This is a genomic window from Syntrophorhabdaceae bacterium (genome assembly GCA_035541755.1).
In the GTDB taxonomy this organism is placed as follows: Bacteria; Desulfobacterota; Syntrophorhabdia; order Syntrophorhabdales; family Syntrophorhabdaceae; genus PNOF01.
Genome location: DATKMQ010000141.1, coordinates 1 through 42,530, shown reverse-complemented (window position 1 = coordinate 42,530; position 42,530 = coordinate 1). Strand labels below are relative to the sequence as shown.

The window sequence follows — 42,530 nt, the reverse complement described above, 5'->3', positions numbered from 1 at the left end:
TGCGGCGCTGAAGAGACCCTGTATTCTGCCATGAACCTGTGTAGCTTGCCCTCGTGGAAATGCCATATGACTGCGGGCTTAAACTCAAGAAGGCCTGGTTGAATTGTGAAGCTGGGAGATTCTGCATCTGAGCGAGGACCCCTAATAGATCGCTGGAATTCGTATGCTGAATCCTGTTGAGATAGTCCGCTATTGCCTGCCCGGTTGGGTCGCCAGCAAAGAGCGTAAAGCTCCTGGCTAGTGCCTCGACCTGTAAGGCGCTGGGAGTCTTAACCATGGTAAAGCTAAGCATCGGGGTGGCCTGAGGAAGCGTAACACCGGAAAAAGCCCCGGTAACGGAGGTCCCTGTAACAATATTGTAGAGGGAGCCGTTGTAAAAATACCCCGGTCCTTTGACTACGGTCAACGCACCCGCAAGCGACGCCGTGCCCTTCACCGACAAAAGGCCAGCGCCGCCGTTGTTACCGTACAGGTACGTGCTGAAGCTGCTGTTGTTGGCCATGGCATAACTGTTGTTCACCTGCAGGGTCCCTTGTTTGATTGTAAGGCTATTCATTGTAGGCAGGCTTGCCAGGGTGAAGGTGCCGGCGCCCTGCTTGATCGTATTTTCAAATCCTGAAAAGTCGTAGCCGAGCGTTCCTGTTCCATCAAAAACCAGCGTATTGTTTCCAGGTCCGGGCAGGATATCGCCGTTGACTGTGGCCGTTCCTAAGAACTCCAGGGTATTGTCTCCGGAACCCAGGTCTATCGCGCCCGTAGTTACGGAGCCCGCGCCGAGCACAACCGTATCGTTCCCCGCTCCGGTTGAGATGGCAATACCCGGCGAGGATATGTCAAAAAACCAGGTCTTCTGAGTTTGTTTGGTCTCGATCGTTCCGTAGTTTGTCACGAGGTCATTGCCGCTTCCTGTCTCAATGCCGACGGCGCTGCGCCTTTCGGTGGCGGTTGCATCCGAGCCCACACTCACAGCAGCCATCGAGCTCGTGACCCCGGTTACCGTAATCGTGCCGTAATTGGTCACTGTGTTGTTTCCGTTTCCGGTGATGATGCCCCGGGCGTGTGCTTGAGAACTTGCCTGCGCTGTGGCATAATCCTCCCCATCCCCATACGCAAACACGCTGGCTGAGGCCGTCACTGTCATGTTCCCGTAATTGCTGATTGTGTTTTGACCGTCTCCTGCGGAAATGCCGGTGGCGGTAGCAATTCCTCCGGCGTATGCATCACCACGGTTATCGGCAAAATCGGTGTTGGAGTGGCCGTGCGCATTGGAGGTAAGGGTGGACGTCACGGTAATATCACCTCTGCTTGCAATTGTATTAAATCCGTTGCCAACCGAAATGCCCGTGGCCGTTGAAGTAAGCGAAACATCACCGGCCCCGGCGTAGGCGATCGCGTGGTCAAGATGGGTAGAGGTATAATCTGCGAGCGCTGTTCCCGTATTAGTAGCGGTTACGGTCAGGGGTCCATTGTTCGCTATGGTATTGTTTCCGTTCCCTGCCCTGATGCCCATGGCATCTGCGTGACCCCCCGCTATAGCAGTGGCGGTAGCCGTATATTCCATGGAGGAGGCCAGTGCATGCGAATCCGGGGTAGTCTCGGCTGTAACCGTGAGAGTTCCGAGATTGGTGATCGTATTGTTTCCATCTCCGGCGTGCATGCCCGTGGCGCTCGATGCGAAGATTGCGCTCGCGTTGGCAACCTCATCCGAAACAGCGGTCGTCCGCTCTACCGGTGCGCCTTCTCCGTCCACAGCAAACGATAGGCTCCGGGCGATGGAATGAACGATTATGGTGCCGCCCTGTCCGTTCGTAATAGTGCTGTCGCCGTTACCGTTATGGATGCCAAAAGCGGACACGTCGGAAGACGATTGCGCATTGGAATTTGTCCTGTCGAGGTCCGTGTCGGCCTTTGAGTAACACGACACCTCAGTGGTCGCGTCCACGGAAATACTTTTATTATTTGTCACCGTGTTCTGCCCTTCGCCCGCATCTATTCCAACGGCGAGTGCCGTCATGGCGGTCGTTGAATATGCGGTCGCACGTCCCGCGAATAGCGCCGCGTTTGTGATGGCCTTCGCATTGGCGTATGCATCTATATCCAGATTTCCATCATTGGTAATAACATCCCTTGCTGCGCCACCTATGATCCCTTTTGCCGTGGCTGTGGCCGTGGAATTCGCGTCCGCTTCCGCCGTACCCCCGAACGTCTCTGAACCATTGTCCGCCGATGGACTGGCCGTGGCGCTGACCGTTAAATGGGCGCCACTACCGTTCAAAATCGTGTTGATGCCATCGCCGCCATCCATGCCCACGGCAAGAGAAGAAGCGGTGTCATTTGAGCTCGTGGTCCCCGTCCCGAATAACGTGTAAGATGAACTTGAATCGGTGAGCGTGGAGGCGGCAGTAACGCCGATTGTCCCATAATTGTACAGATAATCCGCGCCCCCTCCTGCTCGCATGCCGTAAGCTGAGGCAGTGGCGCTGGTTCCGGCCGTTGCGTCTGCGTCTCCGCCAAGCATAAGGGTGTAGCCGCCGGCCTGTCCCGTGGCCGTTGCGGTAAGTGTCATGACGCCCGTTGAAAAATTCGTCACGGTGTTATCGCCGTCTGACGCGTCCATTCCCACGACCGTGGTATTGGAACTGCCACTCGTGTTGGACACGCCTTTCCCGAAGAGTGAGGCCGAGGTGGCAGACGCATAAATGGCTGAGCTTATATTCACCGTAATCGCGCCGGCGTTTTGGATGATATCATTTCCAGCCCCGCCGGCCATGCCGTATGCGATAGCCGTGGCAACCGCTCCGCCATCCGCCCTTTGATCGCCTGCAAGCTCAATAGTGGTCGACGACATGTGAACACTCGCCGTCGGGTCGAGAGTGGTTTCGTTATCCACTATCTTTATGGTACCATTGGCGTAGTTGGTCATCGTATCATCGCCTGCGCCTCCGTCCATACCGATAAGCGTTGCCGTGGCCGTGTTCGCTCCGTTGGAGCTGGCATAACCGGCAAGGGTGACAGAGACACCTGTGTCGTCCACGTCCGAGGTTGCCGTCAAATGGATTAGCCCGTGGTTCTCGAGCGTATCGTTTCCGGCCCCACCAGCCATTCCCGTGCTAGTGGTATTGGCCGTGGTAGAAGCATTGGCATACCCGGCGCCACCGAGCATTTCGACGGTCACAGACAAACCATTGGCTGTTGCTGTGCTCGTGGCGTTGATTGCGTTCCAGTTGTATATCTTGTCGTCGCCTGCGCCGCCGTCCATACCCACGGTGATCGCCGTGGCTGTGATTCCTACGTCGGCTTCTCCATAACCGGCGAGGGTACCACTTCCGGACTGGCCGGTAGGTGTGGAGTTGGCAGTGATCGTGATGGTCCCGTAGTTGTGCATGGTGTCGTTTCCGGATCCGCCCGCCATGCCGTAGGCGGTGGCTATTGCCCTGGTCGTGCCGTCCGCATTGGCATCACCCAGGAGCGCCACAGGGACGGAGATCATTTCGGCTTGGGCGGTGGCTGTGCCGGTGATGGTTGCACCCGTGTAGTTCGTCATGGTGTCATCGCCCGCTCCGCCGTCCATGCCGGTGATCGTTGCCTGAGAGGTGTTGCTTCCATCAGAGTCGGAGTATCCTCCGAGCACCACGGCGACACCTGTCTGGTCCACATCGGAGGTGGCGGTGAGGGTGATAGAGCCATGGTTCTCGAGCGTATCGTTTCCTGCGCCGCCGGCAAGTCCCGTGGCAGTGGTATTGGCCGTGGTAGAAGCATTCGCAAAGCCTGCGCCAAGCAGATCTACTGTCACGGGGACCCCCTTGGATGTTGCTGTGCTCGTCAGGTTAATTGAGCCCCAGTTGTATATCTTGTCGTCGCCCTCGCCGCCGTCCATGCCCACGGTTGTGGACGCGCCCGTGACACTCGCATCTGCTTCCCCGTAGCCGCCAATGGTACCACCGCCCGATTTTCCGGTAGGTGTGGAGTTGGCAGTGATGATGATCGTTCCGTAATTGTACATGGTGTCGTTCCCTGCTCCGCCTGTCATGCCGTACGCAGCGGCTCTTGCAGTCGTCGTGCCGTCTGCATTGGAGTCACCAAGAAGGGCTACAGGGACGTTGACCACCTCACCTTTTGCGGTTGCCGTACCGGTGATGGTGGCACCCGTGTAGTTCGTCATGGTGTCATCGCCCGCTCCGCCGTCCATGCCGGTGATCGTTGCCTGAGAGGTGTTGCTTCCATCAGAGTCGGAGTATCCCCCGAGCACCACGGCGACACCTGTCTGGTCCACATCGGAGGTGGCGGTGAGGGTGATTAAGCCATGGTTCTCCAGGGTATCCGTTCCTGCGCCGCCGGCAAGTCCCGTGGCAGTGGTATTGGCCGTGGTAGAAGCATTCGCAAAGCCTGCGCCAAGTAGATCGACGGTCACAGACAAACCCTTGGCTGTTGCTGTGCTCGTGGCGTTGATTGCGTTCCAGTTATATATCTTGTCGTCGCCCTCGCCGCCGTCCATACCCACGGTGATCGCCGTGGCTGTGATTCCTACGTCGGCTTCTCCATAACCGCCAACTGTGCCGCCCCCGGATTTCCCTGTCGGCGTGGAGTTGGCAGTGATCGTGATGGTCCCGTAGTTGTGCATGGTGTCATTTCCGGATCCGCCCGCCATACCGTAGGCGGTGGCTACTGCCTGGGTGGTACCGTCCGCGTTGGAGGCGCCAAGAAGGGCTATGGGAACCGAGACCGCTTCGGCTTTGGCGGTGGCCGTACCGGTGATGGTTGCACCCGTGTAGTTCGTCATGGTGTCATCGCCTGCGCCGCCATCCATGCCGGTGATCGTTGCCTGAGAGGTGTTGCTACCATCTGAGTCGGAGTATCCCCCGAGCCGCACAGAGACGCCGGTCTGGTTCACATCGGAGGTGGCGGTGAGGGTGATTAAGCCATGGTTCTCCAGGGTATCCGTTCCTGCGCCGCCCGCAAGCCCGGTTGCGTAAGCGTTCGCCGTGGTAGAAGCATTGGCAAAGCCTGCACCAAGCAGATTGACCGCCACCGACACGCCATCGGATGTTGCCGTGCTCGCGGCGTTGATCGCGTTCCAATTGTATATTTTGTCATCACCGTCACCGCCGTCCATACCGGTGGAGATGGATGTGCCTGTGACACTCACGTCGGCCGAACCGTAGCCCGTAATGCTGCCCGTTCCAGAGTTCCCGGTGGCTGTGGAAACAGAATTCACGTTGATGCTCCCCAGGTTACTCATCGTGTCGTTCCCTGCGCCGCCGTCCATGCCCGTATAGCGGGCCTCAACTGTGGTCGTTACATCGGCTTTTGAGAAACTGACATCGGATATGTCGACGGAAACACTCGTTACCTTTGCCGTAGCATGAGCGGTGCCGGAGATTACACCGGAACTCTGGTTCTCGATAGTGTCATCGCCCGCTCCGCCGGCAAGTCCGGTTGCGTAAGCGGTGCTACTTGACGACGCCTTGGCCACAGATGCCCCCGCGCTCACGCCCTCGGCAGAAATATTGACGTCGATGGAAACGCTGTTGGTTGTTGCCGTGGTCGTAGCATCCGTCTTGAGGATCCCATTGTTGATAATGGTATCATCGCCATCACCTCCATCTATGCCTGTGCCTGTGGCTGTTGCCGTGTTCGAGGCGTTGGCGAAGGCCGCTCCGGCCGACATGCCCTCCAGAGAGAAAGTACCTGTGACGGAAAAATTGGTGCGTGTGCTGTCAGTGGTTGCGCTTACGGTAGTCTGGTTGTAGTTATAGATCTTGTCGTTGCCCGCGCCGCCGGCCAGTCCCGTGGCTCGTGAATCAACCGTGTTGTTTCCGTCCACCACGGATGCCCCCGCCGCCAGTCCTGCCGAGGTCCCTTCGAGGTTCACGCCCACACTGGCCGCTGTCACGGTGGATGTGGCGGTAACGGTGTTATTACCCCAATTCGTCAGCGTATCATCACCTGTCCCTCCATCGATCCCGGTGGCAAGGGCTTCTGCCACGGATTTGCCTTTTACCAACGCCCCGCCCGCGGCAACGCCGTTCACGGCATAGCCGGCCTGCACCGAAACCCCGGCCGCAGAGATAGTTGATGAAGCTGTAGTCGTCATGGTCCCCGAGTTGGTAACGGTGTCGTCTCCTGCGCCGCCCGCAAGCCCCACGGCTGTCGAAGTAGCCGTTACCCCGACGTCGGCGGCAGCAACGCCCGCTACGACTCCCGTTTTAGAAAAACCAAGTCCCACAGAAACACCGGCGCTGTCGACATCAGCAGATGAGGAAACCGCCATGGTGGCCGTGTTGGTAATCGTATCATTACCAACGCCGCCGTCAATGCCCGTGGCGCTGGAGGTGGCTGTAAGGGCTGCCTTGGTCAGGGCGCCATCCAGGGAAACACCGGTCTCTGTGCCTGCAGCCGATATACTCACAGCTGCGCTCGTGGCTTCGGCCGTGGCTGAAACGGTCAGGCCCGCGCTGTTTGTTATGGTGTCTCGGCCGAGTCCTCCGTCGATTCCGACGGCGCTCGCCTGAGCTGTGGTCGAATCCTCAAGATACGTTATACCTCCGGCCACGCCTTGATTCGCCCACATCACGGTGGCGCTCACGGACGTCGAATCGGCGTCGGCCCCGGACACGACTGTGATTCCGTGGGCCCCGGAATTCGTAATGGTATCGTCACCGTCTCCACCTGCGATTCCTGTGGACTGGGAGGTGGCCGTGGTCGAGCTATCGCTTATGGTTCCTCCCCAGGCAAACCCCGGCCCCCAGGACCCCTTAAAATCAATACCGATGCTTGCGCTCGTCGCATATGCGTTGCTTGTTACGTTCATCGTGTTATTCTGATAGATGTGATCATCCCCCGTACCGCCATCAATACCTGTGGCTGCCGCATCCGCAGTGGTTGCCGTATTGATGAGTGCCACGCTCGGAAGAATGCTCATCACGCCGCCTTTGCCGAAGCCTAAACTCAACGTGACGCCGACTGAATACGCATCTGCCGTCGCACCTGACGTGATGGAGCCATTGTTCGTAATGGTATCGGCGCCGTCACCGCCCGTAATCCCCGCCGTCACGGCATAAGCACCGGTGCCGGCCTTGATCAGAGAATCTGTGCCGGAAGAGGTGCTCTGTGAGCCTCCCCCCTCTGCCGCGAGCACCCCTGCCGACGTGGCGATAGAGGATGAGGCTGCGATTCCCGACACCGCACCGAGAGGTGGTGTTATTGTGACCGACCAGGTCTCGGAATCCGTATCAGCGGATGCGCCGACAAGCACCGTCCCGTTATTGGTGATAGTGTCATTGCCGGCCCCGCCGTCAATGCCTGTGGCCGCGGCCTGCGTCACCGTCCGGGCGCTTTCCAGGTCCTTTTGGGCAAAGAACTCGTATGCCACAGTCGGGACTCCGATCATTCTTACGTCAACACCGGTCGCAGTGGCGGTCGGGTTTGCATTGACCGTGATCAGACCGCCGGATTCGTTGGTGATATGATCGTCTCCTGCGCCGTCTGCGATCCCGACAGCGGTAGCGGTTGCCCTGGTGTCGGCATCAAGACGCGAAGAACCGACGGCCTCCACGCCGACCCGTGTTGTCGAAGCGGTTGGGCTTGCCGTAACCGTGACCGACCCCGCATTGGAAATTGTGTCATCTCCGGCGCCTCCCGAAATCCCGGTCGCAGTGGCGGTAGCACTGATGCTTGAGTTGCCGTCGGAGAGCACGTCATATTGGAGGCCCGACACGGACACGCCCGTTGTGGAGGCAGTCGCCGTGGAAGTCGCTGACAGCGTGCCGGCGTTTGTGATGGTATCGGATCCTGCGCCACCTTCAATCCCTGTAGACTCGGCGGTTGCTGTGGTCGGAATGGAGAACATACCGAGGCCAAAATACGTGAGCAACACACCGGCTGAAGAGGTGGTTGCCGTGGCGGAGGCGTTGATGGTGCCATTGTTGGTGATGGTGTCTGTACCGCCGCGTCCATCTATTCCAAAAACAGTTGCAGAAGAGGATGCGCCACCGTTCGCCTGAGTTGCCACCGCCTTCTCAATTCCGTAGGATGTGAGAACGTTAGATACCTCTGTGGTTGCCAGCGCTGAAGCCGTGATTGTCCCATTGTTCGTAATGGTATCCGTGCCGTCACCACCCGCGATGCCCGTGGTTAGAGCCGTTGAGCTCGTTGAGGCGTTGGTCATGCCTGGCGCCCAATAACTCGAACCGCTGCTGTCGTTTGTGACACTGGCCGTTGCGTTTACGGTCAGCGTGGAGGAGTTGGTGATCGAATCATTTCCTCCGTTACCGTCTATGCCTTTGGCGGTGGCGCCGGCATGAATGGAGGCATCGATAGCCACGTTTGTTGCACTGCCCTCAAGATCGAGGCTTCCCTCGGCTGTGGCTGTTGCAGCGACCGTAATCTTGCCTTCCGAGTTAATGGTGTCGCTACTTGCGCTTCCGGCTATGCCCGTCGCACTGGCGTCAGCCCCCGTAGAAGCATCCGCAATTGCCGAACCCGAAATGGTGGCCTGAACTGCTCCCGTGTTGGCCCCCGATGTGGCGGTCACGTTGAGCGTCCCTAAATTACTCACTGATCCCGCGCCGCGCATACCCGTGGATTCAGATTCCGCCCTCACGCTGACATACGCGCGGGCATGATCGCCTACGCTTATGCCTATAACAGGAGCAGTGCTGTTTGAAGTAGCGGATGTCGTGACACTGCCTGCCACGGCGTTTGTAATCTGGTTCTGGCCCATGCCCCCGTCAATGCCTGTGGCCGTCGCATCCGAATAGGTTGAGTTGTAAGAGGAGGTGGCGGCAGAGAGCGTCAGAGATATGTTGGGAGATGTGGCAGAGGATGTAGCAGTGGAAGCAATCCCGGAAACATTGGAAATCGTATCTGCATTATCTCCCGTTTTCACGGCCGTGGCGGTTGCCGTTGCTTGGGAAGCCGATATTCCCGAAGGTTGAGCTGTCGCGCCGGCCGTTGCCGTTACTTCGCCTGCATTCGTGACCGTATTTTCGCCATCCCCCGCGTCAATGGTCGTGGCGCCGGCTGCTGCCGTTGTCACAACGGTTTGTTGAACTGTCTCAGAGACGGTCGCGCCCGGTTGAACAGTAATCGTGTCGGCAGCATCGCCCGTACGGACTCCGTTTACGTCTGTGCCGCTGCAGATGATGGCTCCGGTTGCATCCTCTATGCAGGCCGCCTGGATTTGAGCGGCAAAAATTGAGCAAAGAAAGCACGCGGTGAACACGCTCAGAAATACGCATCTGCCTACCATAGAAAAGTGCTGTTTCAATCTTTTATTAGGCCTCATGGCACCCTCTCAACATGGTCATTTCATTTAGAAACCTGGCGATTCCCCGATTTTGCGCATCATTGCATTCTACAAGACAGGTAATGCTGTCGAGGTCCGGTACTGAATGTCAGTAACATCTGTGGTTGTTCTGCCCATAATTATCGTCGGCTCTTCTGTCACCGTACCCGTCTTAAACAGTCTGTTCTTTTGCGGATCGCAGTCAGCCAGACGATTACACACCCGGCTTTGTCGGCCAAAAGCGGTCTAACCCTATCGACAGGGGATGGGTGGATCGTTTCGAGCCTATCCATCCCGATGATTCCCCGAACTATTTCTCCGTTTGTGTTTCTCTGAAAATCCTGAAACCTGATATCGCGTTCTGTCAACCTGTTCTGTATGAAGCGCGAGTTGAAAAGAGTTGCCGTTCAGGTTTCTCTCGAAAGATTCCGCCGGTCCTTCGATACCTGCGCACGGAACTTATCATTACGTTATACACGTGCAATCAACTGAATTTTATTGGCGAATATGCGTTTTGTCAACAAGAAACTGTGATATTTATCACCTCAATCCCGAACCCCCAATGGTTCTCAAATATGAGCCGCTGTACTTCAATATAATTGTCAGTTATCGTTTGTAACACACTTACCTATATAGGGATCCGAGATGATCATTCTCTCAGACAGGCCCCATCTATTTTTCTGGCCAAAGAAAGACGAGCGCCGATTTGGTCCTTTTTTGCCAATGATTGTCGACATCAGATACTCTAAAGGCGTTGCGTCAACGCCACCGCCGTGCTCACGAAAAACATGGATACTTGGACAACGAAAAATGATAGAGTGAAATATCCCCGTTGAGGAGGTGAGACCCCCCATGAAGAAGCGACGTCTACTCATTCCTGGCTTCGTAGTGATGATTCTTATGTGGGCCTTGTCGCCGGCCCTTTCAGCGCCCTTGTCTCTTGATGAAAATATCAAGGCAATCGTTGCCGCCCGGGCGAACCTTCAAGAAGGGTTTGATTTCGTTGTGACAGGGGACAACCGGGATGGGAGAGAGGTGTACAATCGGATCCTCAATCGGGTGAGAAATCTGCATCCGCTCTTTATTCTTCACACCGGAGACCTGGTAGCAACAGGACGGCCAGTTGAATATGAAGAGTATGCACAGCAAATCGCCTCGTGCGATGTCCCCATCGTTTACGTCCCTGGAAATCACGATGTTCGCTCAGGCGCGAATGCGTATCGGAAATACGTGGGGGAGCCCAACTGGTACTTTGATCTCAACGGCATCCGTATTATCGGCCTTGATAACGCAACGGGGGTGTTCAGCGCAGATACCGTGGCATTCGCGCGGAAAACGCTTACCAGTGAAAAAATATGCGTTGTTGCCTTCCACATGCCCCCGCCCGTGCGACGGTGGTCAGTGCACGCCATGGTGGGCGACCGGAATAAGGCGCACTGGGGCGAGGTAATGGACCTCATCAAGGGCGCCAAGGCTCCTGTCGTCTTTCTCGGGCACATCCATCTCTTTGATGAAATGGATATTGACGGCACCGCATACATCATTAGCGGCGGGGGAGGGGCGCCACTCTACGGTCAATATCACTTTGGTAAGCCCGAATACGGTTTTGTCGTGGTCCGGGTAAGGCCAGGAGGAATTACCCATGAGTGGATTCCCCTCAATTGATCCCAACCCTGCGGTTTTGAGACCTGAAAATACCAGCCTTGAGGCTGAACTTGATGATAGGAGAACCGAGGACTACAGTCTGACCGGGACAGGCGATCTTCTCGCATTCCTCGATCCTCCTTGTACCGTCTATGCCCCTTTGCCGCTCGACCAGGCGGCCTGAGCAGCCAGGCGCTTTTGCAGGAAAATGATCAACAGCGCAACGATCAGACCAACCACAGCGTTCGTACTGCAGATACGGGTGACGCTCCATCCTACGGTTATGAGGTAGCCGCCTATGACGTTCGCGAGCACGCTGCCAATTCTTGCCAGGGCATATGCCCAGCTCACCGCCGTACCTCTCATATATGGAGGATAGGACACGGTGACGAGTGCCAAAAGGCCTGAAAATGCGCCAGCCACGAAGAGTCCGCACAGGATCGAAGTGGCGGTAACTGTGGCGAATGAGCTACGAGAGAAGATTCCGAATATCACGAGACTGAAAAACGAGCAAACGAAGAGCACTTCGAGCAAGCGAAATGGGTTGCTTTTGTCCATCATACGGCCGATGATGAAGGTAGCAACCACGGATCCAAAATTAAAGCACGCAAAGGCTATACTGTACTGTACGACCGACGCGCCGCTTTTATGCAGTAGCGAAGGAGCCCACGCAACCACGAGGGATAGAATATAGAGGGATCCCAGCAGGATAAGCCAGAAAAGTATGGTGACCGATGCACGTCCCTCCATGAAGAGATGTTTGATGGGTACGCCCGGAAGCTTCTTCTCGGAGGGCAGGAAGTGATACTCTTTATCCGCGGCGATTGCCGGCGCCACTTTCGCAAAGGTTTTACGGATGCGTTCGTCATTGGTGCCCTTTATGGCGAGGAATTCGAGCGATTCAGGGAGAAATACCATTGCCATCACAGCGACGACCACGGGTACGGCGCCCCCGAAAATAAAAAGCGACTGCCACCCGTAATGAGGAATACAATAGGCGGCCACGAGCCCGCCCAGGGTGCCCCCGACAGGCATACCCGCGTACATGGCGGCCACGAAGGTCTTCCGCAAACGGGTTGGCGCGTATTCAGAGCCGAAGGCCAACGCGGTGGGGATGGCCCCGCCTGCGCCGAGGCCCGTAAAGAAGCGCAGCACTGCCAGCTGTCCCACATTCGTGATGAACGCTGTGAGCAGGGTAGCTGCGCCGAAAACAAGTGCGCTCGCTATGAGCATCCATTTGCGGCCGATACGGTCGGCCGGCATACCGAAGACCAGGGCGCCGAGTAGCGGCCCGAAGATGACTAAGCCCATGGCAAGACCAAAGGCCTGCATAGTGATATGGAGAAACTCGACGATCTTGGGTGTAGCCACTCCGATCATTATCAAATCAAAGCCATCCAGGGTCGTCACCAGGAAACAGAGAAAACAGACCCAAATCTGGTATGAAGATGTCTTCGAAATCGAGTCAAAAACCTTGCCTACCGCTATTTCTTTACTCGCCATGGTCAGTCCTCCCGGAAATTGGATTTACCATACTATATCGGGGCATAACGCCCTGTTAGTCACCCCGTTGAGTAAGCGTCCTTAACCTTAAGAAGGTCCTCAGTGTGTTGCAGTCGAAACCTTTCCCTGTCTCGGAAAAGCAGGCGCCTCGTATACCGTTATATCTCCAACTTTCCCTCGTTTGTACTTACCCGGATAAGCATCGGGCAGCGGTACGTTTTGGGCGATGAGCCGCTTCTTAAGCGACGCAAAGTTAACGTGTCTCACGCTCACCCCCTGAGTCAGGGAAACGGCGGCGGCGGTCCCTGCGGCCTCACCGATGGCCACACAATGCGGGATAAGGTTGAAAAAGTTATTTGCCTCCTGATCGGATGAAAAGGCACGACAGGCCACGAGCATGTTCTCCACACCGCGCGGCAGTATCGCCCGATAGGGGATATATGTGAGCGGGTGGTTGAGCGAGGCGTCGCCTCTGTCAAGGTCGGGGAATATGGCGATCGTGTCTTCGAAGGGCTCGTTCGACTGAAGGTCCTTTGACGTTACCACGTAGTCTCCGTGGACCCTTCTCGCGCCTCTTGTGCCGAGCTGAGGGCATGAGAGCACGATGAAGCTGTCCTCGAAACCGGGCACACGCTTCTTCAAGAAATCGTGGGTGAGCAGCATCTTCTCCCGTCCCAAAAACTCCACTCTTGTCAATTCTTCCACGTCTATCTGGCTCGACGTGGCGTATCGCGGGTGGATCCAGACGATGCGCTCCTGATGTTTCAGGTTACTCCTCATGAAACTCCGGTGGCCGCCCTTTTCCGTCAGGTCAGCCATGAGTGCACCCCATCTGTCAGCGTGCGCTTTACGGAAATCGTCTACCTTCATGAGGTTGACGTTGTCGATCCAGTAGCAGAGCGAGAGATTGGCGATACGGATCGAAGGGTCGATATCCGTGTCAAAACCCGCCCCTGTGAACGGGAGAAGATCGCCATCACCCGTGGAATCGATCACGACCTTTGCCATAATGGCCTGGCGGCCCGATTTGCTCTCGAAGACGACCCCCACAGTCTTATTACCCTCCATGACGGGCATGGTGCCCCACGAATGGAGATACGTTTTGACGCCGGCCTCCTTGACCATATCGTTCAGCACGCACTTGGAAATCTCGGCGTCAATGAGGGACGCGTAGACTATGTGGCCTTCCCGTACGGTGAAGAAAGACCGTTCATTCCAGTACGACGTCAATCTCTGATCCGTAGCGCCCCAGATTTCGGCCGGCGGATGGGTTTCGGCTTCTCTCGCCGTCAGGCGTTCTATCCACTCCTGGTTTATACCTCCGATCTGCATAGTGCCGCCAAAATCGGACAGACAGGGGATGATCGTAACCAGGCCGCCCGTGCCCATGCCACCCAGGTGGCCGTATCGTTCCACAAGAACCGTATCTGCCCCGTTCCTTGCAGCGGAGACGGCCGCTCCGATACCGCCTGGGCCGCCGCCCACAACCACCACGTCGCACTCACGGACCACGTTTATCGTCTTGTTGGGTTCCGGGATAGTCTTCATCACCTTCGCCATTTCAAGCCTCCTTTGATTTTTTCCTTTTTCTGACGCTTAGACTCATTCGGTTCAACCTGTCCTTACGTAAGTCACAGGCCCACGGTATCGGTCAACTGTGACAGATTTTCTGCTTTATCGAGGCTGAAGATGCGGTCGATAGCCTGATCGATGCGATTCGGTGTAAGAAGTCTTGAGGCGTTACGCCTGAATTTCTCCATCAGCGCTTCATCGGTAGCCCTGAACTCGGTGAAGTTCGTGCCTCTTGCGTAGAGCGTCTCTCCCACATAGGTCTTCCCCAGAGCCTTTACTTCCACTCGGGCCGGCCAGGCCTTGGGGTCTTTCTTCTTTTTTTCAATGATTTGAGGGTCAACATGCATGGTAACCTTCTTCATGAAGGCGCGTATCCTGGGGTCATTGATGGTTTCATGCTCCTGCCACTTTGCGCCTTCCCGTATCCTGTGGGCCGCCACGGCTAAGACGAAAGGCAGACTGAACTGAACGTCCACCTGGGTCTCAACGTCGTAGGGAACCGGACTGGCGACAAAGGGGATCGAGTAGGAATCGACGCTGTCGATGTCGTCCGGCTGCAGCCGGTTCTTCTCGATAATGCTGATGAAAGCGTCCAACTGGGCGTGAAAAAACGTGCAGCACGGGTAAGGCTTGAAGGACTTCTCCATAAAACGCCACTTCTTTCCGAGCTCATCCATGATCATCTCCGGCTCCCATCGCTCGGCGCCATAGAATCTCCAGAATCCGCGGTCGCCGTCGAAGACCCTCGGGTTAGCCGTGTAGCCTTCCCAGGCAAAATGAGCCGCTGTGACCGCTCCGTTGCAGATCCAACCTATAGGTACATACTTGATCATGGATTTTGGCACCGCTTCCTCCCAGTTTCTGCACACGGGCAGCGGACAAAGGTAGGCAGAAATGCCGAGTGCCTGGGCCATACGCTCTGTCTCGAGGCCAAGTATCTTGGCTGCCCCTGCCGTAGCCCCTACTATGCACTCGTTCGCGTTTCCAAAAACCTCCGGGTTCTTCGCTTCTTCCATCAACTTCTTGGTCATGACGCTCAAAGCCAGGGTAAACCGCCTGCAGACTTCCTGGGCGAGCGTGGTCGCCAGAATTAGATCCTTTCCGGAGGCCCCTGTGCTTTCCGCCACGGCGAGTGCCGGAGGTATCGCAAAAGGTTGCACATGGGGGATATCGTCGTAGTCCAGGGCATTGATCAATTCACCGTTCGCCATCGCGGCGTTGCTTGACGACACGCGGTCACCCACGCCCAGTATCACCGATTCAGGCCGACCCCCGGCCCGTCTCGCCACCGACACGGCTATCTTCCCCTTATCGGTGGCAATACCCGCAATCGCAGAGCCTACGGAGTCCAAAAGACTTCGCTTGGTCTCATGAACAACTTCGGCCGGAAGGTCTTCGTACTGAGTCTCGACCAGGAAGGTCACCAGGTCCTCACTGATATCTCTCACGTCCATCCTCCTTATTTTGCTTCCCCCGCAAGGACGCCGGGGCGGTGCCGTAAGACCTCAGCGCGTCACGGCACGAGTAGTTCCGTAAACTCACCCATATCTTTCGCGTTCTCGATACTCAACGCCAAATCGATGATCTTGTCTGCCCTGGCCTTGGAAAACCTGCCGAAGGCCGTGAACTGGTCCATGAATTTCGCCACAAGAAACTCCCTCGTCGGATAGGCGTGCATGGACTCGTCGGCATTCCTGGTGCTTTCATACACAGAGCCGCTATTCATGGTTACTCTGACTCGCATGCCTTTAATGAGGGGCGTACCATCCTCAGACCCGTATACGCCCATGGTCGATTTGCCGATAAGTGTGGTGAGCCCCGTATCGGACCTGATCGCCTCGGTCTGCACATGCTCCACTTTAACGGAACCGTGATAGAGTGCACAACAGGCCAGGAACTGATAGCAAAACAGGGCGTTCAACTGGGTGGGGCTGCTAAATGGCTGGGAGTAGTAGTTAAAGGCTGAATTCTCGGAGCGCAGCACTTCAACAGATTTGATATCTTCGGGCTTTACTTTATCGCCCATCTGCTTGCGCACCTCCAACGCCGCAAGGCCCACGGGGGTGTTGGGGATGCCCCCGGGAAACTGCTTGAAGCTCTCTTCCATGAAATAATTCTTTCCCAGGTCTTTCACTGCATAGTCATAGAGCGGCGGGAGCTCTCCGCCCGTCCTCTTTACCACGAGGCCCCAGTGGCCGAAAAAGGCGTCCGTGAGCCCTGTCCAGCCTCCTTTTGCAAGTTCGCAAGCCATTATGGCGCATCTGGCGCTCTCCCCGTTGTGATACTTGAATTCCTGCGAATAGTCGAAATAGGAGTTGGCAGGATCGGTGGCGTTGGTGGCCGCGTAGGAAAGAGCAGCCCTGGTTTCGGCGGCATCAAGTCCGTAGTATCGGGAGGCGAGTGCGGTGGCGCCTGTGGAAACAAGTTCCATGTCCGCGGGCCAGCGCACGGGGAACGTATAGAGAATGCGGGCAGTCAAATCCTCGGCCACTATGTTGTTTGTTATGAACGACTTACCGTCCGTCCTGTGCATATCGGCGAGCGTCAAACCCAGCGGAATGAGGGTTTCACCCAGATGGGAGGGCGTCCGTTCTCCATGCACGTGGAAGTACATGTTGCCGAAGTCATTCGACCGGGCCGTCACGCAATTGAGAATGACGGCGTTATTTACGGGAGCGCGAAAATCGTGACAGAAAACGGGCGCCTCCGGCAACCCGCCCCATCGCCTGAACAGATTCACTAAAACCTCATTGTCCTTTACAATGGCGCCGCCGAAGATACATCCGGTAGTGTCGAGAAGACGGTCTTTGAAACACTTGATATTCCATTCACTGAGGTCGTCAAACGTGGTCTCTACAACGTTCCTGCACAGAGCCTCTGTGGCTTTCGGCGGATTAAGTCGTCCTATCTCACGATCCGGCATGGCCTTACAACCTCCTTCGTGCGATATTTATGTTCAGGTCAAAGCCTCCCTTTTGTCGGCCCTCTTCGTGTCTTCCCGATCAAGAGGGTTTCTTTAGCCTCCGAGTAGCCGTGTTTAAGAGTCGCGCCCCGCGACGTTGTCTTGCCGAAGGGTAGTTATTCTCCACTATGGCTTCGTGTTCGGCCATGGTTCGTAACACCAGAGAAAGATCCTTACTCTTTAACGCCTCATACAGCTCCTTATGGAGGATAAGGTGGCTCTTGAGACGCCTGTGGGAAATGGTTTGCTCATTGATAACGAAACGGGTTGCACCCATGATAGCCTGGACAATGACTTCGAAAAACGGGTTCTTCGTTGCCTTAGCGATGACGAAATGAAAGCGCCTGAACGTCAATACAAGCGCCTCGAAGTCGAAAGGCGGCCTTCCCTCGGGCTTACGGCTCAGTATCTTTTCGGATTCCTCGACGCTCTCCTTGAGCGTGCGCATCTCTTCTTCGTTGATCCTTTCAACCGCCGCCTGGATGATGAGCCTGTCTATGCCGGCTCGCGCCTCCCTTAAGTTCTCTATGGTAAGGTTGCCCCGCTGCACCAGGTCGGATATCGATTCGATGACAACTGAGCTGTCCGCCTCTTTTACGAAGGCCCCGCCGTCGCTTCCGTGTCTCACGTAAATCAAGCCGGATTGCTCGAGCATTCGGAAAGCCTCCCGTACCGCCATTCTGCTTGACTTAAACTGCGCAGCGAGCTCCCTTTCAGGGGGCAGCTTGTCCCCTGGCTGGAATTGCTTCGAGTAGATGAGTTGCTTGATCTGATCTGCGATCTGATCGAAGGCCCTTTTGGATGGAAGTGGTTTGAAAAGACCTCTATCGACTGTCATGATGACTCTCCTTGCGCGTATGCGGTTAACATCACGTACGTTGGTCGATCTGCTCGTACGATCTGCCGTCTTTGGTCTGACCACAGACCAATTATACGATACATCTGCCGTTTACCCTTGTCAAGGAAAAATGAGCGTCCTCTTCCGCTCGTGCGTCCCGCCTTGATTCGGCGCTATTCTCCTGTCAACAATCTGATATCGGGGGTAACAGAGATGCCTGTCGGATTATATGGCTCATTCTTTTCAGGCAGAAGATAGTTGACCGTAACGCCCTGCCCCAGTCAAAATGACGCGGCAAGGTTTACGTCAGGCAACAGTGTGGTCGGGAAACACCAAACACCTGCGCGCACTTAAGGGCTCTCCCGTTCGGGAACGAATGGAGAACTTAATCTTCATGGACCGTCAGGGCGATTGGGAAGCATTACGAATAGGGGGCATCATGCGGGCATTGCCAGCCACGTGAGGCTCTTCTCGACGATGCGAGTGAAGATTTCTTCTTCCGTTTGGTTAAGCGCCTTCGGAACATGAAAGGAGTGGTCCCCTCCTTCGATAACAAAAAGCTCTGAGGGGCCGTCACTCGTTGTAAGACCTCCTTGAGTCCTGCCATGTCGCACAGAGGGTCCCGCGTTCCCGCAAAGAAGAGCATGGGAATTTTGATACGGTCGAGATCAGCCGCTCTCACTTTTTCTCTCTCGCCTGCCGGGTGCAGGGGATACCCGAGAAAGATCAGACGATGAACGGGAAGGAGCCCATCGGCCACCATCAAAGCCGCTATCCTCCCTCCCATGGATTTCCCCGCTGCAACCCAGACATCGACCTTTGCTTCCAATCTTCCTTTGGCGTACGAGAGTGCTTCAGCCCATGTTTTAGCCAGGGTTTGCCCGTTGTCCGGGGCCCTCCTTCCGTCCTCTTTGTAGAGAAAGTTAAACCTCAATACCGGATAACCCGCTCGCGCCAGGCCATCCGCAAAAAAAGCGACGAGGGGCGTGTTCATGTCGTTGCCGGCCCCATGGGCGATGACGACCCCCATGCGTCTGTCTATTTTTGCGGGCAATGAGATTATCCCTGACGTGCGGTCTTTGTCGCCAATCGGGATCGAGACTCGGTCTTCCTCGTATTTCAATCGATACGTCCTTTTCTGAGCTTTCGACTCTCTGCTCACCAAGGATATAAGGCTTCGGTTAGGATGAGGTGCTACTTTTTAGCTTCATCCGTCACCTTGAGCGTCCTCAAGACATTCTCGAAGGTAGGGGCATCCATATCGAAATAGTGTCTTGCAGGCGCGCTATAGCGAACGATCAGAAGCCAATCATCCTTTAACCGTCCGCACAGCACGGCCTTCATCCTGAGTCCCGAAATATTCCGGAACGTGTAAACCATTCTGAATCCTGAAACACCGCTTATGGTCACCGGGACATTCTCTTCGGTCTTTACGTCGCTTAGCGACGACGCCGAAATCGTGTCGTCGAGGACTATTTCCGCCACTTCCTGGGGCAGCATGTCCTTTCGGAGAATCTTCTTGGTATTCTTCAGCGGATTTTGCTTGATGTCGAACCTGCGTATATATATGGATTGGAGCGGAAATCCGTCCCTGGTGGCTAAAAGATAATCGTTCTGACTCGACCTCATCCAGTTCTCGGGCATCTCCACGGTAAAACCCTGACTCTGATTTGTATAGACCTTCTCGGTCTTTATCCAGGGCCTCTGGGGGGCGCAACTCGTAAGGCAAACAAGGGCTGCTAGTAAGACAAGCTTTTTCATATTCTCCCCGCTATTCGAGTCCTTTCAGGTATTCTTCGATATAGGCCCGGTCTTTGGTATCAGGCGAACGCGCGAGGTACTCGCCAAAATACCGCCGCGCGTTTTCGTTTTCTTTAAGCTTGAGGCTCATGAGCCCCAGGGCCTTGTAGGGGTCGCCATAGGATTCATCGAGGAAAATGGCCTTCGTATAGTTCTCCCTGGCCGCCTCCTGATCTCCCTTGTCCCCGCGCTGCCGGAAAATCTCACCAAGAAGGTAGTAGGCCTTCGGGTCGCCATCCTTCGTGCCCCGATACCGTTCCGCCATGGTTTTGGCTGTATTGAACCTGCCCGCCTTGAGTTCAAGCCAGGCGCTATCGAAGACAATGTCGCTCAAGGCCTCTGCGAAACCCTCCCGATTGGTAGATCCGCCCTTGTTTCCCGCCGATTTCATGAAGACCTCGCAGTTTCCCTTGCGTTCTTGCAGCCGCGGATGACTCCCGAAAAAGAAGGGCTCCTTCACGTTCTCCTCTTTGGCCTCGGCCTCCAGTAAACTGAAAAAGGCAATAGACTCCGCCGGGTCATATCCCGCCTTGACAACCATGGGGAGCCCCTCCATGTCCGCCTCCGTTTCGAGCGCCCTGGAATAGCCTGTCACAGCCGCCATGGTTCCCACTGCACCGAAGATACCCGCGCCCACCCATGCTCCGACAACCGTGATTGAAGCCAAAAATGATGTTTTGCTCTTCGTGTTCCGGTATTCCTTGATCGTGTGATGGTTGATAGCGTGTATTGCCTCGTGGGCAAGCACGACTGCGAGCTGCGCCTCGTTTTCCATCAATGCGAGCATGCATGAATTGATATAGATGGTGCCGTCGGGAAAGGTGAAGGCGTTTATGGCACGATTTTTCAGCACGACGACCTTCGGCTTCATGCCCGGCACACCGCCTTCGGGCAGAAGCTTTGTCAAAACGTTATTGAGATAGGCGGTCAGGTTTTCGTCCTCATAGACAAGACCGCTACGCGCGATCTTTCTCTGCTCCTCTTGAGCCTGAGACCAGAGCATTTTTTCGTCCTGGTCCAGTGCGACAGCCGGCGGCGTGGGCAAGGATATCCCGGCGGAGAAGCCCACAATGATCGCCGATACAAGGGCAATTACTACTCTATTCTTCATTTCTTCGGGACCGGGAATTCTTTGAATAGCCCGCCAACGAGCCTAAAGACATCATCGGGCTCCCTGAGATCGTAGGCCTTGCCGGGATTCGCGCTGAACCAGAGTATCGAGCCGGAACCGTCCACGAGCGCCGCGTCGGCCCATGTCATGCCTGACCGAGGGTGCACGCCGGTGAAAGCGCCCACGACCATAAGCGTCTTTCTACCTCCGGTCGAGACTTCGTCGCCAGCCGTCACGAGAATCAGGCCATCTACATTGAGCCGGGCAAGGAGCCCTTCGATGGGACCAAGAGAGTAATCGAAATGGTCCAGTTTTTCAGGGAAAAAATCCCAGTTCAAGGCGGAACCGTAGGTATGCGTCAGGATTGCACTCCTTACAGCCTTGTATAGCACTTGAACGTCATCCATCTCTTCGGAGGGATTCTCTCCGTCAAGCACTTTCGCTTCTATGAGCCTGTCTTTGAGCTCGGTCTGAAGAGAGGTGGAGAAATTGTGTCTCGCCGATCCGGTCCAATCTTCCTTGAGTTCATGCATGCCTCCGGCCGTCAGTTCATAGACCTTCATATCAATGAAGAGAATGCCCAGGGTTTTGGTCGCCTTCACACGTTCTGCCGCCTGGGGAGATGTCCTAAAGTACCCTGGATCGCAAAAGGCTACCAGGGGATATGACACCAAAGAGATCAGAATAAGGCATAAAAGATATCTGTTTTTGTTCATCCTGTCCCCCACCGGTCTTATCCGCCGTATCGCCGTGACAAAGATTTTCATCTCTTTGAGCGACTAATATGGCGGAGTCCAAAGTACTGCACGTGGCCGATACGTATGCATAATTAATAGCATCGACCATGAACTAAGGCAAGAAAAAACCTTGGCCTATGTTTGAGTCACCTGACATATGATCTAAAGGCGATTGAAAAAATATCCTGAGAATACCTGTACCCCTTTTCTTTGATCTCAAAGGTTTTGTCAAAAATCTCAACTTCCTGTTCGTTTACATTAAACGCGTTGCTGTATCTGAATTTCCATCTATCACCTCCAAATGCCCCCTCTTCCAATTCGAGGGCGAGCATTCCATGAGGATACTCCCCATTCATATCGCTGATATTGAGATCCTTGGCGCTTTTGAAGCCATGTTTGCAGTAATTGTGCGGGTCCCCATATATCACGATGCCTTTTGTGCCCTTTTTAAGAGCGATCTCTTTTGTATGATTGACCAATGCGGTACCGATGCCCCTGCGTTGATATTTCGGCAGCACGCTCAGCGGCCCAAAACTTATAATCTCTTCTTCCTTCCCATTCTCGTTAATCAACCATGCTTTTGTATACATGATATTTCCCACTATCTTACCTCTGTACTCTGCAACAAAATCCATCTCTCTTATAAAATCCTGATGATTCCTCATGCTGTGGACTAAGTAATGCTCGTTGCATCCCGGGAAATATAGATTCCAGAACGCCTCTCTCGTTAGCTCCTCAACTTCACGAAAATCTTCCTCCATTTCATTTCTTATCTTAACGTTCACGTCATTCTCCCTTTAGTTTTCTTGTATCGAAGGGGCCGCCCCACCCCGACACCGGCACATACACGTGCGCGCCAGCAAAACCCGCGAGCCGCAAGAAACGGTTTTCGTATCTCATGCGGCGATCGTTCATTTGAGTTTCGGGAAGCCGAGTATTTCTCTTATCAGACAGCCCCTGGCGGTTCTGCCAACCCTGAGAATAGCCGCCGTGTCTGCGCCTCCGCCGGCGAAGCCGGTTCCGGCAATGGAAAGTGCGGTCTCACCCTCCGGCACCAAACCGTTGTTTACAGCGATCACCGTGATACCCACAAGCACACGAAATCCCATGCTTATGATGTTAAAGAGAGACAGATCCTCCCCCGTCTCTATGTCAAGGGGTCTCAGGTGCCCTGGAAGGAAACGGTTGAGCTTAGATGTCGCCTCCCGTCGCGCCTCCGGCCCAAGACCGCCAATGCCGAAAACATCCGGCACATAGAAGACCTTAACACCTTCCCGCTCAAAGCATGCACGGTCCTCGTCTGATATGCTGACCGGGAGGTATTGAGCATTTTGCTTCAAGCAGTCCTCTTTTATCCGCCTCGGCTCTTCGTACTTGCTGTACAGATTCGAGACGGCCATTTTTGCACCTTTTGCGTTTGTGACCGCCACAATGTTTACGTCCAAACCGCGTGCGAGTCCCAGAAACTTCTTCACGGCAAACCCTGTTTGCGCCGCCATAATCACATGACGTATTCCCAGGGCCTCTACCCTCTTTCTTGCCAGTTCGAGGATTTGGTCCGTGTTAGATGGACCAGGCTCCTCATAGTACATGATTTCCTTTGTTTCCATGCTACATGATTCTCCTTCGTGAAGAGAGGCAGTGCAACTTGTCGGGCCGTATCTTTTTTCTCGCGGTATGAGACCTGCACCGTAGCATTCTGTCTACCTCAAGGTACCAAGCTATTCTCATATTTTCAGGAATTTTTTGCAACACGTTTTGAACGTGCAGAATCAAGAATGACTGCGCTCAGGGTGGGCAAGCGAAGGATTGACGGGCGTTTTGCGCCGTGATCCGGTGTACATCCTCTTGACGATTCCACGCTGGATGGTTACAGATGCAATCAGGGCAGGAAATAAGAGGGAGCTTAATGGCCCGGGGTGAACAGAACCACACGCAAGCCCCGGGAAAGACGCACAGACAAGGAACCAAAAAGGAGGAAATGAAGAATGAGCGAATTTCAAGAAGGTCAAAAAGTTCGGTTAAAAAGTGGAGGACCAGTAATGACTGTTGAAAAGACAGGCATTCATACGGCCGGCCTCAAAGATGGCATCCAATGCGTCTGGTTCGATGACAGAAAAGACTTACAGAGAAATGTATTCAAGGCCAGCATGTTAGAAGGCCCACCCGAGAAGGAACCGGTCGTCTATTGAACCGGTGGCAGGGAAACCGAGCTCGGCGATGAGAGTGGGGGAGTATGCGGTCCGGAGAAACCCTTGAGGCGAGCCTAAGACTCCAACCTTTGGTGGTGTCCCTTGACGGTTTAAGGCAGGATGGTTAGAAGAAGACTTAAGGGGAAAGGAAGCGGCCGGGGCTTTGGACCCAAGTCCCAAGTATCCTGCCGCGTCAGTCTATAGCCTGAGAAAATGAAGGAGGTAGCGGATTATGAAAAGAGCATTAACGCTTTCATGTGCAATTCTCACCGGCATCGTCTTGGTGGTAGCTGCTTTCGCATATACTACCGATCAGGCGTCCAGCGGAAAGGAACTTTACGTCAAATACTGTGCAGCCTGCCATGGCGCCGGCGGTGAGGGGGGAGCAGTCCCTGCTCAATTCGGCAAACTTGCGGGGGCGCAGGCTCCTCGACTGGTTGGTCCCGGATTCCTGCCAGGAATGAAGGACGTGCGTCAAGTCTATGATGTTGCGCGGAAACAGATGCCCGGGGACAAGCCTGGCAGCTTGAAGAGCAAGGAATATCTCGACATTATTTCCTTCGCCCTCGAGGCTAACGGCGTTAAATCCGACGGCAAAGCCCTTACTCCGGCCTCGGCCAAGGCGATAAAACTGCCCGGCGGAAAATAATCACCGGGTGAGTTGCCTGATGTCTAAAGAGCAGGCTCTTGGTATCGACGACCCATACTGAACGGGCAGCAGGTGAACAAATGGTCTTTTGCTACGGCTCATTTCTGATTACAGCCGGTAGGCGCATATACACATGGGTGCGCCCTCAATAGGTCCTGTTCTTCTGATATGCGGCCCTTTTCTGAACTCTTTGTATGAACATGAACGTGAGTGGCGCCTCTGGTTGTGGCACACCAGTAATGCGTCTCGTCATTTACTCCAACGCCTATATCACCCTGACCGATGTAGATAGGGACCCATGCTCCATCAACAATCTTGGCAAAGATGTAGTTTCCCTTTTGCTCGGGATCACAATAATAGGGAAGGTCTTTAGACCAATATCTGTACTTTTTTCCGGATGCACCGGTCCAATATATCTCCGCGTTCGACATCTCGTCCTCCCTGTCTCACTGGCAATGTGCCATACAATCCTATCATACAGGGCATGCGCATAATTGGCAATTATAAATACGTAAAAATTGCAGTTTGAAATCTGGTACTCTAATAAATATTGGTAAAATGAGGATTCGCGTTAATAGCGGAGATTCGGCCTGCCATGGCGCCCATACCAGTGGCATATTTATAGAACAATTGAAAGGCGCGGCTCACCCCGGGGGCTCCTCTCCCGAAACAATAGGCTCTAATGAGCGGTCAACGATAAACAAATGACTCGACGAGATCGTTTAAGTGATTGGAAGGCCGGCCTCGGTCCAACCAGTCCTATTTCTGATTCTGCCCGCTTGTCATTTGACCGGTAAACCTACAATCGGCTATCTCAGGCAAAGCGTCCGATTCGTCAACCAACTCTGGATAAACATGACCGACAAAGAAACCCAGGCTGATACTCAACCGTATGTAACGCGTCTGGTTCTTCTCCAAAGTAAAACTCGCCTTTCGCTCTACTTCGGTGGAAGTCACCGCTACATACTCGCCAGGTGCCCTGTCTACGTAAAAGAACCCATGCGATATCGCTTCGCCAACCACTTCGTTGTTGAGAACTACATTCGGTCTCACGGCAGCGCCCAATGCCGATGCTCTGTAAAAATAGATCCTTCCGAGGTCGGGATTTGATGCCGGTATCTGGGCCTTGTACTCGGAGTATTTCGGACCGGAAGTCGCGCAACCGGCCAGCGAAGACAGGACAACCAGCAACAGGAAAAAGCTTTTTGTCTTCTTCATTAGGGCCTCCTCCCTATTCTATATTGAGTGCAATTGGTTCAGGCAGCTTAACAAATCCCTTTTCAACCGGAAGATAGAATCCCACGAGAGATCCCTGAGATACTACCAAATAGGCCTCGTGGATGTTTGAACACTCTACGGTAAGAACCTGGTCTTTGGATTTGTAGACTTCTCCCTCGGATACCGTTCCCACCATACTCCATGTTGTGCCCTTGGCAATGGTCCGGTTATATCCGCAAGGCGCTCCATTCGTGGTCGTTTTTGTTGCTACTCTGAACGATTTGTCTGATTTTGGTGTCAATGCTGTTGGCGAGAACGATACGTGGGCCAAATCGAACGCGCAAGACGCCGAAAGAACGGTTCCGATTAGTGCCACGACACATGCGATCTTTGACATGTCTCCCCCTCTCTGATGGAATGTCGAAGAACCTGTTACACAACGGTCTTTTCTTGGGACTTTCTATCATCATACACGGCATATTATGAAATAGCAACAGTAAATCTATATGACTGAACTTCAGCTTCTCTTTTGCCTCGCGAAGAAACATCGTCTTAAGGAGCCGAGAGAAGTTCTCCTGCATCCTCTGGCCTTTGATCTTTGCACCGTAGGACGCAGAAAATGTTGCGAACGCGAGCGTAAGTTTTGCCTCGTGTAAAAGGTTTTTGTACTTCACTTCCGTCTTCTCCTCGGCCATCCGATAGATTTCGTCCACTGCGGCTACATCTGCGTCTTTTACTCTTGGTTTCCCCGCCATCTATCCCTCCGTATCCAGTGATTTGATGTCCTGTTCTGTGCGGGCTTTGTCGGCCTCCAAGCTTGCGCGCACCCGGGCCCAGAAGAGGGCTAAGCCCATGCCGAGCTTGAAGCGTTCGCCTATCGCCGTGACGAAGCCTAAATCTTCGAGGGTGGCGAGATGACACATAACCGTACCCACGGGGAGGTTTACGGCCTGGGCGATCAATTTGGCCTGCGCCGGTTCCCTCTCGCCGGCGAGATATTTCAGAATCTCGCCCGCTTTGCGTACCGTCTCGATGCGCCTGTAGGTGGTCATTGTTCCCCCTCTGCCTGTCGCAGTCGCTGCCGCTGCCGCGGGAATTCGCGGATGTGTTTGGCGGGATGAGTAAGACTATTGAGGTCTGCCCTAACAAATCGTGCAAAATTCACATTGCCTATTTTGGTAAAACATTCTAAAATCAAAGTATGTTTGAAAGTTGTCTTCATGGCGCTCTCCGGCGAGGTTTTTTGGCAGGCCAGAGGTCGGATATCGGTACGCCGAGGGCCTCTGCTATGGCCTGGCGGATATTCGGCGTGGCATGCCTGCCTCTTATCACGTGGTATATGTTCTGCCGGGTGCAGCCGATCCTTCTCGCGATCATGGCGCCGCTCACATCCTTGTCGATCATGAGTTTTTGTATCTTCTTTTTTGTCTGGACTGTTTTCATGGTGACATGATATTCACAGTTGCGATCATATTGTCAAGGAAAAAGTGTCGCTAATGCGAACTATTGACGAAATTCTTGATAAAATAATCGAGCTTGAGGGGCTGCGCAATGACGCTGGTCTGGCTAAGTCTCTGAAAGTAAAACCTAATACTGTATCGACGTGGAGGAAGCGCAAGACCGTGCCGTATGACATATTATTTCAATATTGCGAAGATCGCAAATACGATGTCGGCTGGCTCATCACAGGAGAAGTGACAACGAGATACGTTGATGTGGAGGGAAGGAAAATCGCAGTCTCATCGAGGGAGGACTCGGCTGAGAGGCGAGGCGCGCAGAGCGACACATTTTTGGCTGAGCGCGAAAAGCAGGCCCCTGGCGGGCCGGGATATCCCGTGCCTGAGGAGATTCGGCCCATCTTCGACGCGTTTATGGAGATCATGACGTCCGGTCATGAAGGGGTGAAGCTTGCTTTGACCCAGAATATTTATATGTTCCTGGGTGCGGTGCGTAATGCGCAAAAGGTTACAAAGCTGGAAAAAGACGTGGAGGAGATCAAGAGGGTCATCGGCCCACGGGAGGACGATTTTAAGACCTCGGGATCAAAGGGGGAAAAGAAGCAACGTGCGGGCGGGCAGAACTAAGACTGATATGTGGGGGATACCTCGAGAATATTGACGGGTTGGTATTCGTCTATCGCGGCGATGCGGCGGAAAGCCGGCGGAAGGCTCATATGGACTTGCTGTGCCGGCGCGGCTTCGCGGTGATATAGGCCGGAGCGGGGGAGAGAGAAATGGTCAAAAGTTGGGGTGGCAGGGAGTCGAGAAATGGGGGGAATATGAGGTCAAGAAACAGAGGGGAAACGAGGGTCGTCTTATTGATTGCGGGTCTCATTGCGGTAATTGCGGGCACGTTCGTTTGCGGCATTTTTGGGTGCGGGTCCGATCCCGGTTCATTACAATCGATTGAGAGTCAACCGTTTGAAAAAAGATTGGCACTCGTTGATAGCACAACCGACCCAGCAAAAATTATCCGTTACCGGTATCTGATAGAGAACCTTTCGGAACACACGAGCACGCCACAAAAGGAAGTATACGAACTGACTTTATGGACAAAAGATTATTTGGAGCGCCAATATGGCAAACGCTCTAACTGCATAGATATCATGGAGGACCTCAACACGGCGTCGGCTTCTGGAAGCGCCTGCAATTACAAAGACCTCACGGCCATCTATGTGGTCTCAAAAGGAAAATGATTGGCCCCGCCGATTTTTTATGTGCGGTTCATGCGGCCAAAACATTTGAATTCAAATGCCATTTGAAAATGAGATCAGGAATGTATCTTTTAAAGTGATCATACGATCTTTCCGGAGTCACTTTTAACTTTTTCCAATACTTACTTCTCGCACCCCCATACAACGACAGCGAAGAGCAACTAACGGGCAGCGAGGAAAGGAAAGCCGGAAGCGTATCTTGAATACGTTGAGGACTTTCTACGACGAAGATAACGAAGTTTGTTACGAAGAGGGTGAGGGCCAACTGAGCAAAAAGGTCTGCCGAATTTGTCAATTCGACAGACCTTTTAAAGTTCAAAATGGCTGGGAGACAAGGATTTGAACCTTGATTCACGGAGTCAGAGTCCGTTGTCCTGCCGTTGAACGATCTCCCAATACTCTCCGTTATACTTATACTACTTTCCTTACTCCTTTGTCTCTTCTTTTTTCTTGCGCGGTTTCTTTTCTTTGGGCGCGGAGGTATCGTCTTTTTCCGCCTTAGCTTCTTTCTTGGCCTTAGTCTCTTTTTTCGCTTTGGGCTCCGCCTTGGCCTTTGGTTCCGCTTTGGTCTTGGGCTCTTTCTTGGCTTTTGGTTCCTTTTTCTCTTTGGCCTCTTTCTTGGTCTTGGGCTCTTTCTTCGCCTCGACTTCTTTGGTCGTTTCTTTCGAGGGCTTGCCCCCCTCTTTGGCTTCCTTAGGCTTTTCCTTCTTGCCTTCTTTCTCTTTTCTCAAGGTAAGCTCGATCATGGCCATGGGGGCGTTGTCACCTTTTCTGTTACCGATCTTCAAAACCCTGGTGTAGCCGCCGTTCGTCGCGCTGTACCGGTCGGCAATATCGGCAAAGAGTTTCTTCACGATCTCCTTGTTCCGCAACATGCTAAAAACAAGCCTCATGGAATGCTGGTCTTTTCTCTTTGCGAGCGTGATGAGCCTCTCGGCGACCTTCTTTAACTCCATGGCCCTGGTGCTCGTCGTGGTTATTCTTTCATGCTCGAAGAGCGCATTAGCAAGGTTCTGCAACAGCGCCTTTCTGTGGCTCTTCGATCTGTTCAGTTTTGCGACTCGATTCAAATGCCTCATGTTCAACCTCTATATGTGATCTTTTTTCTTGAGCACCATCTTATCAAGATCGTCCCGTGACGGGAAGCTGTCCAATTTCAATCCCAATCTCAGCCCCATGCAGGAGAGAATCTCCTTTATCTCGTTGAGCGATTTTCTGCCGAAGTTTTTGGTCATGAGGATTTCCTGCTCGGACTTCTGCACCAGTTCCCCGATATACTTGATATCGGCGTTCTTCAGACAGTTGGCGCTTCTTACTGAGAGTTCCAGTTCGTCCACGCTCCGGTACAGGTTGTCATTAAAGTCGGATTTATCGCCGCCTCTGTCCTCGATGCCGTCGGCCTCTTCAAGTTCTTCAAAGTTGATGAAGATGCGCATCTGCTCCTTGATGATCTTGGCCGCAAAGGAAAGTGCATCCAGAGGATTGACGCTTCCGTCCGTCCATATCTCCATGGTGAGCTTATCGTAATCTGTCCTGCGCCCAACCCGCGCCTGGGTGACGTTGTAACTCACCTTTCTGATAGGAGAAAAGATTGAATCAATGGGTATGGTCCCGATAGGGTCATTCTCGTCAACATTCGCTTCGGAGGACACGTATCCTCTGCCGAGTTTGGCTTTCATTTCGATATACAATTTGGCTTCGCTGCTTAAGGTGGCGATGTGCAGATCGGGGTTCACGATCTCTACGCCGCCCTCATGGGTAATATCGCCCGCCTTGAGCTCCCTCTTTCCCTTTACGTCGATTTTCAACGTGATAGGTCTGTCATCGGTCATCTTAAGAACGACCTTCTTCAGGTTGAGTATGATTTCCGTTACATCTTCCTTGACACCCCTGATGGCTGAGAATTCATGGTCAACGCCGTTGATCCACACCGATGTTATGGCGCCGCCCATGATCGAGGAGAGGAGCACCCTTCGCAAGGAATTGCCTACAGTTACGCCGTACCCCCTCTCAAAGGGTTCAGTAGAGAACTTTACATAATGAGTGTCTCTTTTCTCGACCTCAATCTTCGATGGCTTTATCAGTTCCTGCCAGTTCTTTTCAAACATATGTTCGTACCCTCCTTGGTAGGGGTATAGACTATCGTGAGTAATACTCTACAACGAGCTGCTCTTTAATGGGCATGGTAATATCTTCCCGTGTCGGAAGCAGCTTGATCACGCCTTTCATGTTCTCCTTGTCGAGCTCGATCCACGAAGGCATGCCTCTCCGTACCACCGATTCAAGGGCATTCTGTACGCTCGGCAGCGTCTTATGTCTTACCTCGATCTCGTCTCCTGCTCTCACGATATATGAGGGCGCACTGACTTTTTTGCCGTTAACTGTAACGTGGCTGTGAGACACAAGCTGTCTCGCCTCTTTCCGCGACGTGGCAAAACCAAGCCTGAAAACCATATTGTCGATCCGTCTTTCCAGAAGGACGAGGAAATTCGTTCCGGTAATACCTTCTTTGGTTTCCGCCATGGTAAAAAATCTTCTGAACTGTTTTTCGCTGAGACCGTATATCCTTCTCAGTTTCTGCTTCTCGCGAAGCCTCAGGCCGTATTCCTGAAACTTGCTCTTTGTATCGACATGCTGACCGGGTGGGTAGTTTCTCTTCTCTATAGCGCACTTTTCGGTGTAGCATCTCTCACCTTTGAGGAAAAGTTTCACGCCTTCTCTCCGGCACAACCTGCATGATGGTCCAATGTATCTTGACAATGCCCGCCTCCTTATACTCGTCTTCTTTTGGGTGGCCTGCACCCGTTATGGGGAATGGGAGTGATATCTTTGATGAGGTGGATCTTCAAACCCGCGCTCTGAAGGGCCCGTAAAGCGGCTTCCCTGCCCGCTCCTGGTCCTTTCACGTAGACGTCAACCGTCTTCATTCCGTTCTCGATGGCTTTCTTTGCTGCATTCTCCGCGGCCAGCTGCGCCGCAAAGGGAGTGCTCTTGCGGGAGCCCTTAAACCCCACCACCCCGCCGCTCGACCATGCTACCACGTTGCCCTGAGGATCGGTGATGCTGATAATCGTATTGTTGAAGCTTGACTGTATGTAAGCACCGCCTACGGGTATGTTCTTTTTGATCTTCTTCTTCGCGCTTTTTTTGGGCTTTGCCATCTACCACCTCATTATTTTCGTTTCATGGAAGTCTTCCTCGGACCTTTTCTCGTCCGGGAATTTGTCCGCGTTCTCTGACCCCTTACGGGCAATCCTTTTCTATGTCTCAAGCCCCTGTAACATCCGATGTCCATGAGCCGTTTGATACTGATATTAACCTCTTTTCTCAAGTCGCCTTCAACCTTGTAACTCCGCTCGATAATCTCTCTGATCTTTGCGACTTCTTCGTCAGAAAGTGTGTTGGTGCGCTTGTTCGGGTCGATGCCGGCTTCGGAAAGAATCCTGTTGGAGTAATTCTTACCAATACCGTATATGTAGGTGAGCGCCACTTCTATTCTCTTTTCTCTCGGTATATCGACACCAGCAATTCTTGCCACGTTATGCCTCCTTAACCCTGTCTCTGTTTATGTTTCGGGTTCTCGCATATGACTCTCAGCACACCCTTTCTCTTCACGATTTTGCATTTGTCACATCTCTTCTTCACGGAAGGCTTTACCTTCATTTCTCCTCCTACTTGACCCTGTAAATGATCCTGCCCCTCGTCAAATCATAGGGCGAAAGTTCCACCACAACCTTGTCCCCTTTCAGTATCTTGATATAATGCATGCGCATCTTTCCCGATACGTGCGCCAGGACCTTATGTCCGTTGGGGAGTTCCACCCTGAACATGGCGTTGGGCAACGGTTCAATCACAGTTCCTTCAATTTCTATTCCTTCACCTTTTGGCATAATCTTCTACACGACGCTTAAGATTTCGGGACCCAAGTCCGTGATCGCAATAGTGTGCTCAAAGTGCGCTGACAGGCTCCCGTCTTTGGTTACCGCCGTCCATCTGTTCGGTTTTATGTATACCTCGCTGCCTCCCATATTCACCATGGGCTCTATGGCAAGCGTCATACCCGGCTTCAAGCGTGTGCCAGTTCCTTTTTCTCCGTAGTTGGGAAGCTGCGGCTCTTCGTGGAGCCCCCGGCCGATCCCGTGACCGACAAAATCTCTCACCACCGAAAAACCCGCCTCTTCAACACATGTTTGGACCGCATGTGAGATATCGTAGAGCCTGTTGCCATCTTTGGCCTCTTCGATGCCCCGATAGAGAGCGTTCTCCGTGACTTTGAGGAGCTTCTCGGCGGCCTTGGATATGGTCCCCACTCCGTACGTCATGGCGGCATCTCCGTAATAGCCGTCATAGAGGGTGCCGAAATCGAGACTCACGATGTCGCCGTCTCTTAAGACCCTTTCCGATGGCATGCCGTGCACAACCTCGTCGTTTATTGAGACGCACAAACAATAGGGAAAGTCATTGTATCCCTTGAAGGCCGGTCTCACGTTCCCTATCTTCCTTATCTTTTCTTCACACAGCGTTTCCAACTCTATGGTCCTAATCCCTTCCTTTACGAAATCCTTAAGATAGAGAAGTATCTCCATGGCCCATCTGGCAGCTATTCGCATCTTCTCTATTTCGGCTTTGCTCTTTAATATAACCATCCCGCAACTATTTGATACTTTACCTTCTCCCCTTCAGTCTCTGCCCTTTCTTTACAAGTCCGTCATAATGTCTCAAGATCAGGTGTGACTCTATCTGCTGGATCGTATCGAGGGCCACACCGACCACAATGAGAAGGGCGGTGCCTCCAAAATAGAAGGGCACGTGGAACTTCATCATGAGGATTGTCGGAAGGACGCAGACAAAAGAGATGTAGAAGGCCCCGACTAGCGTTATTCTGGTCAATATCTTATCGATGTATTCGGATGTTCTTTTCCCCGGCCTTATCCCCGGAATGTAACCGCCGTACTTCTTCATGTTGTCCGCCACGTTGTCGGGATTGAAAACGATTGCGGTGTAAAAATAGCAGAAGAAAATAATAAATCCTATGTAGAAAATCTCGAAGAGGAATGAGCCCTGACTGAACATCTGGGCGAATCTCTTGACCGGTTCGTTGGGAATAAAATTGGAAATCATGATCGGAAAGGTCATGATTGAAGATGCGAAGATCGGAGGTATGACACCGGCGGTGTTGATCTTGAGCGGCAGATGGGTTGTCTGCCCCCCGAGCATCTTGCGACCAACAATCCTTTTCGCGTACTGAACGGGTATCCTCCTCTGCGACGTTTCCATAAAGATGATGAACGCCACCACGCAGAGTATGAGCGCGACGATCACGAGGACCTTGAACCAGTTCATCTCGCCCGAGTTGACAAGGGTTGCAGTACTGGCAATGGCATTGGGCATACGCGCCACGATGCCGGAGAAGATGATGAGCGATATACCGTTACCGATGCCCTTTTCCGTAATCTGCTCGCCGAGCCACATGATGAATGCCGTACCGGCGGTGAGCGTTATCATGGTCATGAGCCTGAATGACCATCCTGGATGATAGACCACAGGCTCTCCGCCCCCTCCGGTCATTCGCTCGAGATACATCGCGATGCCGAAGCCCTGGATGATGCTGATGACGACCGTCCCGTACCGGGTATACTGGGTAATCTTCCTCCGGCCGGCTTCGCCCTCTTTAGAGAGCTTTTCAAGGGTCGGCACGACCACGGTAAGGAGCTGGAGGATGATCGATGCGCTGATGTACGGCATAATGCCCAGAGCAAATATGGAAAGCCTCTCCAGACCGCCTCCTGCGAACATATCGAAAAAGCCGAGGATGGTTCCTTTCATCCTCTCCATTATGCCCGCCAATACCTTGCCGTCTATACCAGGCGTGGGGATGTGCACCCCGAGCCGGTACACGGCAAGCAACGCAAAAGATACCATGATCCTTCGCTTGAGTTCAGGTATCTTTCCAATGTTCTGGAAAGTGCTCATGAAAGTAGGACCTCCACCTCGCCACCCTGAGCTTGTATCTTTTCGATGGCCTTTTGTGACGCCTTATGAACAGCAATCTTTAAGGGGAAATTGATCTCTCCGTCCGATAGCAGCTTGACACCGTCTTTCATCTTCTTTATGAAACCCGCGTGGAGGATATCCTCGATACCCACCTTGTCTTTGCCTTTGAAGACGCTCAAGTCACCGATGGTGATAAGGCTATATTCTTTCCTGAAAGGATTCTTGAACCCTCTCTTGGGGATCCTTCTGGTAAGCGGCATCTGGCCGCCTTCAAAACCTTTCGCCTTTGTGCCTCCGCTTGTGGAGCGCTGTCCTTTGTTGCCGTATCCTGCGGTGGTTCCGAGACCTGAGCCCGTGCCTCTTCCTACCCGCCTACGCGCCTTTACCGACCCTGGGTTTGCTTTCAAATCTGACAGTTTCATTTATCGAAGATCCTCCAAAACGGTGACAAGGTGCATAACCTTTTTCACCATACCCCGTATCTCAGGTGAATTCTTGACCGTTTTTTCCTCATAGAGCCTCTTGAAACCGAGGCTCTTTATGGTCGCAATTTGATCGTCGGTGCAGCTGATCGTGCTTCTTGTCCACTTTATCTTAAGGTGGCCCATGTTAACCCTCCGCGCCCTTGAGCTTGCCTCTTTGTTTGAGTGCCGTCTCGGGCGATTTCAGCAGTGCAAGGCCTTTTATGGTCGCCTTTACCACGTTGTGATAGTTTCTTGAGCCGTAACATTTGGTCAATATATTCGTAATGCCTGCAACTTCGACCACGGCTCGAACCGCCTTGCCCGCGATAACGCCGGTGCCTTCGCTTGCCGGCTTCATATAGACCTGGCTCGTTCCGTATTTCGCCGTTATTTCATGGGGGATCGTGCCTTTGGCCACGGGTACCTGGACAAGGTCTTTCTTGGCCCTCTCCACAGCCTTTCGTATGGCATCAGGCACTTCGTTGGCTTTTCCCAGGCCGTAACCCACGCGTCCGTTGCCGTCTCCGACCACGACAATCGCGCTGAAGCTGAATCTCCGTCCACCCTTCACCACTTTCGCTACACGGTTTATATATACCAACCGGTCCTGTAAATCGAGTTCGCCCGCGTCTATTCGCTTTCTCTCAACCAACACAACCTCCTGTTAAAATTTTAACCCTGCTTCCCGCGCGCCTTCCGCAAGGGCCTTGATCCGTCCGTGGTATTTGAAACCGTTCCTGTCAAAGACAACATGAGTAAGTCCCAGCTCAATCGCCTTTTTGCCGATTGCTTCTCCTACCTTCTTTGCAGCCTCTATGTTGCCGCCGGTTTTTAAGGCGGCCTTCACTTCTTTATGGAGCGTCGACAGTCCGGTAATTACCTTGTCCTCCGAATCGTCAACAAGCTGCGCATACATCTGCTGCAAGCTCCTGTAAACGCAGAGTCTCGGTTTATCCTTGGTCCCCCGGATCTTCTTGCTCATCCGTTTCTTTCTTCTTTCCCGGGCTTCAACTTTTTGTTTTCTTTGCATCCCCTACTCCTTATTTCCCGCTTTTGCCTGCTTTCTTCCTGAGCACTTCTCCCACGTACTTGACGCCTTTATTCTTATACGCATCAGGCTTCCTTAAACCACGTATCTTCGCGGCCGTCTGTCCGAGGAGCTCTTTGTCGATCCCCTGGATGGTGACGGCTGTCTGCTTGTCAACCTGCGCTGTGATCCCCTTGGGTAAAGGAAAAGTGATGGGGTGGGAATAGCCGAGGTAGAATACAAGATTACCGCTCTGCAACTCGGCGCGGTATCCAATGCCCACGATCTCAAGCTTCTTTTCGAATCCTTTGGCCACGCCGTCTACCATGTTCGCGATGAGCGTTCTCATGAGGCCATGGTATCCCCGTATCTTCTTCTCGTCGCTTAACCGCTTCACGGTAGCCACATTCCCCTCAACGCTCAAGGTGAGCCCTTCCAAAAAGCCTCTTTTCAATGAGCCTTTGGGTCCCGTAACCACGACCTCGCCGTCTGTCAGCTCCAGCTTGGTTCCCTGAGGCAGCACAATGGGTTTTTTTCCTATTCTCGACATTACTTCACCTCACCAGACCATGAGGAGGGGTTCCCCTCCAATCTTGCTCTTGCTTGCGTTTCTGTCCGTCATAAGACCTTTCGATGTTGAAAGGATCACGGTGCCAATCCGGCTTCTTAGTTTCGACAAGCCGTCCGCCTTAACATACATGCGCCGGCCCGGCTTACTCACTCTTTTAAGGCCGGTAATAACACTCTTGCTGTTTTCATCATAACTCATATAGACCTTGAGAAATTTCTTCCGTGCTTCATCGATGAAGGTCTTGTAATTTTTTATGTATCCTTCATCTTTCAGTATCTTCGATATGGCCAATTTCATATTTGAATAAGGTATGTCCACGAACTCATGGCGCGCCATGATTCCGTTCCTTATTCTTGTCAGCATATCCGCAATCGGGTCGACTACGTTCATAGTGCCACCTCACCAGCTCGATTTTATTACGCCGGGGACTGATCCCCTCAGAGAATATAACCTGAAGCACACCCTGCACATCTGAAACTTGCGAATATAGCCTCTCGGTCTGCCGCAGATGTGGCACCTGTTCTTTGCTCGTACTCCGTACTTGGGCGTCCTCTTGGTCTTCTCGATCATTGCTTTTCTCGCCATCATTCCTCCATCAGGTTCTGAAGGGCATTCCCATGAGCTTGAGAAGCTCGTATCCCTCTTCATCCGTTTTTGCCGTGGTTGTAACGGTAATATTCATACCCCGTATCTTATCGATCTTGTCGTATTCGATTTCAGGGAAGATAATCTGCTCACGAAGTCCCAGTGTGTAATTGCCCCTGCCATCAAAGGATTTGGGGGAGACACCCTTGAAGTCTCTCACCCGGGGAAGGACGATATGAACGAGCTTATGCAGGAACTCGTACATCCTTTCTCTTCGTAGTGTCACCATGCAGCCAATGGACTGGCCTTCTCTCAACTTGAAAGAGGCGATCGATTTTTTCGACTTTGTAATGACCGGCTTCTGGCCTGTTATGGCTTTCATATCACCCGATGCGCTGTCAAGTACCTTTACATTCTGCAGTGCCTCGCCGAGACCGATATTGACAGTGATCTTCTCGATCTTAGGTACCTCCATGACGTTCTTGTACTGGAACCTTCTCATGAGGGCAGATCTTACTTCTTTTTCGTAAAATTCCATGAACTCTGTCTTCAAACTATGGCCTCCTACTTATCAATAACCTCTTGGCACTTTCTGCAGAAGCGGACCTTTTGTCCGTCTTCGAGGGTCTTCTTCCCGACTCTCACGGGCTTTGAACACTTCTCGCAAAAGATCATCACGTTGGAAATGTGGATGGGGTTCTCTTTTTCCATGATGCCGCCTTTGGCCTTCTGCGTCGGTTTCACATGTTTTTTCACCATGTTGACTTTCTCGACGATCAACCGGTCTTTCTTCGTGAGTACCCGTAAAACCTTGCCGGTTTTGCCTTTGTCCTTACCGGTCGTCACCATAACAAGGTCATTTTTCTTCACATGATATTGTTTTTCTTCCATGCCTACCTCACGTTCTCCCTTACACAACCTCAGGGGCCAATGATACAATCTTCATAAACTTCTTTGCTCGAAGCTCTCTTGCCACGGGCCCGAAGATGCGTGTGCCCACAGGCTCATTATACTGGTTTATGATCACCGCCGAATTATCATCGAACTTCACATAGGAGCCGTCGGTACGTCGTATCTCCTTTGTCGTTCTCACGATCACCGCCTTGACAACTTCACCCTTTTTTACCTTGGCGTTGGGAATCACCTCTTTCACCGAGCAGACGATAATATCTCCCACGGTCCCGTATCTCTTCTTGGAGCCGCCGAGGATCTTTATGCAGCCGAGCTTTTTTGCGCCCGAGTTGTCGGCCACTTCGAGTTTAGTTCGCTCCTGTATCATTTCCCACCTCTTTCTCGCCCGCCGACAGCTCTTCTTTCTTAATGATCTCTTTCACGAGCCATCTCTTGTCCTTGCTCAACGGTCTTGCCTCGGCTATCAAGACTTCGTCGCCTATCTTGCAGGCATTGGTTTCGTCATGGGCCTTGTATCTCATTTTTCTCTTCGTGTATTTATGATACTTGGGATGTTTCAGGAATTTTTCCACTTCCACAACGATGGTCTTGTCCATCTTATCCTTGACGACAATCCCTACCATCTTTCTTTTGCTTGTCTCTCGTTTCAATTCCATGCGAACCTCTTTAGGCGTTTAATTCCTTGCGGCGTAAAACCGTTTCAATCCTGGCTACATCCTTTTTCAAAAGCTTCATCCGCGCGGTGTTTTCAAGCTGCCCAGTGGAGTGCTGAAACCGCAGATTGAAAAGCTCTTCTTTTATGTCCTTCTTCCTTTTGAGAAGCTCTTCCCGTGTCAGTTCCTGAAACTCTTTCCCTCTCATAACTCCTCACTTCTCGCGACAAATTTCGTTCCGATGGGAAGTTTAAAAGATGCTATCCTCAAGGCTTCCCGCGCCTTGTCTTCGGGCACGCCGGTAATCTCGTATAGGATCTTGCCGGGAATCACGACCGCCACCCATCCTTCATTAGGGCCTTTTCCCTTGCCCATCCTTGTTTCAAGAGGCTTCTTGGTAATGGGTTTGTCCGGGAATATCCTGATCCACACCTTACCCGTTCTTTTTACGTAGCGGGTAAGGGCAATCCTTGCCGCTTCGATCTGACGCGCGGTGACCCAGCCGGCCTCTGTGGCCTGGAGACCAAAGTCCCCGAAGGTCACCACATTGCCCCTGTGGGCAACGCCTTTCATTCTACCCTTCTGTTGTTTTCTATATTTTACCCGTTTCGGCGTGAGCATTACCTTGCCTCCTGGAAAACTTCACCCTTAAAGACCCAAACCTTGACGCCGATGACGCCGTATTTTGTGGATGCCACGGCGTAGCCGTAATCTATGTCCGCCCTGATGGTCTGAAGCGGTACCCTGCCTTCCCTGTACCATTCGGTCCTTGCCATTTCAGCCCCGGCCAGCCTCCCCGCGCACATGGCCTTGATGCCTTTGGCGCCGAACTTCAAGGCCTGTAAAACGTTCTTCTTCATGGCCCTTCTGAAGGAGACCCTGCGCTCTATCTGCAGGGCGATGTTCTCCGCTACAAGCTGTGCATCTACCTCGGGTCTTTTCACTTCCGTGATGTTGAGGATTACTTCCTTGTCGGTTATGTGCTGGAGTTCTTTCTTCAGACTCTCGACTTCGGCGCCTTTTCTCCCGATAACGAGTCCCGGCCTCGACGTGTAGATATTTATCTTCGCTCTTTTATCTTTGTTAGCGGCACGCTCTATTTCGATCTTGGAGATGCCTGCCTGGTAGAGCTTCTTCTTGAGGTATGCCTTTATCGTGATGTCTTCGTGGAGGAATTTGGCGTAGTTCTTTGCCGCGAACCACTTGGAATCCCACGTCTTGATCGTTCCAAGTCTGAAACCGTATGGATTTGTCTTTTGACCCATTGAACCTCCAGTTTATAATTCGTCTAATATGAGCGTAATATGGCTTATACGTTTCCGGATACGGGTTGCCCTTCCCATGGCCCTGGGCAGAAACCTCTTGAGCATGGGTCCGCCATCCACGAGAACATTTTTTACGTAGAGATTGTCGATATCCACGTATTTCTTCTGTCTCGCATTGGCGATGGCGCTATCGAGAAGCTTCTTCAGGATGAATGACGCCTTCTGGGGCATATATGTGAGGAGCCCCGCGGCCTCGTTCACATTCTTCTTTTTGATAAGATCGCTGACAATTCTTACCTTGCGAGGCGATATCCGGATCATGCGTGTTTTTGCCGTGATTTCCATAGTATCTATTCCTTCTTCTTCGCTACCTTAGCCTTCCTGTCTCCGGAATGGCTATGGAATGTCCTTGTGGGAGAGAATTCGCCCAGTTTATGACCGACCATCTCTTCAGTAACAAATACGGGTATGAACTTCTTTCCGTTGTGTACCGCGAAGGTAAGTCCTATGAAGTCGGGGACGATGGTAGACCTTCTCGACCACGTCTTGATTACCTTTGCACCCTTGGATGCTTTGGCTTCGTCAACCTTCTTCGCCAGTTGCTCTTCTAAATACGGCCCTTTACTGAGAGACCTTGCCACTTCGAACCTCCTACCCTCTGAGTTTTATGATGAACTTGTTCGTCCTCTTGTTCTTCCTCGTCTTGAGGCCCTTGGACAGCTGTCCCCAGGGTGAACAGGGGTGGCGGCCACCTTTTGACCTTCCTTCGCCGCCGCCGAGTGGATGGTCAACGGGGTTCATCGCCGTACCGCGAACCGTAGGCCTGACACCCTTCCATCTCGGCTTGCCTGCCTTTCCGATGGTGATATTCTCGTGGTCAATGTTGCCCACCTGGCCTATGGTTGCCGTGCAGGTCAGATTCACCAGTCTCACGCCGCCGGAGGGCAATCTCACGTGACCGTATCCTCCTTCCTTGGCCACGAGCTGCGCATAGCTGCCGGCGCTTCTCGCGAGCTGTCCGCCCTTGCCCGGCTTCATCTCAACATTGTGTACAAAAGTACCGAGAGGGATGAACTTAAGAGGAAGCGCGTTGCCTTCCTTTATCTCCGTATCGGGCTTGAGACTCGAAACAATCATCTCACCCACTTTCAAGCCGAGGGGCGCAATGATGTATCTTTTCTCGCCATCCACATAGTGGATCAGTGCGATATTTGCCGATCTGTTGGGATCGTACTCGATACCGCTTACCTTACCGGGAATCTCTAATTTGTCTCTTCTGAAATCGACGTCCCGATATCTTCTCTTGTGTCCGCCGCCGATGTGTCTTGTCGTAATCTTCCCGCTATGATTTCTGCCACCCGTCTTCTTCTTGGGGGTGAGCAGTGATTTCTCGGGTTTGTTCTTGGTTATTTCATCGAAGGTAAGGCCGCTCATGAAGCGTCTTCCGGCGGATGTGGGTTTATATTCCTTTACGCTCATTATGCACCCTCAAAAATTGTTATTTTATCCTTGGGACTCAGCTTGACAATGGCCTTTTTCCAGTCAGCCTTCTTTCCCGCAAATCTTCCCAGTCTCTTCTTTTTCCCTTCCATATTTGAAACCCTGACCGAGACCACCTTCACCTTGAAAAGTTTTTCCACGGCCTTCTGGATTTCTATCTTATTGGCGTCTCGCTGTACCTCGAAGACATATTGGTTGCCCGCATCTTTGAGGAGCGTGCTTTTTTCCGTAATAATGGGACGAAGAACAATATCGTATTCGTTCATGGGGCCAATACCTCTTCTATTTTCCGTAGTGCATCGAGCGTCATAACCAGCTCGTCATATTTCACGATGTCGTATACGTTGAGCCCTTCAACTCTCAGGACCTTGAGGTGCGGTATATTCCGTGCAGATTTTTCGATTGTCTCGTCTTTGCCACCGATCACGAAAAGCGGTTTGGTAACCTTAAGCGCGGATGCGATGCCACTAAAGGTCTTGGTGCTTATATCGGACAATTCAAGTTTATCGAGGACTTTCATGTTGGAGGCCGCGTAACGTGTGGTGAGCGCCGATTTCAGAGCGCTCCTGCGCACCTTCTTGGGAAGGGTGTAACTGTAATCTCTCGGCTGCGGCCCGAATACTATACCTCCGCCGACCATAAGGGGAGACCGGGAACTGCCGCGTCTTGCCTGGCCCGTACCTTTCTGACGGTAAGGTTTCCGCCCGCCTCCGGAGACGTCCTTCCTTGTCTTGGTTGCGACGGTTCCGCTTCTTCTGTTGGCGAGCTGCATTTTCACTACATCGTGAATGAGATGCGCCTTCACTTCGCAGTTGAAAATCTCATCCTTGATCTCAACTTCGCCGACCTTTGCACCCTTCATATCGAGCAATTCAGTAACTGCCATGGAAAACTCCTATGATTTTATCTCCACATCGACCCCTGCCGCGAGCTCCAGCTTCATGAGCGCATCAACGGTCTGCTGCGTGGGATCAACGATGTCCATCAGCCTCTTATGGGTCCTGACCTCAAACTGCTCTCTCGATTTCTTGTCGATGTGCGGGGACCGCAGGACGCAGTATTTCTGGATCCTCGTGGGCAAGGGCACCGGTCCTATGACCTGCGCGCCTGTCTTCTTCGCCGCATCGACTATTTCTTTCACCGATTGATCAAGCAATCTATGATCAAAGGCCTTCAGGCATATCCTGATTCTCTGCCTCATCTTCTTCCCCTTTACTCTATGATCTCGGTAACAACACCGGCGCCCACCGTCTTGCCGCCCTCACGGATGGCAAAGCGGAGTTCCTTCTCCAGGGCGATGGGGGTCACCAGTTCCACGTTCAGGGTCACGTTGT

Annotated in this window: 53 protein-coding genes, 1 tRNA gene and 1 pseudogene; 6 read left to right on the top strand and 49 right to left on the bottom strand. The window is 52.9% G+C overall.

Translation table 11 applies throughout. The features are described 5' to 3' along the window. A partial coding sequence (locus VMT62_14050) for a hypothetical protein (GenBank protein HVN97547.1) occupies window positions 1–9,286 on the bottom strand: 9,286 nt, incomplete at its 3' end. Window positions 9,287–10,138: 852 nt separating this feature from the next. Between VMT62_14050 and VMT62_14045 the strand changes: the two genes are divergently transcribed. Then, complete coding sequence (locus tag VMT62_14045; GenBank protein HVN97546.1) at window positions 10,139–10,951, top strand: metallophosphoesterase; 813 nt, start codon at window positions 10,139–10,141, stop codon at window positions 10,949–10,951. After that, the gene (locus VMT62_14040) at window positions 10,929–11,114 is read left to right on the top strand and encodes a hypothetical protein (protein HVN97545.1); all 186 of its coding nucleotides are present in this window, start codon (window positions 10,929–10,931) and stop codon (window positions 11,112–11,114) included. The genes VMT62_14045 and VMT62_14040 overlap by 23 nt, the downstream gene beginning before the upstream one ends. Here VMT62_14040 and VMT62_14035 read toward each other — a convergent pair. The 11 genes from VMT62_14035 to VMT62_13985 all read right to left on the bottom strand — a co-directional run bounded on the left by VMT62_14035 (window position 11,081) and on the right by VMT62_13985 (window position 23,063). After that, entirely contained in the window at window positions 11,081–12,433 is a 1,353-nt protein-coding gene (locus tag VMT62_14035) for an MFS transporter (GenBank protein HVN97544.1), read from the bottom strand. The genes VMT62_14040 and VMT62_14035 overlap by 34 nt on opposite strands. 99 nt (window positions 12,434–12,532) lie before the next feature. Beyond that, a complete protein-coding gene (locus VMT62_14030; protein HVN97543.1) occupies window positions 12,533–13,993 on the bottom strand; it encodes an FAD-dependent oxidoreductase in 1,461 nt (486 codons plus the stop codon). 71 nt (window positions 13,994–14,064) lie between these two features. Continuing rightward, window positions 14,065–15,453 (bottom strand): MmgE/PrpD family protein, encoded by a 1,389-nt coding sequence (locus VMT62_14025; GenBank protein HVN97542.1) that lies wholly within the window; start codon window positions 15,451–15,453, stop codon window positions 14,065–14,067. A gap of 65 nt (window positions 15,454–15,518) precedes the next feature. Next, on the bottom strand, window positions 15,519–16,928 hold the full coding sequence (locus VMT62_14020) for an MmgE/PrpD family protein (protein ID HVN97541.1): 1,410 nt from the start codon (window positions 16,926–16,928) through the stop codon (window positions 15,519–15,521). Window positions 16,929–17,007: 79 nt separating this feature from the next. Continuing rightward, window positions 17,008–17,805, bottom strand: a complete 798-nt coding sequence (locus tag VMT62_14015; GenBank protein HVN97540.1) for a GntR family transcriptional regulator — start codon at window positions 17,803–17,805, stop codon at window positions 17,008–17,010. Window positions 17,806–18,226: 421 nt separating this feature from the next. After that, window positions 18,227–18,928 carry an alpha/beta family hydrolase gene (locus VMT62_14010; GenBank protein HVN97539.1) on the bottom strand — a complete coding sequence of 234 codons (702 nt, stop codon included), beginning with the start codon at window positions 18,926–18,928 and terminating at the stop codon, window positions 18,227–18,229. A gap of 71 nt (window positions 18,929–18,999) precedes the next feature. Next, on the bottom strand, window positions 19,000–19,566 hold the full coding sequence (locus tag VMT62_14005; protein HVN97538.1) for a hypothetical protein: 567 nt from the start codon (window positions 19,564–19,566) through the stop codon (window positions 19,000–19,002). A 10-nt stretch (window positions 19,567–19,576) separates the two neighbouring features. Then, window positions 19,577–20,716: a M48 family metalloprotease gene (locus VMT62_14000; GenBank protein HVN97537.1), complete on the bottom strand. Its 1,140-nt coding sequence runs from the start codon at window positions 20,714–20,716 to the stop codon at window positions 19,577–19,579. Continuing rightward, window positions 20,713–21,318 (bottom strand): hypothetical protein, encoded by a 606-nt coding sequence (locus VMT62_13995; protein ID HVN97536.1) that lies wholly within the window; start codon window positions 21,316–21,318, stop codon window positions 20,713–20,715. The genes VMT62_14000 and VMT62_13995 overlap by 4 nt, the downstream gene beginning before the upstream one ends. Window positions 21,319–21,599: 281 nt before the next feature. Next, window positions 21,600–22,238 carry an N-acetyltransferase gene (locus tag VMT62_13990; protein HVN97535.1) on the bottom strand — a complete coding sequence of 213 codons (639 nt, stop codon included), beginning with the start codon at window positions 22,236–22,238 and terminating at the stop codon, window positions 21,600–21,602. A gap of 126 nt (window positions 22,239–22,364) precedes the next feature. Further along, window positions 22,365–23,063, bottom strand: coding sequence for a hypothetical protein (locus VMT62_13985; GenBank protein HVN97534.1), 699 nt, complete (start codon window positions 23,061–23,063; stop codon window positions 22,365–22,367). 378 nt (window positions 23,064–23,441) lie between these two features. Between VMT62_13985 and VMT62_13980 the strand changes: the two genes are divergently transcribed. Further along, window positions 23,442–23,645, top strand: coding sequence for a DUF2158 domain-containing protein (locus tag VMT62_13980; GenBank protein HVN97533.1), 204 nt, complete (start codon window positions 23,442–23,444; stop codon window positions 23,643–23,645). Window positions 23,646–23,877: 232 nt separating this feature from the next. Further along, window positions 23,878–24,294: a cytochrome c gene (locus VMT62_13975; protein HVN97532.1), complete on the top strand. Its 417-nt coding sequence runs from the start codon at window positions 23,878–23,880 to the stop codon at window positions 24,292–24,294. A gap of 98 nt (window positions 24,295–24,392) precedes the next feature. Here VMT62_13975 and VMT62_13970 read toward each other — a convergent pair whose 3' ends face one another. From VMT62_13970 to VMT62_13945, 6 genes are all read right to left on the bottom strand, one after another. Then, a complete protein-coding gene (locus VMT62_13970; GenBank protein HVN97531.1) occupies window positions 24,393–24,725 on the bottom strand; it encodes a hypothetical protein in 333 nt (110 codons plus the stop codon). Between the two features lie 328 nt (window positions 24,726–25,053). Then, window positions 25,054–25,512 carry a DUF2846 domain-containing protein gene (locus VMT62_13965; protein ID HVN97530.1) on the bottom strand — a complete coding sequence of 153 codons (459 nt, stop codon included), beginning with the start codon at window positions 25,510–25,512 and terminating at the stop codon, window positions 25,054–25,056. 13 nt (window positions 25,513–25,525) lie between these two features. Further along, complete coding sequence (locus VMT62_13960; protein HVN97529.1) at window positions 25,526–25,708, bottom strand: hypothetical protein; 183 nt, start codon at window positions 25,706–25,708, stop codon at window positions 25,526–25,528. 31 nt (window positions 25,709–25,739) lie between these two features. Beyond that, on the bottom strand, window positions 25,740–26,267 hold the full coding sequence (locus VMT62_13955) for a hypothetical protein (protein HVN97528.1): 528 nt from the start codon (window positions 26,265–26,267) through the stop codon (window positions 25,740–25,742). Next, window positions 26,268–26,564: a helix-turn-helix domain-containing protein gene (locus VMT62_13950; GenBank protein HVN97527.1), complete on the bottom strand. Its 297-nt coding sequence runs from the start codon at window positions 26,562–26,564 to the stop codon at window positions 26,268–26,270. Between the two features lie 166 nt (window positions 26,565–26,730). Further along, window positions 26,731–26,955: a helix-turn-helix transcriptional regulator gene (locus VMT62_13945; protein ID HVN97526.1), complete on the bottom strand. Its 225-nt coding sequence runs from the start codon at window positions 26,953–26,955 to the stop codon at window positions 26,731–26,733. Window positions 26,956–27,206: 251 nt separating this feature from the next. On the opposite strand from VMT62_13945, the gene VMT62_13940 reads away from it, so the two are divergent. Together VMT62_13940 and VMT62_13935 are read left to right on the top strand one after the other, a co-directional pair. Further along, window positions 27,207–27,596, top strand: coding sequence for a hypothetical protein (locus VMT62_13940; protein HVN97525.1), 390 nt, complete (start codon window positions 27,207–27,209; stop codon window positions 27,594–27,596). Between the two features lie 149 nt (window positions 27,597–27,745). Beyond that, a complete protein-coding gene (locus VMT62_13935; protein ID HVN97524.1) occupies window positions 27,746–28,207 on the top strand; it encodes a hypothetical protein in 462 nt (153 codons plus the stop codon). Window positions 28,208–28,546: 339 nt separating this feature from the next. On the opposite strand, the gene VMT62_13930 is transcribed toward VMT62_13935, so the two are convergent. The 31 genes and pseudogenes from VMT62_13930 to VMT62_13780 all read right to left on the bottom strand — a co-directional run. Continuing rightward, window positions 28,547–28,620: transfer RNA gene (locus tag VMT62_13930), tRNA-Gln, on the bottom strand. Window positions 28,621–28,959: 339 nt separating this feature from the next. Beyond that, window positions 28,960–29,304, bottom strand: a pseudogene (gene rplQ / locus VMT62_13925) (50S ribosomal protein L17). A gap of 9 nt (window positions 29,305–29,313) precedes the next feature. Continuing rightward, window positions 29,314–30,333, bottom strand: a complete 1,020-nt coding sequence (locus VMT62_13920; GenBank protein HVN97523.1) for a DNA-directed RNA polymerase subunit alpha — start codon at window positions 30,331–30,333, stop codon at window positions 29,314–29,316. A gap of 31 nt (window positions 30,334–30,364) precedes the next feature. After that, window positions 30,365–31,027, bottom strand: a complete 663-nt coding sequence (gene rpsD, locus VMT62_13915) for a 30S ribosomal protein S4 (GenBank protein ID HVN97522.1) — start codon at window positions 31,025–31,027, stop codon at window positions 30,365–30,367. Continuing rightward, window positions 30,997–31,386, bottom strand: a complete 390-nt coding sequence (gene rpsK, locus VMT62_13910) for a 30S ribosomal protein S11 (protein HVN97521.1) — start codon at window positions 31,384–31,386, stop codon at window positions 30,997–30,999. Before rpsK ends, rpsD begins: the two co-directional genes overlap by 31 nt. Window positions 31,387–31,397: 11 nt before the next feature. After that, window positions 31,398–31,763 carry a 30S ribosomal protein S13 gene (gene rpsM, locus VMT62_13905; protein HVN97520.1) on the bottom strand — a complete coding sequence of 122 codons (366 nt, stop codon included), beginning with the start codon at window positions 31,761–31,763 and terminating at the stop codon, window positions 31,398–31,400. 11 nt (window positions 31,764–31,774) lie between these two features. Then, window positions 31,775–31,888, bottom strand: coding sequence for a 50S ribosomal protein L36 (rpmJ, locus tag VMT62_13900; GenBank protein HVN97519.1), 114 nt, complete (start codon window positions 31,886–31,888; stop codon window positions 31,775–31,777). Window positions 31,889–31,896: 8 nt separating this feature from the next. Beyond that, window positions 31,897–32,115, bottom strand: coding sequence for a translation initiation factor IF-1 (infA, locus tag VMT62_13895; protein HVN97518.1), 219 nt, complete (start codon window positions 32,113–32,115; stop codon window positions 31,897–31,899). 6 nt (window positions 32,116–32,121) lie between these two features. After that, window positions 32,122–32,871, bottom strand: a complete 750-nt coding sequence (gene map, locus VMT62_13890; protein ID HVN97517.1) for a type I methionyl aminopeptidase — start codon at window positions 32,869–32,871, stop codon at window positions 32,122–32,124. Window positions 32,872–32,890: 19 nt separating this feature from the next. After that, complete coding sequence (gene secY / locus VMT62_13885) at window positions 32,891–34,198, bottom strand: preprotein translocase subunit SecY (GenBank protein HVN97516.1); 1,308 nt, start codon at window positions 34,196–34,198, stop codon at window positions 32,891–32,893. Further along, on the bottom strand, window positions 34,195–34,641 hold the full coding sequence (rplO, locus tag VMT62_13880; GenBank protein ID HVN97515.1) for a 50S ribosomal protein L15: 447 nt from the start codon (window positions 34,639–34,641) through the stop codon (window positions 34,195–34,197). Before rplO ends, secY begins: the two co-directional genes overlap by 4 nt. Beyond that, entirely contained in the window at window positions 34,642–34,827 is a 186-nt protein-coding gene (rpmD, locus tag VMT62_13875) for a 50S ribosomal protein L30 (GenBank protein ID HVN97514.1), read from the bottom strand. A 1-nt stretch (window position 34,828) separates the two neighbouring features. Beyond that, window positions 34,829–35,335, bottom strand: coding sequence for a 30S ribosomal protein S5 (gene rpsE, locus VMT62_13870; protein HVN97513.1), 507 nt, complete (start codon window positions 35,333–35,335; stop codon window positions 34,829–34,831). Between the two features lie 12 nt (window positions 35,336–35,347). Beyond that, on the bottom strand, window positions 35,348–35,713 hold the full coding sequence (rplR, locus tag VMT62_13865; protein HVN97512.1) for a 50S ribosomal protein L18: 366 nt from the start codon (window positions 35,711–35,713) through the stop codon (window positions 35,348–35,350). A 10-nt stretch (window positions 35,714–35,723) separates the two neighbouring features. Beyond that, window positions 35,724–36,260, bottom strand: a complete 537-nt coding sequence (rplF, locus tag VMT62_13860; protein ID HVN97511.1) for a 50S ribosomal protein L6 — start codon at window positions 36,258–36,260, stop codon at window positions 35,724–35,726. Between the two features lie 9 nt (window positions 36,261–36,269). Continuing rightward, a complete protein-coding gene (gene rpsH / locus VMT62_13855; GenBank protein HVN97510.1) occupies window positions 36,270–36,671 on the bottom strand; it encodes a 30S ribosomal protein S8 in 402 nt (133 codons plus the stop codon). A 9-nt stretch (window positions 36,672–36,680) separates the two neighbouring features. Further along, the gene (locus VMT62_13850; protein HVN97509.1) at window positions 36,681–36,866 is read right to left on the bottom strand and encodes a type Z 30S ribosomal protein S14; all 186 of its coding nucleotides are present in this window, start codon (window positions 36,864–36,866) and stop codon (window positions 36,681–36,683) included. A 10-nt stretch (window positions 36,867–36,876) separates the two neighbouring features. After that, window positions 36,877–37,404: a 50S ribosomal protein L5 gene (gene rplE / locus VMT62_13845; GenBank protein HVN97508.1), complete on the bottom strand. Its 528-nt coding sequence runs from the start codon at window positions 37,402–37,404 to the stop codon at window positions 36,877–36,879. 26 nt (window positions 37,405–37,430) lie between these two features. Beyond that, window positions 37,431–37,757, bottom strand: a complete 327-nt coding sequence (rplX, locus tag VMT62_13840) for a 50S ribosomal protein L24 (protein ID HVN97507.1) — start codon at window positions 37,755–37,757, stop codon at window positions 37,431–37,433. A 19-nt stretch (window positions 37,758–37,776) separates the two neighbouring features. Continuing rightward, window positions 37,777–38,145: a 50S ribosomal protein L14 gene (gene rplN, locus VMT62_13835; protein HVN97506.1), complete on the bottom strand. Its 369-nt coding sequence runs from the start codon at window positions 38,143–38,145 to the stop codon at window positions 37,777–37,779. Continuing rightward, a complete protein-coding gene (rpsQ, locus tag VMT62_13830) occupies window positions 38,126–38,434 on the bottom strand; it encodes a 30S ribosomal protein S17 (GenBank protein ID HVN97505.1) in 309 nt (102 codons plus the stop codon). Before rpsQ ends, rplN begins: the two co-directional genes overlap by 20 nt. Window positions 38,435–38,444: 10 nt before the next feature. Then, on the bottom strand, window positions 38,445–38,639 hold the full coding sequence (rpmC, locus tag VMT62_13825) for a 50S ribosomal protein L29 (GenBank protein ID HVN97504.1): 195 nt from the start codon (window positions 38,637–38,639) through the stop codon (window positions 38,445–38,447). Next, window positions 38,636–39,052 (bottom strand): 50S ribosomal protein L16, encoded by a 417-nt coding sequence (rplP, locus tag VMT62_13820; GenBank protein HVN97503.1) that lies wholly within the window; start codon window positions 39,050–39,052, stop codon window positions 38,636–38,638. The genes rpmC and rplP overlap by 4 nt, the downstream gene beginning before the upstream one ends. Further along, a complete protein-coding gene (gene rpsC / locus VMT62_13815) occupies window positions 39,052–39,696 on the bottom strand; it encodes a 30S ribosomal protein S3 (GenBank protein HVN97502.1) in 645 nt (214 codons plus the stop codon). The genes rplP and rpsC overlap by 1 nt, the downstream gene beginning before the upstream one ends. A 12-nt stretch (window positions 39,697–39,708) precedes the next feature. Then, on the bottom strand, window positions 39,709–40,041 hold the full coding sequence (gene rplV / locus VMT62_13810; protein ID HVN97501.1) for a 50S ribosomal protein L22: 333 nt from the start codon (window positions 40,039–40,041) through the stop codon (window positions 39,709–39,711). A 5-nt stretch (window positions 40,042–40,046) separates the two neighbouring features. Next, on the bottom strand, window positions 40,047–40,337 hold the full coding sequence (rpsS, locus tag VMT62_13805) for a 30S ribosomal protein S19 (GenBank protein ID HVN97500.1): 291 nt from the start codon (window positions 40,335–40,337) through the stop codon (window positions 40,047–40,049). Between the two features lie 10 nt (window positions 40,338–40,347). Next, the gene (rplB, locus tag VMT62_13800; GenBank protein HVN97499.1) at window positions 40,348–41,175 is read right to left on the bottom strand and encodes a 50S ribosomal protein L2; all 828 of its coding nucleotides are present in this window, start codon (window positions 41,173–41,175) and stop codon (window positions 40,348–40,350) included. Beyond that, the gene (locus tag VMT62_13795; protein HVN97498.1) at window positions 41,175–41,462 is read right to left on the bottom strand and encodes a 50S ribosomal protein L23; all 288 of its coding nucleotides are present in this window, start codon (window positions 41,460–41,462) and stop codon (window positions 41,175–41,177) included. The genes rplB and VMT62_13795 overlap by 1 nt, the downstream gene beginning before the upstream one ends. Next, complete coding sequence (gene rplD / locus VMT62_13790; GenBank protein ID HVN97497.1) at window positions 41,459–42,082, bottom strand: 50S ribosomal protein L4; 624 nt, start codon at window positions 42,080–42,082, stop codon at window positions 41,459–41,461. Before rplD ends, VMT62_13795 begins: the two co-directional genes overlap by 4 nt. A gap of 9 nt (window positions 42,083–42,091) precedes the next feature. Then, window positions 42,092–42,397, bottom strand: coding sequence for a 30S ribosomal protein S10 (rpsJ, locus tag VMT62_13785; protein ID HVN97496.1), 306 nt, complete (start codon window positions 42,395–42,397; stop codon window positions 42,092–42,094). 11 nt (window positions 42,398–42,408) lie between these two features. Beyond that, window positions 42,409–42,530 (bottom strand): hypothetical protein (locus tag VMT62_13780; protein ID HVN97495.1); only part of this gene is annotated, 122 nt, incomplete at its 5' end.

Excerpts from the sequence above, each read along its gene's own strand:
- rpsC (HVN97502.1), bottom strand. The coding sequence starts at position 39,696 with ATGGGTCAAAAGACAAATCCATACGGTTTCAGACTTGGAACGATCAAG.
- rplP (HVN97503.1), bottom strand. The coding sequence starts at position 39,052 with ATGCTCACGCCGAAACGGGTAAAATATAGAAAACAACAGAAGGGTAGA.
- rpsK (HVN97521.1), bottom strand. The coding sequence starts at position 31,386 with ATGGCAAAGCCCAAAAAAAGCGCGAAGAAGAAGATCAAAAAGAACATA.
- rplV (HVN97501.1), bottom strand. The coding sequence starts at position 40,041 with ATGGAAATCACGGCAAAAACACGCATGATCCGGATATCGCCTCGCAAG.
- VMT62_14020 (HVN97541.1), bottom strand. The coding sequence starts at position 16,928 with ATGCCGGATCGTGAGATAGGACGACTTAATCCGCCGAAAGCCACAGAG.
- VMT62_13985 (HVN97534.1), bottom strand. The coding sequence starts at position 23,063 with ATGGAAACAAAGGAAATCATGTACTATGAGGAGCCTGGTCCATCTAAC.
- VMT62_13920 (HVN97523.1), bottom strand. The coding sequence starts at position 30,333 with ATGTTTGAAAAGAACTGGCAGGAACTGATAAAGCCATCGAAGATTGAG.
- VMT62_14005 (HVN97538.1), bottom strand. The coding sequence starts at position 19,566 with ATGAAAAAGCTTGTCTTACTAGCAGCCCTTGTTTGCCTTACGAGTTGC.
- rpmC (HVN97504.1), bottom strand. The coding sequence starts at position 38,639 with ATGAGAGGGAAAGAGTTTCAGGAACTGACACGGGAAGAGCTTCTCAAA.
- VMT62_14035 (HVN97544.1), bottom strand. The coding sequence starts at position 12,433 with ATGGCGAGTAAAGAAATAGCGGTAGGCAAGGTTTTTGACTCGATTTCG.
- rplX (HVN97507.1), bottom strand. The coding sequence starts at position 37,757 with ATGGAAGAAAAACAATATCATGTGAAGAAAAATGACCTTGTTATGGTG.
- VMT62_13945 (HVN97526.1), bottom strand. The coding sequence starts at position 26,955 with ATGAAAACAGTCCAGACAAAAAAGAAGATACAAAAACTCATGATCGAC.
- rplO (HVN97515.1), bottom strand. The coding sequence starts at position 34,641 with ATGAAACTGTCAGATTTGAAAGCAAACCCAGGGTCGGTAAAGGCGCGT.
- VMT62_13975 (HVN97532.1), top strand. The coding sequence starts at position 23,878 with ATGAAAAGAGCATTAACGCTTTCATGTGCAATTCTCACCGGCATCGTC.
- VMT62_14000 (HVN97537.1), bottom strand. The coding sequence starts at position 20,716 with ATGAAGAATAGAGTAGTAATTGCCCTTGTATCGGCGATCATTGTGGGC.
- infA (HVN97518.1), bottom strand. The coding sequence starts at position 32,115 with ATGCCAAAAGGTGAAGGAATAGAAATTGAAGGAACTGTGATTGAACCG.
- VMT62_13960 (HVN97529.1), bottom strand. The coding sequence starts at position 25,708 with ATGGTGGGAACGGTATCCGAGGGAGAAGTCTACAAATCCAAAGACCAG.
- VMT62_13850 (HVN97509.1), bottom strand. The coding sequence starts at position 36,866 with ATGGCGAGAAAAGCAATGATCGAGAAGACCAAGAGGACGCCCAAGTAC.
- VMT62_14040 (HVN97545.1), top strand. The coding sequence starts at position 10,929 with ATGAGTGGATTCCCCTCAATTGATCCCAACCCTGCGGTTTTGAGACCT.
- rpmD (HVN97514.1), bottom strand. The coding sequence starts at position 34,827 with ATGGGCCACCTTAAGATAAAGTGGACAAGAAGCACGATCAGCTGCACC.
- rpsJ (HVN97496.1), bottom strand. The coding sequence starts at position 42,397 with ATGAGGCAGAGAATCAGGATATGCCTGAAGGCCTTTGATCATAGATTG.
- VMT62_13980 (HVN97533.1), top strand. The coding sequence starts at position 23,442 with ATGAGCGAATTTCAAGAAGGTCAAAAAGTTCGGTTAAAAAGTGGAGGA.
- rplE (HVN97508.1), bottom strand. The coding sequence starts at position 37,404 with ATGGAATTTTACGAAAAAGAAGTAAGATCTGCCCTCATGAGAAGGTTC.
- VMT62_13795 (HVN97498.1), bottom strand. The coding sequence starts at position 41,462 with ATGAACGAATACGATATTGTTCTTCGTCCCATTATTACGGAAAAAAGC.
- rplR (HVN97512.1), bottom strand. The coding sequence starts at position 35,713 with ATGCAAAGAAAACAAAAAGTTGAAGCCCGGGAAAGAAGAAAGAAACGG.
- VMT62_13970 (HVN97531.1), bottom strand. The coding sequence starts at position 24,725 with ATGTCGAACGCGGAGATATATTGGACCGGTGCATCCGGAAAAAAGTAC.
- VMT62_14015 (HVN97540.1), bottom strand. The coding sequence starts at position 17,805 with ATGACAGTCGATAGAGGTCTTTTCAAACCACTTCCATCCAAAAGGGCC.
- rpmJ (HVN97519.1), bottom strand. The coding sequence starts at position 31,888 with ATGAAGGTAAAGCCTTCCGTGAAGAAGAGATGTGACAAATGCAAAATC.
- rplF (HVN97511.1), bottom strand. The coding sequence starts at position 36,260 with ATGTCGAGAATAGGAAAAAAACCCATTGTGCTGCCTCAGGGAACCAAG.
- secY (HVN97516.1), bottom strand. The coding sequence starts at position 34,198 with ATGAGCACTTTCCAGAACATTGGAAAGATACCTGAACTCAAGCGAAGG.
- VMT62_13935 (HVN97524.1), top strand. The coding sequence starts at position 27,746 with ATGGTCAAAAGTTGGGGTGGCAGGGAGTCGAGAAATGGGGGGAATATG.
- rplN (HVN97506.1), bottom strand. The coding sequence starts at position 38,145 with ATGATACAGGAGCGAACTAAACTCGAAGTGGCCGACAACTCGGGCGCA.
- VMT62_13950 (HVN97527.1), bottom strand. The coding sequence starts at position 26,564 with ATGACCACCTACAGGCGCATCGAGACGGTACGCAAAGCGGGCGAGATT.
- VMT62_14030 (HVN97543.1), bottom strand. The coding sequence starts at position 13,993 with ATGGCGAAGGTGATGAAGACTATCCCGGAACCCAACAAGACGATAAAC.
- rpsH (HVN97510.1), bottom strand. The coding sequence starts at position 36,671 with ATGAACGTAGTCGACCCGATTGCGGATATGCTGACAAGAATAAGGAAC.
- VMT62_14045 (HVN97546.1), top strand. The coding sequence starts at position 10,139 with ATGAAGAAGCGACGTCTACTCATTCCTGGCTTCGTAGTGATGATTCTT.
- rpsQ (HVN97505.1), bottom strand. The coding sequence starts at position 38,434 with ATGGAATTGAAACGAGAGACAAGCAAAAGAAAGATGGTAGGGATTGTC.
- rplB (HVN97499.1), bottom strand. The coding sequence starts at position 41,175 with ATGAGCGTAAAGGAATATAAACCCACATCCGCCGGAAGACGCTTCATG.
- map (HVN97517.1), bottom strand. The coding sequence starts at position 32,871 with ATGGTTATATTAAAGAGCAAAGCCGAAATAGAGAAGATGCGAATAGCT.
- rplD (HVN97497.1), bottom strand. The coding sequence starts at position 42,082 with ATGGCAGTTACTGAATTGCTCGATATGAAGGGTGCAAAGGTCGGCGAA.
- VMT62_13965 (HVN97530.1), bottom strand. The coding sequence starts at position 25,512 with ATGAAGAAGACAAAAAGCTTTTTCCTGTTGCTGGTTGTCCTGTCTTCG.
- VMT62_13955 (HVN97528.1), bottom strand. The coding sequence starts at position 26,267 with ATGGCGGGGAAACCAAGAGTAAAAGACGCAGATGTAGCCGCAGTGGAC.